We start from the raw sequence: 57,671 nt of genomic DNA, 5'->3' as shown, positions 1-57,671 counted from the left end.
GGTTGCGGCAAGGAGAAGTTCCGGTCCTTCCATGACGCGCGATTCTTGCCATCGTGTGGGACCGACGGTCACCGGCTGATGGAGTTGTGTGAATGAATCTCGGTTCACTGAGCAGGCCGCTTGACGGGCTGCGGTCCGGGCGTTTCCTGATCGTCGGGTACCTGCCGGCGATGGCGGCATCGATCTTCGTGTTGGTACTCGTGTGGGCGGGGGCGCCCCTCTGGTTGCGGCACGGCGATCACCTTTCCTTCACCTCCGCCTGGAAGGTCGCGCGAGATCTCGGTGTGGGCGAGATCCTCCTGCTCTCCTTGCTGGTCACTCTGTTCGCGGCGGTGATGGCGCCACTGCAGGCGGCGATGATGGGGGTTCTCGCTGGTGGTTGGCCGGTCGCCTTGGGATCGGGGGTGGGCCGCTGGTGGCAACTCAAACGCAGGAAGTGGCTGGCTGCGAAGTCGGAGCTGCCGGACGAGCGGGACAAGCTCACTGATGAGTTGGTGCAGACGGCGGGACGATACGGGGCCCGGCTGCGCCGGCGTTATCCGTTACCGGACCATCTGGTACGGGCGACGGCACTGGGCAATGCATTGGCGGCGATGGAGGACACCGCTGGGCGTGATTACGGGCTGGACGCCGTGGTCGCCTGGCCGCGGCTCTACCCGCTGCTGAGCGACAAGACCCGGGCGGTCGTCGACGACCGGCGTGACGTGCTGGACGGCGCGGGGCGGATGACTGTCACCGCTGCTGTCACCACGGCGGCTTTCCTGGTGCTGCTCTGGGATGCGGGCTGGTGGCAGTTGCTGACCTTCGCCCCGGCAGTGCTCGCGGCGGTGTCCTACACGGGGGCGGTCGCGGCAGCTGTCGCGTACGGAGAGGCGGTTGGTTCGGCTTTCGATCTTCACCGCTTCGATCTGCTCAAGACGTTGAAGCTGCGTCTGCCGAAGAGCCCGGAGGCCGAGCGGCTGCTGAACGAGGCCTTGTGCGCGATGTGGCGGCAGGGTGTTCCGATGAAACAGAACTACGAACAAGACAAGGCGGCGGCATGACGGCCACCAGTGTTCCGATTCTTCCGTACACCATGGTGGTTGGGCAGGATGAGCTGAAACGGGCGCTGGAGATCGCGTATGTGGCGCCGGAGGTCAAGGGCGTGCTGGCCACCGGCCACCGAGGTACGGCCAAGTCGACGACCGTGCGGGCGTTCGCCAAGATGGTGCTCAAAGACCTGCCGGTGACCCTGCCGATCGGTGCCACCGACGACCGGATACTCGGCGGCTGGAACGTCGAGGAACTTCTGCGTGGCGACCACAGCACCCGGGACGGGCTTCTCCTCCAGGCACACAAGGAGGGTGGTGGGCTGCTGTACATCGATGAGGTCAACCTGCTCGACGACTACCTTGTCAACATCATCCTGGACGCTGCTGCGGGCGAGGTGCTGCCGATCGAGCGGGAAGGCATCGATGAACAGAACGTCCAGGTCAAGTTCACGCTCATCGGCACGATGAATCCGGAGGAGGGCAATCTGCGACCGCAACTACTCGACCGGTTCGGGCTGGTCGCGACGATCACCGAGGACCAGCGTCCAGACACACGTCTGCAGATTCTGCGCAACGTCCTGGCCTTTGACGCCGAGCAGCAGGGCAGCCCATCGGCCGAGATCCAGGCGGCCAGGAAAGCCGACGACGCACTCGGCGAGAAGCTGAAGGCCGCACGGGAGACGGCCAAGACCCTGTCGTGTTCGGACGACATCCTGAAGCTTTGCGCGACGATCAGCTGGACCTTCCGCGCAGCCGGCCATCGCGGCGAACTCTCCATCGCCAACGCGGCCCGTGCGGTCGCGGCGATCGACGGCGACACCGAGGTACGGCCTCCGCACGTTGCCGAGGTCACACCGATGGCATTGGTGCACCGGCGGGCGCCCGCGGACACCGGCGGGATCCTGCCGTGGACCCCCGACGACGCCGGGAAACTCGCCACGCTCATCACTGCGACCTAGGTACGGTGGTCATGTCGATGGCACCGGACGCCGCACGGCGCATCACGGCATTGCTGCGGTGTGTCGCAATCGACCACCGAATCGGTCCACTGCTCGTTCTCAACGCGCCACCGGGCCTGCTCACCGAGATGGCACGCAGCCTCACCATGCTGATGTCCGTGATCCACGCCGCGAAACCGGAGACGGTCATCGCCGGTTCCTGGCTGAGTGAGGACGATCTGTGGGCCCGGCTGCGTTTCTCCGGCGGACGATTCCGGATGGCACCCGGCATCCTGATCGAGTCGGGCACTCCACCGATCGTCATGGTGCCCGACCTTGCCCGGACCGGGACCGCAGTCATCCGAGCCGCGGTCACCGTGCTCGGGGCCGACATCGCCACCGCCGAACGACATGGTCGTAGCGATGCCTGGCAGCCACGTGCCCGCTGGCTTGCCGCAGCCGACCGGGACACCCTGTCCGGTCTGTCACCGCATCTGCTGGATCGGTTCCCGGTCCGGGTCGACGCCGCCGACGTTCCATCGGGTGATTTGGCCGTACCGCCGATCGGGCATCTGACCGCGGATTGGCCGGAGATCACCGAGGACGCGATGGCCGAAGCGCTGCGGACGGCTGGGTCCGGCATGCGGCTGACCCTGGCTCTCGCGAGGACGGCACGCTCGCTGGCCCGGCTGTCGTCCGCTTTCACGACAACGGCCGTCCACGTCCGCCAAGCCGCGGAGATCCTGGGCCTGATTACTGCCGTTCCGGAACCTGAGGCCGAACCGGCCGAGTTCGGCGACGACACAGTCGACTCGGCATCGACCGAGGTACCCGCCGCACCCGTATCAGCCAGGGCACCCACGACGCGCACCTTCGTCGAGGCTGGGGAACCCGATGAGCCCGTCGCCGTCGAGGCCGCTGCCGTGGTCGGGCTCTACCCGGAGATCGGCCCAGAAGCGCTGCCCGAGATCACCCCTCTACGTAACCCGTGGGCGACGACGACGCTGCGACGCGAGTTACGCGGCGCCAGAACCGGGACTGAGCGAACCCGTACCCACTTCGATCTTGCCCCGGTGCCGACTCTCCTGGAAGCGGCCAAGCACCGGCGGGGACGGACCCCTGGCGGCCCTCTGGAGATCCGGCCCGAGGACTGGCGTCGCTACCGGCACGGGTGGACGCCGGGAAAGCTCCTGGTCCTGGTACTGGATCACACGTGCCGTCGCGGGTGGGACTGGATTCCCACGCTCGCGCCCTACCTCCAGTGGGCCTACACCGAACGGGCCGCGGTAAGCGTCATCGACCTCGGCCACGAGGCGGCCGCCGACGGGCTGCGGGCGGAACGATACCGGGCAGCCAGCGTGCGTGATCCCCGCATTCTGCGATCGCTGCGACACACGCCCGGCCGCGCCACCCCGCTGGCCTCCGGAATCGAGATCGCTGTCCAGGAGCTGCTACGGCACCTGCGACGCAGCCGCGTACACACCGACCGGGCCTGGCTGGTCGTGGCCACCGACGGGCGCGGCAACGTCCCGCTCTCCGCCAGCGCACGCGGGACGGTCGTGCCCCCGGTCGGGCGACAAGGAATCGACGATGCCCTCTCCGCTGCAGCAACAGTCCGGCCCCTGAGGGGACTGCGGTCCGTCGTGGCCGCGCCCGAGATCGGCACATACGCGACGCTGCCCTTCGAGCTGGCCGACGCGCTCGGCGGCACGGTGATCGCCACCTCGGAGACTCGATGAACACGCAGGGAATGGCCGGCATCGTGAAGGGCGATCGCTCCCGGGAGCCGATACCGACCGCGGCCACCCGCCCGGCCCAGGTCAAGGTTGAGGTGGAGGATCTGCGCTCCCCCGACAGCGAAGCGCTCGACTCGTTGTCGGCTCCGGTGCGGGCTTGCGCCCCGGCCGGGGCGGTGCTGTTGCGGGTGACTCGACAATCGTACGAGGGAGAGGAGTGCTTCCATCTGGAACTCCAAGACGACACCGCGTTACGGGCCACCGTCACCCCGCAGGACCTCCGCAATCAGCGCCGCCCTCAGCTCGACCTGGCCGGCATCGCAACGGCCGGCACCTGGCAGCAAGGTTTGAACGCGCTACGCAGTTGGTCAGACACCAAGATCACTCTGAGGCAGTGGTTGACCGCGCTCCGGCGGCAGCACGGCCGCAATCTGCGCCTGGTGGTGTGGGACGAGACCGACTTCCAGATTCCCTGGGAGCTCTTCTTCCACGAAACCGACGACCCGGACGACCACGGGTGGCTCGGCGCCGACGTCGAGCTGATCCGGTGGACCAATGTCTATTCCGAGACGCCGATCGACTGGTCGACGGGCGGTGCAAGCATCTGCAAGGGCCCGGTCCTGAGCTATATCGACAAGGATTTCAAGAACCTCGATGACAGATTCAAGGCGCTCCCGCACGACAAGGCCGACACCATGTCGGAGCTGCTGAGCAAGCTCAACGCCAAGGATCGACGGTTCGGGCTCGTGCATTTCTGGGGGCACGGAACAGCCGCCGCCGATGGCGCACAGGCCACACTGGGCGGGCTCTCCATGGACCTACTCGGCCGGCATCGGATGCACGCGCTGCGCGCGGCCGACACGCTGGTTCTGCTCAACGCCTGCAGCAGCGCGCTGCTGATGAACGACGACCGGTTCCGCGAGCGGGCGACGCGGACATTCGCCGAGATCTTTCTGCGACGCGGCGCCCGTGGTGTCATCGCTACCGCAGGTGAGGTCGGCAAACCCGACTCTCTCGAGTTCCTCGATCGCCTGCTGGCCGCCGCGCGGGACCAGGCGGTCAGCGTGTCGGCCTTGCTACGCGACTATCGGGCCACGCTCGCCAGAGAACTACCGGACGATCTGTCGACCGCCGACCCCATCCTGCTCAAGGCGTTCATTTACGGCTGCATGTATCACTACATCGGCCGACTTGACACCGCACTGTACATGTCGCCCCAGGGTGGTACATCGTGACCGTGGAGACCATGGCGCTGCAACCGCTGGTCGGCTGGCCGCGCCAGGTGGCGAACGGTGGCCGCTACCTGGTCACCGTCGATCTACGGCCGGGAGATCTTCAAGCCGATTGGCCGTATCCGGAGGAGGAGTACCCGGTCGGGTTGATGCTGACCGGCCGGACCGGCCTGACAGTGGAGAGCCTGGGTCAAACCAGCCTGGTGTTACATCGCTTCGGCGGAACCTATGGCCCGGCCCGATTCGTGGTAGTCGTCGACGACCACATTCTCGACGGTGCCGAGACCTCACTATGGCTGACCCTGATCAGCTCGGGCGGCATCCCGTTCCACACCACCGAACTGCCGGTCACGGTCAACAGTGACACGCCTGCCCCCGCGGTGCTGCACCGGGTTGCCGGAAGCAGGCCGTCGCCGCTGCCAGGTGCCCTTCGGGAGCGATATCTGAGACGGTTGCGGGAACGCTACCGGCGGGTCGACCTTGAAGTCCTCCTCCCGGCGGCAGATTCGCATCCGCATCCGGTGATTCCGCTGGAGTGGATATTCGTGCCACAGCATGTGCGTCCGGATCCGCCTCCGGCCGAGGTGCCCCGGGAGGTGTGGCAACGGCTGGTCGAGGCCGGACCGGATGGTGACGCGTATCTGCCTGGCCAGCTCGACCGCGACCAGTTGGAGGCGATGCGCCGCACCTACGAAGAGCGCCCCCGCAGGCCGGTTTTGGAGGTGCTCGCGGAGCCGGCCAACCGCAGGGTGGTACTGCTGGGGGATCCGGGCGCGGGTAAGTCGACGTTGGTCCGGTATCTGATGCTGGCTCTGGCAGGCAGCGGCAGCGCACAGACGGGAGCGGACGATTCTGGGGAGCCAGTCGTCGGACCGGTTCGGCTGCCAGCGGGGCTGGCCGGCTGTCTACCGCTGATGGTGGAGTTACGCACCTATGCCGATCCAGGACGGCGGGCCGGACGTGACGCGTCATACCTCGGCATGATCGATCATCGGTACACCACCGAGGCATTGGGCCTGCCGCGATCAGCACTGGAGCCGTACCTGGACTCGGGCGGTGCGGCCGTGGTGTTCTTCGACGGGTTGGACGAGGTGTTCGATCCCCGGTTGCGGGAGCAGGCCACCGCTCAGATCGCAGAGTTCGCCGCCCGCTACCCCCAGACCCGGGTCGTGGTGACCTCCCGGGCGATCGGTTACCGGCCCCAACTGCTGGACGCCGCGGGGTTCGGGCATTGGACGCTGCAGGATCTCGACGACAGTCAAATCCGAGACTTCATCACCCTTTGGTGCGCCCAGCCATTCTCGGACGACCCGGTCCAGGCGGCGCGGCTGCGAGATCGGCTGCTGGTCGCCGTCAACGTGTCGGCCTCGGTGCGTGAGCTGGCCGCTAACCCGATGCTCCTGACGATCCTGGCGATCATCGGTCGACGCGGGGAGCTTCCCCGCGAGCGGCGCAGAGTGTACGAACAGGCGGTCACCGTGCTGGTCGAGCATTGGGACGTCAACCGGCATCTGCGCGACGAGCGGATTACCGTCGACCTGCTCGACCACCAGGACAAGCTCGAGCTGCTGCAACTGGTAGCCCGGCAAATGCAGGACGCCCCGGCGGGGCTGGCCGGAAACCACGTACCCGGCCTCGACCTGATCGAATGGTTCCGAAACCATCTGGAGGAACGGTTCGGATTGCCGGCCGAGCGGTCCATCCCCGCAGCGCGGGCGATGCTCGCCCAGTTCCGGGAACGCAACTTCATCCTGGCCCGATTCGGACCCGAGGTGTACGGGTTCGTCCACCGAGCGTTCCTGGAATACCTGGCCGCCGCCGATCTCCACCGCCGCCTGATCAACTACGAGATCACCACCGAACAGGTGCTGGCCGTCTACGACCGGCACTGGCAAGATCCGGCCTGGACCGAGGTGTTGCTGCTGCTCGCAGGCATGGTCCCTGACCGGATCGCAACCCAGGCCATCATCCGGCTACTGGATGCCGACCCCCAATGGCAGGTCCGTGACCGGCTTCCCCGGCATCTGCTGCTGGCTCTGCAGGCCACCACCGAGATCCGCAAGACTGCGGCGCTAGCCCCCCACGCGCCCGCCCTGACCCAGGCCCTGACCAGCCTGCTCGACGAAGCCGCCGTCCGCGAGAACCGCCACGACTGGACATTCGCCCAGGCCATCGAACAACTGGCCCCACACCTGACCCAGCTGTTCAGCCGCGCCTGGCCCGCAGCAGACCTCTACCAGCACTGGTACCAGGAAGCCCGCCACCGGCTGACCGGTCGCGTTCGGTACACCGTGGCCCGAACCGCCGCGGCAATCCACATGAACCTCATCGGGCAAGACCTCAATGCCCTCCGCGCCGCCGCCGACGACACCATATGGGTGACCCGGGAGGCTGCGGTACAGGCGATTGCGGCTGGCTGGGCCAGTGATCCGAGCACCCTGCCCTGGCTACGTGATCGGGCCACCACCGACGCCAGCGGAGAGGTGCGGCAGGCAGCGGTACAGGCGATTGCGGCTGGCTGGGCCAGTGATCCGAGCACCCTGCCCTGGCTACGTGATCGGGCCACCACCGACGACGACGGAGATGTACGGCAGGCGGCGGTGACAGCGATCGCAACCGGCTGGGCCGACGACCCGGCCACCCTGCCCTGGCTACGTGAACGGGCCACCACCGACGCCAGCGGAGAGGTGCGGCAGGCAGCGGAGGCGGCGATCGCACGGTCGGGGGCGTGAGAGGGCGGTTAAGAAATCGGCCGTTCACGTTTGTGGCCGCCGGCGCGCCGACCATGAAGGTCCGTGAGCACGGCCGCGTCGTCAACGCGGTCGCGCTCGTCGCGGCCGGCGTGAACGCCGACAGGTCCGACAACGCCCGCGCCCTGGTGGCCGCCGGGCGGACCCCGAGCGGCCGATGATGGCCGGATGGTCGGCGGCGCGGCTGAGCCGTGCCGGGGCGACGCCTGACCTGTTCGACGCTGACGGAGGCAGGAGGTCGCCGCCGTCGCGGACACATGCTGGTTCATCGGTGCGCTCGCCGACGTCGACGGCAAGGGCATGAGCCGGTGCTGTGTGGGTGACATCGACGCCGCCGACGCTGGACGCCACGGTGGTCGAGGAGGACATCGACATCGAGGGCATGTGGAACGCCACCGACGACGGGTCAATCCGCACCGTGGGCGTCACCGACGTGTCCGGAGGCTGCATCGTCAGCCAGCACCGCATCACCTGGGACTGCTTGTGGGCGGTTCACCGGTAATCGATGGTGCGAAGTCATCGGTGTCAGCCAGGATGAACCCACCAGTCGTCGTGCGGGGTGGGGCCGCGCCGGAAAGGCGGAGTGCTTGATGAGCGAAGCGTTCTACTCGCACGCGCGGCTGTACGACCTGATGTTCCCGGGCGGCGGACCCGCGGTCGACTTCTACCGGGCTGACGCCGATCTGCACGGCGGAACCGTATTGGAGCTCGGGTGCGGCACCGGGCAGAAGCTGATCCCCATCGCGGCCGACGGACGTTCATGTTTCGGCCTGGATTCCTCGTCGGACATGCTGGCTGAGGCTCAGCGTAAGGCGGACGAGCGCGGTGTAGAGGTGGAATGGACGCAGGGCGACATGCGGTCCTTCGATCTGGGCCGCACCTTCGACTTCGTGTTCATTACGGCCAACTCCCTGCTGCATCTGCATGAGGCTGAGGATCTTGTGAGCTGCTTCCGGTCGGTTCGAAGACACCTGGCACCCGGAGCACCGTTCGTCTTCGATGTGTTCAATCCGAGCGTGCGTGTCCTTGCCGGAGCCGATGGCGTGCGACGGACCCGGGAATCGTTGGCGTTCATGGATCCCGACCGTGGCAACGTCAGTGTCGATGTCGCCGAGATCTACGATGCGCCTGCGCAAGTTACCCGCGGAACGTGGTTCCTCTCGACCGACTCCGAGCCTGACTTCGTAGTCGCACCGCTCGAAATCAGGAGCATCTTCCCGCAGGAGCTGCCGCTGCTCATCACGCTCGCCGGCCTTCGGCTCGTCGAGCGCTTCGGTGATTGGAGGCGTCAACCATTTGCTGTCGATTCGCCGCTTCAACTCTGCGTCTGCCGGTGAAAGCATCAGCTCACCGGCAATCCGGACGCAGGCGCGGTCTCGGCAAACGTCGCCCTACGTAGTCGATGACTCTATGTGCTGACGTCGGCTCGGCCGTCACCCGGCGGCTGAGCTCGGGGATGCCTGATATGCTCGTACGCCGACGCCTCTCATTCATGATCGTTCTTAGTTCCAGAGAAGGCCCGGGTTCCTAACTGCTCGGCGGAATGAAGGTGGGTTGATCGATCACCCACAACCAGGTTCCATCATCTTGCTGGCGCGCGACCTCAACGGTCACGGTTCCGTCGGGTAGCCGGGTCGATGTGAGAGCCAGCCTGCCGGCACGCAGGGGCGGACGATGGCTACCTGGTTCGAAAGATGGCCGCCCCTCCAGCAAGCGTTGGAAGGTTCCGCGAATCTCCTCCGATCCGCTCGCGACCCCACCATCGGGCAGGGCCAGGACCGCATCCGATTCGTAGAGGGCAACAAGCCCTTCGACATCGCCGGTATTGAGCCGAGCGACGATAAGACGACTGAGATCTTCGGGGCTGGCTGCGCGTTCCACACCGGAATCCATGTCGCCGATCCTGCCAGGAAGGTACGACAAAGGAGACGTACTTACCCGACGGTCGCTGACGCGGACGCCGGTTTCGTAGGTGTCGGTGTCCAGTTGCGCGTGTACGCGTAGCCCGGCGCGGGTGGTGGTCGCGGCGATCGATTGCACGATGACTTCGTGGCTGGTCAGCGGTCTGCCTTGCCAGTTCATGGTGATGTGGGAGAACAGCCGGTGCTCGACCTTGTTCCATTTCGAGGTGCCGGGCGGGAAGTGACACACGGTGATCTTCAGGCCGGTCTGTACGGCCAGGTCAGCGAGTTCGGCTTTCCATTCCAGGCCCGGGTGCGGTAGCCGTTGGCGCCGCCGGCGTCGGCGGTGATCAGCAGTCGGCGGGCGGCCGGGCCGGGCGCGCGGGTATGCGCCCGGCCCGGTCTACTTGCCGATTCTGAAGGTCCAGGTAAAGGTTTCCTTCTGGGTGGTGATCGAGGCCTGGTAGCTCGCGCCCGCCTTCAGTGGCCGCTTGGGGATCAGCACGACCGCCTCGTGGGCTTCCAAGCCGAGGCGTACAGCCGTTGCATTGTCACCGTTTCCCTTGACCCGGTCGGTACTCAGCACACACACCGTCACCGGTGTTCTGCCGTTCTCCAGAAGGCGCGCCTTGCGCACCCTGGCCGGGTAGCCGACCACCGGAGCACCCATGAACGGCACCCCGAACGACGCCCACACCGGCAAGCCACTGGTGCGGTCGCTGTAGCCGGCACCGCACAGCGGGAACGGATTCGGCTGTTCCCGCCGGGCACCCCGGTAGGCCGCGGGCACCGTGCTGCCCGCTCCGGGCCACGGCGTGACCGCCCGCCGGTACCCGTCACGGACCGCCCGATCGGCCTGGAAGACACCGCCGGCCGAGAAGCCCTTCACCTTCGTGACAGCCACGCCGACCCCGCGCAGCGGCGCCGCCATCAGCGAGACCGAGTGCAACGGTGCCGCTGCGAGGCCACGAACGATCTCGGTGGACGTGATGGAACCCGTGCCGCCGCTCAACAGCGATGACCGGGCGATTCTGTCGCCGTCGGGCGAATAGCCGGGAGTTCCCTTCGTCTCGCAGTGGCACAACGTCCGATTCCGGGCCATCCACTTCGCGTGCTTCATCATGTTCGCGTTGTAGGAGGAGGTCCAGTAGACCGGCCGCACCCCCGACTTCACCCGCATGGCGTTGAGGACCTTGATCGGTACGGGCGCCGCGCCGGAGACCTTGAGCGTGACGGTGTTGCTGGTGGCGGACAGAATGTTCGCGTCGTCGATGGCCTTGCTCACGGCCCGGAACTGCCAGGAACCGGTGCCGCCGGCGTGCAGCGGCACCGACATCCGCGGATCACCGAACTCGGTGTACAGGTTCGTCCAGGCCTCGGCGCCGGCCTTCCGGCGTTGCAGCACGACCGAGGCGTCGAGCGTCTCGGTCACGGCGACGCGGACACCCTCGAAGACCTTCGCGGTCCGGGCCGGCGCCGCCAGTCTCAGCACCGGGGCCAGCTGGAGCACGGTGTCGGCACGCGCGTCGTCCGTGTACGCCGAGATCGTGCCCGGTTCGGTGGCGACGAAGGTGCCGGTCGCGATGCCGTCCGCGGTGGTGGTGGCGGCGACGATGGCGTTGTCGGGCAGGTGGACGGTCACTTCCGCGCCGACGACCGGAGCCTGCGCCTCGTCCCGGGCGGTGGCCGTCCAGCGGATCGTCTCGCCGGTCACCGACCGTGCCGCGTCCAGGGTGATCCCCAGGCTGGCGACCTCAGCGGCCGCCAGCGCGGGCAGCGGGGGAACAGCCCCGCTCAGCGCCAACACGGCCGACGCCACGCCGGCCGTTCTCTGCAACGGTCTCCTCATACGCTCTCCAGATCGAGTCGCCGACGTTCCGGGCACCATCGGCCGCACCGGCGTCGACATAAGGCGTCTCGAGCCGCGTCCATCGCACGATGGCCATCCAACGACTTTGCAGGCCCTCCCACGGAGCGGCTCATCGACGTTGCTCGACGCCCTGCCGAACTGCAGCCAGCAGTAGTTCGACGTCTACCGCAGCGACACGATGCAGTTCGGCACGAGGGTCTGTGACCCGGCCGGCCCGAGGGGAAGGGTGTTCTTCAACGTCCTCGTCACTTTCGCCGAGTTCGAGGTCGACCTGCTACGGATGCGGATCCGCGAGGGCATGGCGATCGCCGAGGCCAAGGGAAAGCTCGAGGGCTGCATGCCGAAACTGTCCGCGCTCTGGCAGGCAATCCTGCGCAACGTGTACGCCGCCGGCGAGCACGCCATCCACCGAACTGACCGAGGTGTTCGAGATATCACGGTCGCCGGTCTGACACCCCGGCCGCCCCGCAGACTCCGCCGCCCTCATGCGCCGACTCAACGCCCTCGGCATCTACGCCCGCATCAACCGCGACGAAATGGGCGCACGAAGCCAACGGCAACTGGGCCACCTACGCCGCCGACCGCAGTCGATGAAAGCCTGCAACGGACGGAGAACGGTGTTGGTAGCGTGGCCCGGTCCAGGAGGTCGAGCATGATCAACCTTATGGTGCTGCGTCCCGCTGCCCGTAACCCACGGATCTTGGCCGCGGCATTCGCGCTCGGCCTGCTCGCTGCTGGTGGAGATCGACCAGGTCGGGGTGCGCTGCGTACGCCGCACGCCGGTCCGCTCGGCGAGCGGCGTCGTCGTCGCCGGCGAAAGAGTGGCGTTCATCGCCGGCCAGGGGAACGGTCCGAATGCGGCCGGCCGATACCTGGTGACCTTCGCCCACACCGAGGACGGGCCGGTGGAAGCCACCGCGACGGCGGGCCTCGTCCTGCCCGGCGGTCGACGGCCGAGTGCCTGGGCGCGGCGGATGGTGTGTCGCGACGGCAAAGCGTGGATGTAGTTCGGCGATGATCCAACCTGGTATGTCCTTGCACTCCTCGTTCGGGGCTCAACGCTCAACGCTCGGTGACGGCCGACCAGACGGTCGACTTCGTCGCGACTGACGGTGATCTCAGTCGTGGAACGTTCGCCATAGCGTCAGGCAGAAGGTCTCGAGGGACGGGGCATACTTCAGAGTCCTTGATAGCGAGCAATGGCCACGAAGAGCTGCCTGGGCCCGCGGGATCGACGCGTCTTGTTCGAGTATCGCCCCGAACGGCATGGATCCGCGGCAACGTCGGCCGCAGCCGAATCTTCGAGGAAAAGCCGGCCTGAAATCGTTATGCGGGGCGGTGCCGAGAAGTCGGTCGAGGGTGCCGGTGAAAGCCGTGCCCCTGATAATTCCGAGCACTGTTGTTTCCGGAGAGTTACCGTGTCAGCATGTATTTTAATTAAGTTCGGTCAATCTGAATTCGGCTTTCTTGCTTACCGTATCCAGCCGGTCGGCGTATGCGATGCCCGGCGGCCGGGCGTGAGCCGAGAGGGGAAGCTCTTGTGGGGTCGAGGTCCTGGCTGCGGGCTCGCGCCTTCCGACACGAAGACCGCTCGAGGGCCGGGCCCATCGCCGTCCGGCGCGGTGGGGGCCGGTTTCACCCGCTGTTCAGCGGTTGAGGCGGGCGGGCTCACCGGAACCGCTGCGCCGGACGAGCCAGGCCTCGGTGATGTGGGTGAACATCGCCTCGGCCGCACCCTGCGGGTCATGGGCGGCGATGCGTTCGTAGATGCGCCGGTGCCCGCGATTGGACGCCACGCACAGGGACCGTTCGGTGCGGCCCATGTACCGGGCCGTATTGACGACCTGACTCTCCAGCGCCCGCACGACGCTGCGTGCGACGCGATTGCCGGAAGCTTGCATGATCGTGTCGTGAAAGGCGCGGTCGTGCTCTTGGTAGGTGATGTGGTCGTCGACGAGTTCATCCATCCGGTCCACCATGGCGCGGAGGCGTTGAACGGTCTCCGGACCGGCGGTGCGGGCCGCGACATTGGCCATGTCCGACTCCAGCAGGCGTCGGGTGACGACGACATCGTCGAGGATGGCGAGGGAGTCGTCCACGGCGATGGTGGCCATGAGGACCAGCTCGTCGAGCATGTCCCACTGCGATGACGGGGTCACGGTGGTGCCCGAGCCTTGGCGGACCTGGACCAGGCCCTTCTCCTGAAGGATTTTGACCGCTTCCCGGACGACGGTCCGGCTGACCGAGAAGGTCTCACAGAGGATCGGTTCGGGCGGCAGCGGCGTACCGGAGGGGTAGGCGTTCCGGACGATGCGCTCGACCAGCTCGGCGGTGAGGGCCTTGGCGAGGCTGCTCGGCCGGCGAGCCCAAGCCGGGTTCGTCCCGGCGTTAACGGCCATGTCCTGCGATGGCGTCATGTTCCCTCCGGTTGCTCGCCAGGCGCGGCGTCGTATCAGTGTACGTGTGCACCGTTGACGACATACGTCATACGAGTTACGTTTTCGAGCACTGTTTGCCCCCGCGGCTCATCGGCCGCTCTCTCCGAGGTGACGAGATGAGAAGGCGCTCATTGTGGTCGGCGGTTCTCATAGCTGGGTTGGCGCTGGCCGGGTGCGGAAGCGCGACCGATTCGGGCAAGTCCTCCAGCGGGTCCGCCGACAAGCTGGTCGTCTGGGATTGGAAATCCGGTGAGCCGTCCGCGGCGTCCTACATCGAGAAGGCGAAGGCGGACTTCGCCGAGAAACATCCCGACGTCACGGTGGAATTCGTCGCGCAGCCTTTCGACCAGTACTACACACTGCTCGGTGCGGCGATCCAATCCGGCAAGGGTCCGGACGTCATGCTGTTCAACGGTGGCGGGCAGATCCGCGACCGGGTGGACGCGCTGGTGCCGCTGGACGAGTTCCTGGCCGAGGACAAGCAGCGGCTGGCCGGCTGGGATGCGTTCACCAAGGACGGCAAGACCTACGCCGGCCCGGTGACATTGCAGGGCCATCCCCTCTACTACAACAAGGCGCTGTACGAGAAGGCCGGTCTCGATCCGGCTGCCCCGGCCACCACCTGGGACGAGTTCGTCGCCGGTTGCGGCGCCATCGCCAAGGCGGGCGCCGACTGCATCGCACTCGGGAACAAGGAGGGTGCCGGCATCCAGTTCTGGCTCTCGGCGCTGGGCTCGGGAATTCTCACCGCCCAGGAGTACGACGACTGGATCGCCGGCAAACGCGACTGGACCTCACCCCACGTCAAGCAGGTCTTCGAGCTGTGGAAGCAGGCCGGGGATCAGGGGCTGAACAACGACGGCGCGAACTCCACGGCGATGTTCAACGACTCCTTCGCCCTCTTCCAGTCCGGCAAGGCCGCGCATGTGATCGGCCTGATGTCGGACGTCGGGCACTGGCAGGACTTCAACGAGTTCCTCACGCCGGAAAAGCTCGGCGTCATGGGCGCTCCGGTGGTCACCGCCGGCACCACCCCGACTCTGGCCTACGACGGGGGCATCGGGTACGGGGTGGCCAAGTGGACCAAGGACCCGAAGGTCGCCGCCGGCCTCGTACGGTCGTTGACCTCGACGGAGGCGCTCACGGCCTTCCACGCGGATGCCGGCGCCATCGCGGCCGACACGACGATCGACGTGTCCCAGGGCGGCCCGGCGGTGGCCTCGATCGTCGCCGGGACCAAGACCGGTAAACCCGCCCTGCACGTGGCGTTGTCCTCGAAGACCCTGGACCTGATGGGACGCCTGTCCCAGCAGTTGCTGAGCGGGTCCGTCACCGTCGACGACGCCGTCAAGCAACTGGCCGCTTCGGACAAGGCGGCCTGAGACCGGTGCGGCTCGGAAGCGCGCAGCCGCCGGTCCGTACGGGTGATGCCGGACGGACCGGCGCGGCACCGCAGGGCCCCGCGCCAAGCCCTGCGCGCCGTCCGGATCGGGGTGTGCTCGCCGAGCGCCTCGCACCCTTCGTGTTGATTGCCCCGACCGTGCTCGTGCTGGTGGCGCTGCGGCTGTATCCGCTACTGCTCGGGGTGAACTTCTCGTTCACCGGCGACGGCGAACGCAACGGGGTGCCGGTCGGTCTCGACAACTATCGCGAGCTGATCGGCGACCCGCTGTTCCGGACCGCACTGGGCAACGTCGGCCTGCTTGTGCTGCTGCTGCCGGTCGCCGTGGCGATACCCGGCCTGCTCGCCACCTTCATCTATCTCCGGGTACCCGGCCACCGCCTCTACCGCAGTGTCTACTTCTTCCCGGCCGTACTCTCGCCGGTCATCGTCGGGGCCATCTTCAACCTTCTGCTGTCCTTCGACGGTCCGCTCAACGCCCTCCTCGGCCGGGTAGGGGTGGGCCCGGTGGACTGGCTGGGCGACCCCGACATCGCCCTGTTCGCGGTCACCGGCGTACACGTCTGGGCCACGTTCGGCATGGCCCTCGTGGTGTTTCTCGCCGGGTTCGCCACGCTGGACTCCGCTCTGCTGGACGCCGCCCGGGTGGACGGAGCGTCGCTGCCGCGCGTGATCTGGCACGTGATCATTCCCCGCCTCACCCGCACCATCCAGTTCGTCTTCGTCACCACCATGATCGGGATGCTGACCTCGATGTTCGGCCTGCTCTACGTGATGACCAGCGGAGGCCCCGAGGGTTCCACCTACCTGCCGGAGTACTACATCTGGATCCAGCAGGGGCAGATGAGCCGGCCGGCCCTCGCGTCGGCGGCGTCCACTCTCCTCTTCCTGATCATGATCGTCGTCGGTCTGCTGCAGATCACGCTGCTGCAGCGGACCGGGAAGGACGACTGATGTCGCGCCTGCGCCCGGGCGTCTGGCTCGCCGCGCTGCCGATGTCCGTGCTGGCGCTGGCAACCGTCTATCCGTTGCTGTTCACCGCCAACGTCGCCATGAAGACCCGGCGCGACTACGTTCTCGATCGATTCTCCGTGGTCGGCACCCTGCGCGGGGAGAACCTGGAGACGGCGTGGACCAGCGTCGGCATGGGCCGCTACTTCGTCAACTCGCTGATCGTCGTGACGTCGGCGGTGCTGCTCCTGCTGCTGCTCGGATCGATGGCCGGCTTCGCCCTGAGCCGGCTGCGGTTCCGCGGCTCGACGGTGCTGTACCTGGCCTGCCTGGCTGCTCTGTTCGTCCCGTTCCAGGTCATCATGGTCCCGCTCGCCCGGGTCATGGCCGACACCGCGCTCATCGACACCTACCCCGGGCTGATCCTCGTCTACGTCGCCCAGTTCCTGCCGTTCACCGTCTTCCTGCTGACCAGCTACTACCGCACGATCCCTCAGGAGATCATCGACGCGGCGCGGATCGACGGCAACAGCGTCTACGGCGTGTATCGCCGCATCATGATTCCGCTGGGCAGGCCCGCCCTGCTGTCGGTCGGGATTCTCAACGCCCTCTTCTGCTGGAACGACGTGCTCATGTCGCTGGTGATGATGCCCTCGGCCGAGCACCGGACCGTCATGGTGGGCGTGACCTCGCTGCGCGGGCAGTACTCCGACGACATCCCGATCTTCGCCTCCGGTGTCCTGATCGCCGCGCTTCCGGTACTCGTTGTCTACCTCTTCCTGCAGCGCCAGATCGCCGACGGCGTAGCCGCCGGCTCGACGAAGGGCTGACATGCGGATCACCGGGTATCGCACACTGGCCACGACACAGGAGTGGGGACGGCCGGTCGGCGACGCCAACGGCGTCTTCGCCGACGGGGTGGTTCCGGTGCCGATCGTCATCATCGACACGGACGAGGGCATCTCCGGGATCGGCCTCGGCCCGCACGTCGACATCGAACGGATTTTCACCGCCATCGAGGGCGAGGACCCCCGCGCGGTGACGTCCCTCTACGACCGGATGCTGCGGCACACTTTCAAGGCCGGACACGCCGGTCCGGTCTTCGGCACCATAGGCGCGCTGGACACGGCACTGTGGGACATCAAGGCCCAGGCCGCCGGCCAGCCGTTGTGGCGGCTGCTCGGGGGACGCGACCGGCGGGTCCCGGCGTACGCCTCCGGTCTCGACATCGCACTGACCGACGAGGAACTCGCCGCGACCTATCAGGTGTACGCCGGGTACGGCCTGCGCGCTGCCAAGCTCAAGGGCGGCCTGGACATCGAGCGCGACCGGGACCGGCTGTGCCTGGTGAAGGATCTGCTGACCGACGCGGCGCACGGGCGGCGGCCGGGCCTCATGCTCGACGTGAACGAGGCCTGGACCCGCAAACAGGCCGTGCGGTACGTCAGCGAGCTCGAGCGCACGCTGGATCTCATCTGGATCGAGGAACCGGTCCGGCGCTGGGATGCCGAGGGCCTCGCCGCGGTCACCCGCGGCGTGCGCGCGTCGGTCGCCACGGGGGAGAACCTCAGTGGGCTCGAGCAGTACCGCCCGCTGATCGCGGCGGGGGCGGTCGACGTCGTGCAGGCGGCCGCGGTCGGCGGCGTCACCCACTTCCTACGGGTCTGCGCGCTGGCACACGCCTTCGATCTGCCGGTGAGCCCGGTGGGCAACAGCCCGATCGGCCTGCTGCACGCGGCGGCGTCGGTACCGAACCACTTGACCAGCGAGTTGCAGGACCTCTCTCCTCCGGTCGGCGTCTCGCTGGACCTGCACGTGGACGACGGCGCCTTCGTGCTGGGCGACACGGCGGGTCTGGGCATCCGCGTCGACGGCGAGGCGATCCTGGCCGCGGCGCGGGGTCCGGATCAGCCTTCGGTGGGAGGGCCGCACGTACGGCCGGAGAACGCCGGGCGGCGGTTGCTGTCGGAGTTGGACGGTGCCGCCCGCGGCAACGGGTTCCCCGTCCGCCGCGGCTGACCAACGGCATGCGAGAGCGCTCCGAAAATATAGACGTCTATCGTTGAATATACATCATTCGTATGATGAAATGGCTTCAACTTCCCATGCTCCGTGCCGCGACCAGCTCCAACTTCCCCAGGTAAGGAGACAGCCGTGTCACCCGGAAGACTCTGGGCCGGGCTCACGACGGCGGCCTTGACGGTCGTCGCCACCGCGTCCGCCGTGGCGGTCTCCGCCGCGCCCGCCCTCGCCGCGACCACCACCCTCCACGCCGCCCCGTCCGGAACCGGCACCAGCTGCACCAGCGCCCAGCCGTGCTCGCTGACCGGCGCCCAGACCGCGGTGCGCTCGCTCAACAGCGCCATGTCCGGCGACATCGTCGTGCAGCTCGCCGACGGGGTGTACCGGTTGGCTTCTCCGCTGCGGCTGACCGCTGCGGACTCCGGCAACAACGGCTACCGCGTCCTGTGGCAGGCGGCGCCGTCCGCCCGTCCGGTGATCAGTGGCGCCCGGGCCGTCACCGGCTGGTCGCAGGTGGACGCCGGACGCAACATCTGGCGCGCCAACGTCGACGCGGGCCGCGACAGCCGGCAGCTCTACGTCAACGGCGCCATCGCCACCAGGGCGCGCACCCAGGTCAACCGCGCCGACTTCGCCGCGGACAGCACCGGCCTGAGGTTCACCAGCAGCGCGCTGTCGTACCTCAACAATCTGTCCAGCGACAGCCGCATTCAGGTGGAGAGCGTCGGTTCGTTCACCGACCGCTACGTGTCGGTGCAGAACATCGCCGGCAATCAGATCACCATGCAGCAGCCCGGCTGGAGCAACAACAACTTCGGGTACGACACGTTCACCAGCCCGCATCGCGCCGGACCGCTCTATCTCACCAATGCGTACGAGTTCCTGGACGCGCCGGGGGAGTGGCACCTCGACCCGGGCAGCGGTGCGCTGTCCTACATCCCGCTCGCCGGGCAGAACATGAGCAGTGTCAGCGTCGAGCTGCCCACGCTCGACTCCCTGCTCGCCGTGGGCGGGACCTACGCGGCCCCGGCCCACCACATCACCTTCACCGGGATCACGTTCACCGGCACGAGCTGGCTCGGGCCCAGCAGCAACCAGGGTTACGCCGACCAGCAGACGGGTGCGTACATCTCGGGGAACTGGAGCTGGCCCGGCTTCACGACGTGCCACAACGGCTGCCCCCAGTTCGAGGCCACCCGGCCCAACTGGTTCCAGTCACCCGCCGCCGTGCAGGTCTCCGCGGCCGACAACGTCACCTTCGCCGACTCGCAGTTCGTCAACCTGGGCCAGACGGCGATCGGCATCGGCAACGACGCCACCGCACACACCAGCGGCGTCGGGCTGGGAGCCGCGAACATCACCGTGACGCGGTCCGAGATCGCCCGCAACTCGGCCGGCGGCATCGTCATCGGTGGCGTACGCGCTGACGCACATCACCCCTCTGACCAGCGCATGGTCAACCGGGACATCACCATCAGCAACAACCGGCTCCACGATCTCGGCATCGAGCATCGGGGGATCGTGTCGGTCCTGGCCACCTACGTCTCCGGCGCCACGATCACGCACAACGAGGTCTACAACCTGCCCTACACCGGCATGTCGATCGGGTACGGCTGGGGCTCCAACGACGCCGGCGGCAGCAACCACTACGCCGACCGGGGCCTCTACAACTATCAGCCGCGCTACTCGACTGCCACCACCGCGTCGAACAACCTGCTCACCGGCAACTACATCCATGACGTGATGCAACAGATGAACGATGGCGGCTGCATCTACACCCTGTCGGCCAACCCGGGTGCCCTGATCGGCGACAACTACTGTCTGCGCACCAACGGGTACTTCGGCCTCTACTTCGACGAGGGCTCGCGCTACTACACCGCCCGCAACAACGTCTTCTCCGCGACCGGCACCTGGGCCACCGCCAACTACTGGTTCGCCGAGAACATGGGCAACTTCACCGTCACCGGCAACTGGTCCACCAACGGCAGCACCAACGTCACCAACGGCGACCGAGGCAACGTGGTGTCCGGCAACGTCACCGTGACCGGCGGCAACTGGCCGGCGGGAGCGCAGGCGGTGATGGCGGCAGCCGGGCCGCAGAGCAGGTCCAGCCAGCAGAACGTACAGATCGTCGGCGGCGGGTCCGGCCGCTGCCTGGAGGTCGGCGGATTCAGCACGGCCAACGGCACCCAGGTCCAGCTGTGGGACTGCCACGGCGGGACGAACCAGCGATGGACCCACACCGCCGGCCGGCAGCTGACGGTGTACGGCAACAAGTGCCTCGACGCGTCCGGCAACGGCACGGTCAACGGCACCCCCGTGATCATCTGGGACTGCAACGGCCAGGCCAATCAGCAGTGGAACCTCAATTCCAACGGGACGATCACGGGCGCGCAGTCCGGCCTGTGCGTGGACGCGAGTGGCAACGGCACCGCCAACGGAACCAAGATCCATCTTTGGGCATGTCACGGCGGCGCCAACCAGCAGTGGAGCCTGCGGAACTGACCGGCACCACCAAACTCCCCGCCGCCCGAGCTGTTGCCCCGGCTCGGGTGGCGGCGGCCCGCCGGCATGGCACCCGGTGGGCCACGGCAATGTCCTGCCACCACACCGGCGCGACGGCGCGCGCCCCAGCCTGACAGCCAGCTGCTCAGGAAGGGATCGCACCCTCATGCTCAAGAGACCCTCTGCTGCGGTGGCGACGTTGCTGCTGCTCGCGGCCACGCTCACCGTCCAGATGTCCACCGCGCCATCGGCCTCGGCCCACACCATCAACGGCGCCGACTTCCAGCAGGTGCAGCTCGCCCGGGGCGTGTCCGAAGTCGGCGAGCCGATGTCGCTGGCGGTCCTGCCGGACCGCTCCGTGCTGCACACCGCCCGCAACGGAACGCTGCGCCGCACCGACGCGGCCGGCAACACCACGGTGATCGGCACGATCCCCGTTTACACGCACGACGAGGACGGTCTGCAGGGGATCGGCGTCGATCCCGGCTTCGCCGCCAACCGGCACATCTACCTCTACTACGCTCCGCCCCTGTCCACACCCGGCGGGGACGCGCCGGTCACCGGCACCAACTGGTCCGCCTGGCAGGGCGTCAACCGGCTGTCCCGGTTCACCCTCAACGCCGATTTCAGCCTCAACACGGCCAGCAAGGTCGACATCCTCGAGGTTGCGGCCGACCGGGGTATCTGCTGCCACGCCGGTGGGGACATCGACTTCGACGCGGCCGGCAACCTGTACCTGTCCACCGGGGACGACACCAACCCGTTCGAGTCCGCCGGCTACTCGCCGCTCGACGAGCGCACCAACCGCAATCCGGCGTTCGACGCGCAGCGCAGTGCTGCCAACACCAACGACCTGCGCGGCAAGGTGCTGCGGATCAAGGTGAACGCGAACGGGTCCTACTCGATACCGGCCGGCAACCTGTTCGCGCCCGGCACTGCGGGAACCCGGCCGGAGATCTACGCCATGGGTCTGCGCAACCCGTTCCGGATGAGCGTGGACAAGGCCACCGGCGTCGTGTACGTCGCCGACTACGGTCCGGACGCCGGCTCCACCACGTCGCGCGGACCGCAGGGCCAGGTCGAATTCAACCGGATCACCGCCCCCGGCTTCTACGGCTGGCCGTACTGCACCGGCGCGAACACCAGCTCCGAGACGTACGCCGAATGGAACTTCGCCACCAACACGGCAGGCGCGAAGTACAACTGCTCGGGCGGGCCGACGAACAACTCGTTCCGCAACACCGGCCTCAGCACGCTTCCGGCGGCCAAGGGAGCCTGGATCCGGTACGGCGGCGACTCCGGCAGCCCGTCGGCATTCGGCGGCGGCGCGGAGTCACCCATGGCCGGGCCGGTGTACCGCTACGATCCGGCCTCCACGTCGCCGACGAAGTTCCCGCAGGCCTTCGACGGACAGTTCTTCGCCACCGAATTCGGCCGCGGCTGGATCAAGCCGATCCACCTCAACACCGACGGCTCACCGGGGACGATCGACAGTTTCCCGTGGACCGGCAAACAGGTGATGGACTCCGCGTTCGGCCCGGACGGCTCCTACTACGTGCTCGACTACGGCACCGGGTACTACAGCGGGGACGCCAACTCGGCGCTCTACCGGTTCGACTACGTCGGTGGCGGCAACCGTGCGCCGGCAGCGGCGGCGAGCGCGGACAGGACCTCCGGCCAGGCGCCGCTCACCGTGGCCTTCTCGTCGGCCGGCTCGTCGGATCCCGAGGGCGGACCGCTCACCTTCGCGTGGAACTTCGGTGACGGCACCAGTTCCACCGCCGCCAACCCGACGAAGACCTACACCACGAACGGCGACTACACAGCCACCTTGACGGTACGCGACGGGGCCGGCGCGACAGGCACGGCGAGCGTACGGATCACGGTCGGCAACACCGCGCAGACGGTGACGTTCGGCAGCCCCGCCGCCGGGCACATCTTCGCCTTCGGTGACACCGTGCCGTTCACGGTCACGGTGACCGATCCGGAGGACGCGACGATCGACTGCGCCCGGGTGAAGGTGACCTACGTTCTCGGCCACGACAGCCACGGCCACCAGATCACCTCGAAGACCGGGTGCACCGGCACGCTCACCATCCCGGTCGACGGCGAGCACGACGACGCGGCGAACATCTTCGCGGTCTTCGACGCCGAGTACACCGACAACGCCGGGCTCACCACACACACGCAGCACATCCTGCAACCGAGACACCGCCAGGCGGAGCACTACAAGACCTCGTCCGGCATCGTCGTCTACGACAAGTCCGCCGCTGAGGGCGGCAAGACAGTCGGCAGTATCGACAACGGCGACTGGATCGCCTTCGAGCCCTACCAGCTCAGCACCGCCACGTCGTTCAGCGCCCGGGTGTCGTCCGCCGGTGCCGGCGGCACAGTGCAGATCCGCGCCGGCTCACCCACCGGCACCGTCCTCGGCTCGGCCACCGTCCCGGTGACCGGCTCCTGGGACACCTTCACCACCGTCAGCGGCTCGATCGCCGGCGCTCCGGCCGGCACCACGACCCTCTACCTGACCTTCGCCGGCGGCTCCGGCTTCCTCTTCGACGTCGACACGTTCACCTTCAACACCGGCACCCAGCCGGCCGGAACCGGTCCGATCGTCGGAATCGGCGGTAAGTGCCTGGACGTGCGCAACGGTGCTTCGGCGGACGGCACGCAGGTGCAGATCGCGTCGTGCTCGGGTGGGGCCGGGCAGCGGTGGACGGTGACACCGAACGCGACGATCGCGGCGCTGGGCAAGTGCCTGGACATCAACGGCAACAGCACCGCGAACGGGGCGAAGGTGCAGTTGTGGACCTGCAACGGTGGCGCCAACCAGGTCTGGCAGGCGGCTGCGGACGGCTCGGTCCGCAACCCGCAGTCGGCCAAGTGCCTGGACGTGTCAGGCGGCGGCTCCGCGGACGGCACGGTCGTGACCCTGTGGACGTGCAACGGCGGCGCCAACCAGCGATGGACCCTTCCCTGAAAGCGAGTCATGACATGCGCAGACAGACCCGGAGCTCGCTCAGCAGAGCAGCAGCCGTGACACTCCTCGTCCTGGGCGGCGTCGCTTCGCCCAGCCCGGCGGTCGCGGCCGACCCGCCGTACAACGTTCTCGTCTTCTCCAAGACCGCCGGTTTCCGGCACGACGCGATCCCGGCGGGCATCCAGGCCATCCGGGACCTCGGGGCGGCGAACAGCTTCACGGTGACCGCCACCGAGGACGCCAATCAGTTCACCACTGCGAACCTGAGCCGGTACCGGGCGGTGATCTTCCTGAACACCACCGGCGACGTGCTGAACGGTACGCAACAGGCGGCATTCGAGTCGTACATCGGCGCGGGCGGCGGGTTCGTCGGCGTCCACTCGGCCGCGGACACCGAATACGACTGGCCCTTCTACGGCAACCTGGTCGGCGCCTACTTCGCCTCGCACCCGGCGATCCAGCCGGCCACCGTCCGGGTGGAGGACCGGGCGCACGCGGCGACCGCCCACCTGCCGCAGGCGTGGAGCCGCACCGACGAGTGGTACAACTTCCGGACCAACCCGCGCGCCACCGCGCACGTGCTCGCCACGCTGGACGAGTCGACGTACTCGGGCGGTTCGATGGGCGCCGACCACCCGCACGCATGGTGCAAGACCGCGGGCGGCGGCCGGTCCTTCTACACCGGTGGCGGACACAGCCAGTCGGCGTACTCCGAGCCGGCGTTCCGGTCGCACCTGCTCGGCGGCATCCGGTACGCGGCCGGCGTGACCAGGGCCGACTGCCGGCCCGAGACCGGCTACACCGCCCTGTACAACGGCTCGGCGACTGGCTGGTCCCAGTCCGGCCCGGGCGGTTTCACCAACACCGACGCCACCCTCAGCTCGACCGGGGGCATGGGCATGCTCTGGTACAGCGCGCGGCAGTTCACCAACTACTCGCTCAAGCTGGACTGGCGGCTGCCCGGTGACGACAACTCCGGGGTCATCGTCGGCTTCCCGCCGCCGAGCGATCCCACCTCGGCGCTGAACAGCGGCTATGAGGTGCAGATCGACGCCACCGACGCGACCGACCGCACCACCGGCTCGATCTATGCGATCAAGGCCCCGGACACCGCAGCCCGGGACGCCGCACTCAACCCGCCGGGCGAATGGAACACCTTCGAGATCCTGGTGGAGGGCGAACGGCTCCAGGTGTTCCTCAACAGCGTGAAGATCAACGACTTCACCAACACCGACCCGGCCCGATCGCTCGCCGGGCACATCGGAATCCAGAATCACGGTACGGGCGACGACGTCTCGTTCCGCAACATCCGGATCAAGGACCTGGGCGGAACGCAGCCCGGCGGGACCGGTCCGATCGTGGGGATCGGCGGCAAGTGCCTGGATGTGCGCAACGGCAGTTCGGCGGACGGTACGCAGGTGCAGATCGCGTCGTGCTCGGGTGTGGCGGGCCAGCAGTGGACGGTGACGCCCGGGTCGACGGTCAAGGCGCTGAACAAGTGCCTGGACGTCAGCGGCAACAGCACGGCCAACGGGGCGCGGGTGCAGTTGTGGACCTGCAACGGCGGCGCCAACCAGGTCTGGCAGGCCGCTGCGGACGGCTCGGTACGCAACCCGCGGTCCGGCAAGTGCCTGGACGTCTCCGGCGGCGGATCTGCGGACGGCACGCTGGTGCACCTGTGGAGCTGCCACGGCGGCGCGAACCAGAAGTGGGCCCTGCCCTGACAGTCACCCTCGACGGCACAGCAGACTGGACGGCCACCCGATCCGCGGATCGGGTGGCCGTCGGCCAGAACCGGTCCAGTCGGTTCCGTCCCGCGCCGGCAACCGGGCCGTCGAGCTATCTTGCCTAAAGGGTGCGGGACGCGTGCGCGGTGACGGTGGTCGGCTGACGATGACTCTGATTGACCTCGGTGACGCAGGAGCTGCCACCGAGGCGGCTGCCGCGCCGGTCAACCTGCCGCGGCTGCGCCGGCAGGCGCTGGTCGTTCTGACCGCGGTGGGTCTGGCCGCAACGACCGCCTCGGCGCCGCCGGCGCCGTCCCTGGTGCGGCCACTCTGGACGACGGCGTTGCAGCCCAGCGACACCGTGGCCATGGACAGCCGGACCGTTTACCTGACCCGCAGCAGTCCCTCCGGGCCGGCGGAGGTTGTCGCATATGACCTGCACACCGGCCGCTTGCGATGGAGTACGCCGACCGGTGACGCGTACGGCGTTCAGCCCGTCGCAGATGTCGTACTGGTGACCATCGGCCCGTCACCGATCGGCTCGACCTCATTCCCGGCGGGACCGCGCACGATTGCGCTCGACGCGGCAACCGGCACGCGACTCTGGCAGTCCGCCGGCGCTTCCTCGCCTTCGCCGGTGAGCAGTGGGGTGCTGCTCGCCGAGACCGGCCGGTCAGGGGCGACCACTGTCCTGCGCCTGGTCGCACGCCGGGACGGTCGCCAGCTGTGGCGACGGTCGATCACCCCGGCCGAGGAGTGGACAACCATCACGGACGGTGGCCGGCCCACCTCGGTCGTCACGGTGACCGCCACCGGCGAAACCACCGTGTACGGCTACGACGACGGTGCGTTACGCCACCGCAGCCGCATCCCCTGGAACGGGGTGTACTCGGCGACGTTCTTCCCGGTCGGCGCCCAACTGGTGGTGATCCGCACAGCGTCCGCCCAGACCGCTGCCACCATCTACCGCGCGGCCGACCTGCGCCGACTGTGGCGATCCGACGAGCTGATCGGCTATGTCACCGGCTGTGGCCCGCTGATCTGCACGGCCGGCGTGCGCGGTGTGGCCGGCCGCGATCCCGCCACCGGAGGCCAGACCTGGCGACGCGACGACATGAGATTCGTGTGGAACCTCGGCGCCGGCCGCCTGCTGCTCTCCGCCGCCGCCGATCTGGCCTCGGCCACGACGGTCCTGGTCGACGCCGCCACCGGCCGCACGATCGGCCGTCCGCTCCGCGGCCAGGAGGCGTTCGTGGTCGGCCCGGCCGGTTCGCTCACGCTGCTGCGCGCGACGGAAACACCCGACGACCGTACCGCCGTGACCCGCCTTGATCTGGCTGACGGCAGGCAGACCTCCCTCGGCACGGTCGACCGGCTCGCCGAGCAGGCCTGCCAGGGCGTGCCGGGCTATCTGCTCTGCCCACGCGGAGCTTCCCTCACCGTCATCGCGGTCGGCTGAGACCCCCGGCATGTTCAACGCCTGGGCGGCGAGATCGGGCTCGAGAGCGCCCGCCGGGGTCACCGGGCCGGCAAGATCCGCAGTGGGGCCGGCCCTTCCCGAACGTCAGGGCGCGTTGCCGGCCGGGGCGCCGGAAATTGCGAACATCCGGCGCCCCACTCTTGATCGAAGCCGGGTGGCTGTCTCCCGTCGTACCGGGGGAGGTTGGCTTTTTCTATGCTCGCGTCCAGCGCTGGTTGGCGGCCGCGGTGCAGTTCCACAGAATCACCGCGGTGCCGTTGCCGGTGGCGTTGCCGTTCACGTCCAGACACAGCCCGGCCGGGTTGCTGACCGTGCCGTTGCTGTTGATGGTCCATCGCTGGTTGGCGCCGCCGTTGCAGTCCCAGATCTGCACCCGGGCGCCGGAGGTGCCGGGAGCGTCCAGGCATTTGCCCATCACCTGCAGCGTCGCCCCGTTCTGGCTGAACTGCTGGTTGGCGTTGGAGTGGCAGTCCCAGATCTGTGCCGGGGTGCCGTTGGCCGGGTTCGCGCCGCTGATGTCCAGGCAGCGACCGGAGGACTCACTGCGCAGCCGCAATCCTGCCGGGTTGGGCGGTGAGGTGGGGCCGGACGGCGGGGTCGCCTGGAATTGGGCGAAGAACCGCCACACCTCGACCTTGGTCCAGGTCCTGGTTCCGTCCTCACAGCCGCTGCAACCGTCCACCGGACCGGGACCGTGCCCGCCGTCGAATGCCGCCCACTGCACCGGGTAGCCGGCGCGGCATCCCGGGTACGCGGTGGTGATGTGGGTCCGGCTGCCCGGGGCCGGCTCGCGCGGGCTCTGCGCGGTGCAGCCGTTGTTCCGGACGAACGTGTCACGCAGCGACCGGCCCGCCGAGATGTTGAGGACGTTGTCCGAGATGCCGTGCAGACCGAAGTACGCGATCGGCTGACTGCCGCCGCTGCATCCGCTCAGCTGTGCGCCCGCGTAGACGGCGACGGCACGGAAGACGGTGGCCCGGGCGCAGGCGAGCGCGTAGCTCATGCCGCCGCCATAGCTGAAGCCGAGAGCGAACCGCTGCGACGTGTCGACGCACAGGCCGTCCTCGATCCGCCGCATCATGTCGTCAACGAAGGTGACGTCCTCACCGCCGGAGTTGGCCCAGCCGTTGCCGAGACCCTGCGGCGCGACCAGGATCGCGGTGTTGTTCGACTGCTCCTGCATCCCGTAATAGGCCCACGACGCCCCGCTGCTGCCGCCCGAGGCGACGTCGTTCATGGTGCCGCCCCGCCAGTGGAAGGCGAAAATCAGCCGGTACGGGGTGTTGCTCTGGTATCCGGCGGGGACCCGCAGGACGAAGCTGCGGGTCTTGCCGCTGCTCTGCATCGAATGGGTTCCGCTGGCGAGGGTCGGTGCCTTGCCGCATCCGGGCGTCGCCGCGAGCGGGACGACGTCGGCGGCGGCCAGCCGGATGCCGGCCATCCCGGCGGCGGTGAGCAGCACAGTGGTGGCCGTGGCGGCGAGCAGTGCGGGCCATCGGCGGCGCCCGGGGCGTTGTCGCATCGGTTTCTCCGTTCGGTGGGGGATGGGGATGGGGATCAGCGGTAGCCGGCGGCGATGACGTTGGCGTGGACTGCGTTCTCCGTCGCCTCGGACGGGTAGCCGGAGACCATCGCGCCTTCGTAGAAGGTGCGGGCGCTGAGGTTCGCGCCGCCGCCCGGTTCGCAGCGGTACCACTGGTCACCATGTGAGTCTCCTTGCCGTGGTGAAGGGCCGGGACCGACCCGGAGCGGGTCGGTCCCGGCGATGCCGCTACGCCGCTGTGAAGCGCCACTGCTGGTTGGTGGCGCCGTGACAGCTCCACTGCAGCAGCCGTGCGCCGTCGGTGGTGGCGCCGCCGTTGACGTCGACGCACAGCCCGCTCGGCACGCTCTTCACGGTGTACACACCGCTCGTGCCGGTCGGCGTGGCGAGGAACTTCTGCTGATTGGTGTTGGTGCAGGTGGCCTGCTGCAGGAACGCGCCCTGGGTGGTGGAGCCACCGATCACCTCGAGGCACTTGCCGCTGTGCCCGGCCCTCAGGTAGACGGCGCCCGCGCCGGCATCGACGGCCTGCCACTTCTGGTTGTTGCCCCCGGTTGCCGCCCACTGGACCACCTGGGCGCCGTCGGCGGTGGAAGCGCCGCTGACGTCCATGAGCTTGTTGCTGTGCTGGGCGGCGACGGTCCAGGTGCGACCGGCAATGCCACCACCCTCACCGGGTACGCCGACCCCCGCACCGCCGAAGGTCATCGAGTCCAGGTCGAACCAGTTGGCCGAGCTGCCCTTGAACACCAGGTAGAGCGTGTGGCTGCCGGACAGGGCGGCGACGTTGACCGCCGGTGTGGACTGATAGTTGTCCCATCCCCCCGTGCTGATCACCGGCGTGGTGGCCAGCAGGGTGCCGGTCGGCGAGCCGGCGCGCAGCTCGATCGATCCGCCTCCGCCGGGCGAGGACAGCCGGTAGCTGACGTTGGTGATGCCCGACAGGCTCATCGGGGTGAACGCCACCCAGTCGTTGTTGGAGATGTCGCCGAGCCGTTTGCCGCTCTCCGCGGCGGCCTGCTCCACGACCCGCACCCCGGACTGGCTGCTGTAGTACTCGACCTGTTTGTGTTTGGGCTGCAGGACCGCCTGCGCGTAGCCGGTGAGCGGTGCCGCACCGCCGGTGCCACCGTTGTCGGTGTAGCGGGCCCGCAGGACGTAGTACAGGTTCGCGCCGTCGGGGTGCCCGCCGAGCAGGTCGGTGGCGACGGTGCCCGAGCAGCCCGGGTAGTCGGTCGTCTCGTGCTGGTGGTCGTCATGGCCGAGGGACGGGTTGACCAGGATCTTGGTGCAGTCGATGGGTGCGCCGCCCGGGTCGGAGACGGTGACCGTGTAGGAGACGCGGTCTCCGAAGTTCAGCATGCCGCCGTTCGGCGGGACGGTGATGGTGACCACCGGTGCGGTGTTCCCGACGGTGATCGGGACGTTGGCGAAGGCCGTCCGGCCCCCGCTGTCGGTGACCGTCAGCTGGGCGCTGTAGTTGCCGTTGGCGGTGTACGTGTGTGACGGGTTGGCCGCCGTGGACGTGCCGCCGTCACCGAAGGTCCACTGGTACCGCAGCGTGTCACCGGGGTCCGGGTCGGTGGTGCCGGCGCTGCTGAACTGCACGGTCAGCGGCGCGTTGCCACTGGTGGGTGTGCCGGACGCCTTCACCAGCGGCGAGCGGCCGCCCTGGATGTAGTCGATCCGGTAGAGGCCGGAGTCGTTGTTGCCGCCGCCGAAGTTCGAGCCCCACTCGAGCAGGTACAGCGAGCCGTCCGGGCCGAACTCCATGTCCATCGGCTTGTTGAAGTTGCCCGCCGGCATGAACGGGTTGGTGCGGGTCACCGCCGTCGCGGAGTCGAAGTGCACCTCCTTGATCCAGTTGCGGGTCCACTCGCCCAGGAAGTGCACGCCGTCGTAGTACGGCGGGAACTTTGTCGTGGACGGGTTCGCGGCGTTGTAGCGGTAGACCGGCCCGCCCATCGGACCCGACCCGCCGGAGCCGAGCTCGGGGAATGTCGGCGAGACGCCGTAGCCGTACCAGATGTTCGGTGCGACGACCGGCTTGAGGCTGGTCAGGCCGGTGTTGTTGGGCGAGTTGTTGACCGGCGCGTTGCAGTTGAACTTGGCGCCGACGGCGCCGGTGTCCGGGTTGTACGGCGCGTACGGCTGGTTGTTGCCGTGGCAGAACGGCCATCCGTAGTTGCCCGGCGCTTTGATGACGTTGAGCTCGACGAGCCCCTCGGGACCGCGGTTGGTCGTGGCGCCGCTGCGGTCGGGGCCGTAGTCGGCCAGGTAGACCCAGCCGTTGGACGGGTCGATCGAGAAGCGGAACGGGTTGCGGAAGCCCATCGCGTAGACCTCGGGACGGGTCTGCGCCGTGCCCTGCGGGTAGAGGTTGCCGGTCGGGATGGTGTAGCCGCCGCCGGCCGAGGGCCGGATCCGCAGCAGCTTGCCGCGCAGGTCGTTGGTGTTGCCGGCGGAACGGGCGGCGTCGAGGTACGACCTGCCGGACCGCCAGTCCAGCGGCGCGTAACCCTGCCAGGCCGGGTCGAGGTTGGGCGGGGTGTCGTCACCGGTGCCGATGTAGAGGTTCCCGTCGGGCCCGAACTCGATGTATCCGCCGGTGTGCCCCGGCTCGGGGTGGGTCCGGCTGCGGTACGCCGGGATGTCGATGATCGTGACCCCGCTGGACATGTTGAGCGTGTCGCCGGTGACGGTGTAGCGGGACACCCGGTTGATGTCGGTCGTGCTGCCGGCCGGCGAGTGGTAGAGGTACACGTAGCCGTTGCCGGCGAAGTTCGGGTCGAGGGCCAGACCGGTGAGGCCGTCCTCGCCGCCGGTGTAGACGCTAAGCGTGCCCGCCGTGACCGTACTGTTCGTGGCGGGCTTGAAGATCTTGACCTGGCCGGCCCGCTGGGCGTAGAACACCCGGCCGTCCGGTGCGACGGCGAGCGCCATCGGGTCGGCGGTGTTGTCGTCGAGTGTGCGCTTCTCGAAGTTGCTCCAGACGGTGCCGCCGCAGTCCCCGGGCTCGTTGCCGGCGGCCCATTTGACGCCGCCGAGGACGTGGTTGCGGAAGTTCGCCTCGCTGTAGGAGGCGATCGCGTGACCCATGCCGGTGGCCCAGACCCGGCCGCCGGCGGCGTTGCGGCACCAGGAGATCGGATGATCGGGTCCCATCGCCCGGGCGCCGGGGTTGTAGGTGCGTTCGTCGGCGGTCGCCAGGACGTGCACCTTGCCACGCGGGTTGGTGTCGAAGTTGTACCACTCCTCGGCGCGGTTCCACCGGTCCGGGAGTGTCGCCGTCGACGGATGCTGCTTGTCCGCGACGATCGCGGTGCCGGACAGGACACCGGGGGAGTGCTCCGGCATGTGTGCGCCGCCGTTGACGGTCTCGTCCCACCACGGGTATTCGTTCTCGATGCCCATGTCCGTGGCGTTGTGGATGGCGACGATGCCCTTGCCTCCGGCGAGGAAGCCTTCCACGGCCTGGCGCTGAGCCGCCGTGGTCCACACCATGCCCGACGTCTGGAACATGATCAGAACGTCGAAGGTGGCGAGGTTGGCCGGGGTGAAGACGCCAGCGTCCTCGGTCTGGACCACTTCGAAGTTCTCGGCGGCTGCCTGCTCGCGGAACATCTGGATGCCGGCGGGGATCGAGTCGTGCCGGAAGCCGGCCGTCTTGGTGAAGAGCAGGGCGCGGAACGCCGGCGCTGCCGACGCCGGGCGGACGATCGCGAGGGACAGTAACAGGCCCACGACGGCCCCGAAGATCATTGTGCTGCGACGCATTCCGTCTCCTAATCGGCGGTCACGGTGCCGACCACGGGCACGTGCCGGTGGCACCGTCCTCGTCGAGGGCGGCGTCGCCGAATGCTCCATGGGTCGTCGTGCCGTCCGCCGTGACGGCAATGAGGATCCTTCGGGAGGTAACGCATTGTCACATCTGGCGCTACCTCGTCCCGTGGTCTGCTCGGCAGCATGCGACCACGCATCGCTCCGTGTCAATGCGACTCGTTAGCGCCCTTTCCGTAACAACTTTTCCCGCGTCCAGATGTGCTGATCCTGGGGTTGGAGCGCTCCCAACAGGCATTGCCAAGCTTCAATGTGGCCTCTAGGGTCGGGAGCAAGCCGAAGGTATGACGAATGATGACTTGGTTCTCCGGTCCGATTTCGCGCTGAGCACCCACGCTTCGGCGACCGGGTCTGCCCACATCGTCAACTACGCACCGTAGGGGTTTGCATGTCGGAGCCGCTGCTCACGCTCCGGGGCATCGGTAAGTCGTTCCTCGGCGTGCGAGTGCTCGAGGGTGTCGACCTCGAGGTCCGGCCGGGCGAGGTGCACGCCGTCGTGGGAGAGAACGGCGCCGGCAAATCCACCCTCATGAAGATCGTGGCAGGGGTGTACCCACCCGACGAGGGCACCGTCGCGTTCGCCGGCGCGCAGCGGCTCTTCGCCGGCCCGCGGGATGCCCAGCGAGCCGGCATCGGCATCGTCCACCAGGAATTCAACCTGCTGCCGGAGCGCAGCGTCGCGGAGAACGTGTTCCTGGGCCGGGAGCCCCGCCGGCGCGGGCTCGTCGACCGCCGGGCGATGCTGGAACGCACCGCGACCCTGCTCGCCTCGATCGGCGAGGGCTCACTGCCGCCCGCCGTCCGCGTGGGACGTCTGGGCGTGGCCCAGCAGCAGGTCGTGGAGATCGTCAAGGCGCTGGCCCTCGACGCTCGGTTGATCATTATGGACGAGCCCACCGCAGCCCTGGCCGACCACGAGGTCGGCCAGCTCCGCGCGCTCGTCCGGCGGCTACAGCAGCACCGCATAGGCGTGCTCTACGTGTCGCACCGGCTTGCCGAGGTCTTCGACCTGTCCAGCCGGATCACCGTGCTCAAGGACGGCCGCCGAGTCACCACGGCGAACACGGCCGAGATCGACGCCGAGCAGTTGGTACGGCACATGGTCGGGCGCGAACTGTCCAGCTACTACCCCGAGCGCGCCGAGCCCGGTGAACGCGGCCCGGTCCGGCTGGCGGTCCGGGCCGGCGGGAACCGTAAGTTGCACGAGATCACCCTCCAGCTGCACGCCGGCGAGGTGCTCGGCGTCGGCGGGCTGCGCGGTGCCGGTCGCTCGGCGCTGGCCCGATCGCTGTTCGGAGTGACACCGTTCACCACCGGTGCGGTGACGATCGACGGAGAGCCGGTACGGCTGCGCTCGCCACGCACCGCCATGCGAGCCGGGATCGTGTACGTCACCGAGGACCGCAAGGTCGAGGGCATCGTCGCCGGCCAGTCGGCGTTGGACAACGCGCTGCTGGCCAGTCGCGCCCTTCGCCCGCGCTGGGCCGGCCGCGGTGCCCGTGCGGCGCGCATCCGAGACCTGCTCGCGGCCGTCGAACTGCGCACCACCGGCGTGGACCGGGACGTTCGATTCCTGTCCGGCGGCAACCAGCAGAAGGTCGTGCTCGCCAGATGGCTCGCGCTCGATCCGCGGATTCTGCTGTTCGACGAGCCGACCCGGGGTATCGACGTGGGCTCCAAAGCTGCCGTCCATGATCTGGTCCGCCGGCTCGCCCGCGAGGGCGCAGCCGTGCTGATGGTCTCGTCGGAGCTGCCTGAACTGCTGGGCATGAGCGACCGGATCGTCGTCATGCGCGACGGCCGGATCGCCGGCGAGCTCTCCGCCGGGGCGAGCGAGGAGGATGTCGTCGCTCTGGCCGTCGGCGCCACCCGTGGGGCGGTCGGATGAGCAGCGCGCTGTCCATGCCGGCCCGGCGGGCCTCGCCGGGAGTGTTCGTGGCGCTGGCCCTGACCCTGTCGATCGGCTGGCTGGTGGTCGCGATCGACGGCGGCCAGTTGTTCAGCGTGCCGACGACGGTGAGCCTGCTGCACGTGGCGGCCGGCCTGGGGCTGGTCGCGGTAGGCCAGACCCTGGTCGTCATCGGTGGCTCGCTTGATCTGTCGGTGGCGTACGTCGTCAGCTTGAGCACCCTGATCGCCGCTGAGACCATGGGCGGCGCCGACGCGGCGCTGCTACCCGGAATCGGGCTCGCGCTCACGGTCAGTGCCGGCATCGGCCTGTGCAACGGCCTGCTCGTCACCCGGGCGAGGATCAATCCGTTCATCGCGACCGTCGGCGTCGGACTGCTGCTCAAGGGCTACCTGGACAACGGATACGACGGGCCGGCCGGCCAAACCGCACCCGCTCTCGTGCAGACCCTCGGATACCAGCGGATCGGGCCCGTACCGCTGTCGTTCCTCCTACTGCTCGGCGTCGCGGGCGCCGCCTGGTTCGCGCTGGCGCGGACTCGCTTCGGTCACCACCTGATCGCCGTCGGCGGTGACCCGGAGGTCGCCAGGCTCTCCGGGGTTCGCAACACCCGGATCCTTGTCACCGCGCACGTGCTGTGCTCGCTGTGCGCCGGTCTCGCCGGCATCTACCTCGCCAGCCGGCTCGGCTCGGGCGCTCCGCGGGTGGGCACCGAAGGCCTGTACGACCTGGAGTCGATCGCCGCGGTGGTCCTCGGCGGCACCGCCCTGGCCGGCGGGATCGGCGGGGTGGCCGGCACCGTCGGCGGGGTGCTGCTTCTCGCCGGCATCGACGCGATCTTCAACCAGCTCGAGGTGGATGCGTTCTTCAAGCAGGTCATCCGTGGCGTCATCATCATTGCGGCGGTCGCCGTCTACGCCCGGCGCAACCGGGAAGGACGGCGTGCCGGCCATGCGGATCGCTGAGCGTCGCCCGCTTCCGGTGCGGCTGCCGCGAGTGCGCGCGGGCAGCCTGATCCCGATCCTCGTGCTCCTCGCGGTGCTGCTCGTGCTGGTCGCGGTCCGTCAGCCCGGCTTCCTCGCCCCGCCGTCGCTGATGTCCTTCCTCGGCCGTTCCACGCCGATCATCCTGCTCGCCGCCGGTCAGTACTTCGTGATCGTCTCCGGCGAGTTCGATCTCTCCGTCGGCTCCCTGGTCACCGCGCAGGTGGTCGTGGCGGCCCGGCTCATCGACAGCGACCCGTCGCGTACGTGGCCGGTGGTGGCGCTGCTGCTCGCCTTCGGCGTGGCCGTCGGCCTCGTCAACGGTCTCGTCACGACCCGGCTTCGGGTGCCGTCGTTCATCAGCACCCTCGGCATGTTGCTGATCCTCGTCGGCGCCGTCTACCTCTGGTCCGACGGCGCCCCGAAAGGCGGGCTGTCGGAGGAGTTCCGGCGGTTCGGCCGGCGAGCGTTCGAGGACGTGCCCGCGCTGGGCCGGGTGCCGTACGCACTGCTCGTCCTGCTGGCCGTGGCCACCCTGGCCGTGCTGCTGAGCCGTAGCGACTTCGGCCGCACACTGGCGGCCGTCGGCGGCAACCCCCGGACCGCCGAGCTGAGCGGTGTCCGGGTGTGGCGTGCCAAGACCATCGCGTTCGTCCTCAGCGGTCTCGCGGCTGCGCTGGCGGCGATCCTCCTCGGTGGATACAGCGGCGTCTCGTTCCAGGCGGGCGCCGGCCTGGAGTTCGCGGCGATCACGGCGGTGGTGCTCGGCGGCGTCGCCCTGGGTGGTGGCCGCGGCTCGGTAGTCGGCGCGATGCTCGGCGCGCTGACCCTGGAGACGCTGTTCGCCTTGCTCAATCTCTACGGCGTCGCCGGCGCCCTCAAATCCACCGTCCAGGGCGCGATCATCCTGCTCGCTGTGGCGGTCTCGTCCGTTCGTCCCGTATCGAGGTAAGGGGATCCCGTGCGCCGCACCATGAGCGTCGTAGCCGTGGGAGCGCTGTTGCTGCTCGCCGGCTGTGCCACCGATGAACCGAGCACCGCGTCATCGGCCGCCGCCTCCGAGGCCGCCGGCTCCGGCACCGGCGAGCAGTCCAAGTTCTTCGTGCAGGCGGACTACGACAGGGAGCTCGCACTCCTCGATGCCGCGCCGACCGGGCCGGCCGGCAAGCCGTGGGAGCAGGCGCTGCAACCGGAGATGGCCGACACCGCGAAGTTCAAGAAGGCCGGACCGCACAAGATCTGCTTCTCCAACGCCGGGTTGAACAACCCGTGGCGTCAGGTGGGCTTCAAGACCATGCAGGCCGAGGTCGAGGCCCAGGGGAACCGTATCGAGCAGTTCGTCCACATCGACGCCGAGGGCAAGGACCAGAAGCAGATCGCGGATATAAACGACCTGCTCGGCAAGGGCTGTGACGCGCTCATCGTCTCGCCGAACACCACCGCCACCCTGACCCCGGCCGTGGCCGCCGCCTGCGAGAAGGGCCTGCCGGTCATCGTCTTCGACCGGGGCGTCGACACCACCTGCCCGGTGACCTTCATCAATCCGATCGGCGGCTACGGCTTCGGTCATGTCGCCGCGGACTTCGTCAGCGGAAAGTTGAAGCCGGGCGGCAAGGTGCTCGCCCTGCGGATCCTGCCGGGCGTCGACGTCCTGGAGACCCGCTGGTCGGCCGCGAAGGTCGCCTTCGACAAGGCGGGCGTCAACGTGGTCGGCGTCGAGTTCACCGACGGCGACCCGGCCAAGACCAAGAAGATCGTCAACGACTACCTGCAGCGGTACGGCACGATCGACGGCGTCTGGATGGACGCGGGGGCGGTCGCGGTCGCGGCGGTCGAGGCGTTCCTCGACGCCGGGCAGCCGGTGCCCCCGATCAACGGCGAGGACCAGCTCGACTTCCTGCAGCTGTGGAAGGACAAGAAGCTCACGGCGATCGCGCCGACCTACCCGACCTATCAGTGGCGTACCCCCGTCATCGCCGCCCTGCGGATCCTGGACGGCCAGCAGGTGCCGAGCCCGTGGAAGCTCCCGCAGCCCACCATCACCCAGGACAATCTCGACCAGTACGCCGATCCGGACATGCCCCCGCTGCACTACGCGATGTGCGGTTGCACCGACCTGCCCGGCTACCCGGATCGCTGGAAGTAGTCCCGTGCGCGCCATCGGTGTCAACCCGTGGGTGTGGACCTCGCCGGTCGACGACGCGGCCCTGGCCGACCTGATTCCGCGGATCGCCGGATTCGGGTTCGACACGGTCGAGTTGCCGATCGAGCGACTCGGCGACTGGGATCCGGCTCGTACCCGGGATCTGCTGGCGGAGTACGCCCTGACCGTGGCCGGGGTCTGCGCCGTCACCTCGCCCGGACGTGATCTCGTCAACGCCTCGCCGGAGACGGTCGCCTCCACCGTGGCGTATCTCATGGCCTGCGTCGACCAGGCGGCGGCGGTCGGTGCCGGGTGTGTCGGTGGACCGGTCTACGCCGCGGTCGGGCGGACCTGGCACATGTCCGCGGCGGCTCGCGCGACGTGTTATGCCGACCTGCGCCGCGCCCTGCGGCCGGTGGCCGACCACGCGGGGCAGCGGGGAGTGAGCATCGGCGTGGAACCCCTCAACCGTTACGAGACGAGCGTCGTCAACACCGTGGAGCAGGCGGTGGAGATGATCGACGGCCTGCCGCCGAGCGTCGGTCTCATGATCGATACGTACCACATGAACATCGAGGAGGCCGATCCCTGCGCGGCTCTGGCGCTCGCCGGCCCGTACCTCAAGCACGTCCAGGTGAGCGGTACGAATCGCGGCGCACCCGGCAGCGACCACTTCGACTGGCCCCGGTTCCTCGCCACCCTGGCCGCGACCGGCTACCGGGGTCCGGTGTGCATCGAGTCGTTCACCGCGGGCAACGAGGCCATCGCGACCGCGGCCGCGGTCTGGCGACCGCTCGCCCCGTCGCAGGACGCCCTTGCTCGCGACGGACTGTCCTTTCTGCGTGCCGCGTTGCGCGAAATCGGCGGACGTCAGCGACCCGCGGTCGTCACGACCGGCGAGGAATCGCAAGCCCCGGGTCGCGGGCCGCCGGCTCGCCGTCGACCGGAACCCGGCGGAAGGCACGCGACGCCGGCCGTCGTGCGGTCGACGCATTGAACCTTTCAACCTGACATCGGGCCTCAGCGGCCGAGCACGAACCTCACTGCATCGAAAAATGTCAATTCCAGAATTATCCCATCAGCGAACTCGCGAACGGCCGTTCCGGGCTGAATTCCGACGCGGTTCCGAAGCGCCGACAGATGGCGAGAACCACATTTTGGAGGTCGCATCAAGGTGACCGACGAGGCGAACATCGGCGATGACGCCATCGCGATCAGCGACAGCGGGCGGCGGTCGGGTGCACAGGCCGCCGCATCACCGCGAGCCGACCGAATGCCGGCCTGATGCGGACCGGTGGGACCGACGAGCGGAGCCTGGTCGTCGCGGCGGAGGCCGGTGACCGGAGGGCGCTCGACGATCTGGCCAGAGTCAGCCTGCCGCTCGTGTACACCATCGCCCGCAGGGCCCTGGGCGGGCTCCCGGACGTCGACGACGTCGTGCAGGACACCATGTTGCGGGCGGTGCGGGACCTGCGCAGCCTGCGCACCCCGGAGAGCTTCCGTCCGTGGCTGGCGGCGATCGCGACACGCCAGGTGAGCAGTCATCTGCACCGGCGGCAGGCGGACGCCGAGCGTGCCGTACCTCTTGAGGAGATGGCCGAGCCGCCGCACGCCGATGCCGAGAACCTGGTCCTCGCATGTGTGGAGCTGTCCCGGGGCCGCCGGCAGGTGGTGCGTGCGAGCCGGTGGCTAGATCGCGGCGACCGGGAGGTGCTGTCGTTGTGGTGGCGGGAGGCGGCCGGCCGGCTGACCAGGGCCGAACTGGCGGAGGCGCTGGCGACGAGCGTCGCACACGCCGGTGTGCGCCTCCAGCGGATGCGCAGCCAGCTGGATCTCTGCCGGTCACTGGTCGCCGCCCTGGACGTGAGTCCCCGATGTGCGCAGCTGACGGTCGCTCTGGACGGCTGGGGTGGCCGCCCGAGCGCACTGTGGCGTAAGCGCATTCTGCGGCACGCCCGGTGTTGCTCCGCCTGCGCCCGGGCCGCCGACGGGTTGAGCCCGCTCGATCGGCTGACTGCCTGTCTCGCGTTGTTCCCCGTCTCGCCGGCTCTGCTGGCCACGGCGCGGCGACCGTCCGGTTCCCGCGTCCGATAACAGAAATTCTTCATGATTTTTTCGCGTCCCTTCCGAATTTCGAAGGATTCGCCAAGTGGACACCACGATGCGTGTTTTGCATTGACAGTCATCGCTTGATTAAGGTCCTGGGACCTGGCAGTGTCGGTGACGTCAACACGCCGGTGTTATTGCAATCGGTCACTGTTTTCCCGAGGTGCCGGCTATTCGACCACTGCAGCCCGGGGCGGGGTTGCGCGGCTTCCGGAAGCGACGGCAGCGGCATGACGCCGACATGCATCGCTGCCTGAGCGATCCGGAAAGTGGCTGGCGCGGAGCGGGCAAGCTCCGCGCCAGCCCAGCGGCGCCCCGCAGCGGCTCGCCCGGGATCACCGTCCGTGAATGGAGAACGAACATGTCCGAGGGGACACGCGGGCGAGTGCTCACCGCAGGCGCCATCGGGGCCGGCGCGGCGCTGCTGCCGACCGGCTGGACGGCTGCCGACCGGCCCGGTTCAGCCGCGCTGCCTGAGGTGCTGGCCGCCGAGAACCTCGCGCCCTGGTACGACGAGCCGGCCGGCAAGGACTGGCCGCGGATGCTGCCGCCCGGCAACGGGCGTCTCGGCGCGATGGTCTTCGGCAACGTCGACACCGAACGGCTGCAACTCAACGAAGACACGGTCCGGGCGGGCGGGCCCCACGACTCCGCCAACACCCGCGGGCGGCCAACCTCGCCGAGATCCACCGGCGGGTCTTCGCGGGCGCAGGATCTGATCAACCAGATGATGATGGGCAGCCCGGACGGGCGGTTGGCCGGTCAGCCGGTCGGCAACCTCCGGCTGGCCCTCGGGGAGGGGCACCAGCAGCCTGTCGCAGCACCGCCGGATCCTGGATCTGACCACAGTCACGGTCTGCGTGCTCAACGGGGTGCGCCACCACCCCACAACGGATCACTCGCCGCCGGCGTCTCCACCACCTTCGGCTTCACCGCAACCGTGACCGGTACGAACAATCCACCGGCCGCCATCACCTGCTGCTGCCCGCCTTGCGCGCCGGCCGGGAACCACCCGTGCCGGTCACGGCGGGTCGGCGGGCCCTGTTCCTGGCCACCGCGATCGTCCGCTCGTTCGGGACGGGCCGGCGAGTGCCCACCGGAACGCAGGCCGATCCCGCGGCCCGCTGACCGATGTGGCGGCGCCGGCCGTACGCATACGCCAGGGGAATCGCAGGCGTTCGCCTGCTGCGCCGGCCGACGGTGTACCGATCACCGTCGGCACCCTCGCCGCCGTGCCGCTGGGCGCGGCCGATGCGCTCGATGCCGCGGACGCCAGGGCCAAGGGACAGCGATGAGCGCCGTGGCGGCGCCCGCCAGTGCCGCGCGGACCGGGGAGGCTCCCATGCGGCGCAATGTCACAGCGGGTGCATTGACATCTCTCTATGTTATCCATAACATCAGACGTCATACCAATCTACTGCCTGCGAGTAAACTCAGCGGGCGACCGCTTGTTAGCGCTCACAAGGTCGCTGTGGGGGAGCGAAAGGCTCCCTGGTGCGGCGGCCCGGACCAGTGCTGGACGCTCCCGTGACGCACCGCGAGGAGACATCGCATGACTGAGGTGACACGCAGGAACCTGCTCGCCGCCGGGATGGCCGGCGCCGCACTGCTGCCGACCGGGTGGACCGCTGCCGCCCGGGCCGGCACGGCGCCGCCGGCGGGCGTGCCGGCCGCCGGGGACCTGGCGCTCTGGTACGACGAGCCCGCGGGAACGGACTGGCTGCGGGCACTGCCGCTCGGCAACGGGCGCCTCGGCGCCATGGTGTTCGGCAACATCGACACCGAACGCCTACAACTCAACGAGGACACCGTGTGGGCGGGCGGACCCTACGACTCGGCCAACACCCGCGGTGCGGCCAACCTCGCCGAGATCCGGCGGCGGGTCTTCGCCGACCAGTGGACCTCGGCCCAGGATCTGATCAACCAGACGATGCTCGGCAACCCCGTGGGGCAGCTGGCGTACCAGCCCGTCGGCAATCTGCGGCTCGCGTTCGGCAGCGCCAGCGGCGCCTCGCAGTACAACCGGACTCTGGACCTGACCACCGCCACGGCGACCGCCACGTACGTGCTCAACGGCGTGCGGTATCAACGGGAGGTGTTCGCGAGTGCCCCCGACCAGGTCGTGGCGATTCGGCTGACGGCCGACCGTGCCAACGCGATCACCTTCACCGCCACGTTCGACAGCCCGCAGAAGACGACCGCGTCCAGCCCGGATTCCACGACGATCGCCCTCGACGGCATCACCGGCGCCATGGAAGGCATTGCCGGCTCCGTCCGGTTCCTCGCCCTGGCTGCAGCGAGCGCCGCCGGGGGCACAGTCAGCAGCTCCGGCGGCACGCTGCGGGTCTCCGGTGCCACCAGCGTCACCGTGCTGGTGTCCATCGGGTCCAGCTACGTCGACTACCGCACGGTCAACGGCGACTATCAGGGCATCGCACGGCGGCACCTGACCGCCGCCCGCAACGCCGCCTTCGACCAGCTGCGCACCCGGCACATCGCCGATCACCAGGCGCTGTTCAACCGGGTGACGATCGATCTGGGCCGCACCGCGGCGGCCGATCAGACCACCGACGTACGCATCGCCCAGCACGCGAGCGTCAACGACCCGCAGTTCTCGGCCCTGCTGTTCCAGTACGGCCGGTACCTGCTGATCGCCTCCTCGCGACCGGGCACCCAGCCGGCGAACCTGCAAGGCATCTGGAACCAGGAGATGGCACCGTCCTGGGACTCCAAATACACCGTCAACGCGAACCTGCCGATGAACTACTGGCCGGCCGATTCCACCAACCTCGCCGAATGCTTCCTGCCGGTCGCCGACATGGTCAAGGACCTGACGGTCACCGGCGCCCGCACCGCAAGCGTGCAGTACGGCGCCGGCGGCTGGGTGACCCACCACAACACTGACGCCTGGCGCGGGTCGTCCGTCGTCGACGGCGCGTTGTGGGGCATGTGGCAGACCGGGGGCGCCTGGCTCGCCACGATGCTGTGGGACCACTACCAGTTCACCGGAGACGTCGACTTCCTCCGCGCCAACTATCCCGCGATGAAAGGCGCCGCACAGTTCTTCCTCGACTCGCTGGTGACCCACCCGTCGCTCGGATATCTGGTCACCAACCCCTCGAACTCCCCGGAACTGCCCCACCACCCGAACGCCAGCGTGTGCGCCGGGCCGACGATGGACAACCAGATCCTGCGCGACCTGTTCAACGGCGTCGCACGGGCCACCGAGGTCCTCGGTGTGGACGCTTCCTTCCGCGGCCAGATCCTGGCGGCACGAGACAGGCTGGCACCGACCCGGGTCGGCTCACGTGGCAACATCCAGGAGTGGCTCGCCGACTGGGTGGAGACCGAACGGACACACCGGCACGTCTCCCACCTGTACGGCCTGCATCCGAGCAACCAGATCACCCGGCGGGGAACGCCGCAGCTGTACCAGGCCGCGCGCCAGACCCTGGAACTGCGCGGCGACGACGGCACCGGCTGGTCGCTGGCGTGGAAGATCAATTTCTGGGCGCGGCTGGAAGACGGCGCGCGCGCCCACAAACTCGTCCGCGACCTGGTGCGGACCGACCGGCTCGCGCCCAACATGTTCGACCTGCACCCGCCGTTCCAGATCGACGGCAACTTCGGCGCCACCTCGGGCATCGCCGAGATGCTGCTGCACAGCCACAACGGGGAACTGCACGTACTGCCCGCACTGCCGTCAGCCTGGCCGGCCGGTAGCGTCACCGGTCTGCGCGGCCGGGGCGGCTACACCGTCGGTGCCTCCTGGAACGCCACCGGAACCGCACTCGTCATCACCCCCGACCGCAGCGGCACGGTCCGGGTCCGCAGCCGTGTCTTCACCGGCACCTTCGAACTGCGCGACGAGACGAGCGGAGCCACCGTGCAACCGACGCGGCTGGAGACCGACCTCGTGCAGTTCGCCGTCCAGGCCGGCCACACCTATCGCAGCTCGGCCGCGCGGTCGGGGCCGGTGGAACCCGGCGTGAACTACCGGCTGGTCGCCCAGCACAGCGGAAAGGCCGCCGACATCACCGGCACGTCGACCGCCGCGGGCGCGCTGCTGATCCAGTGGCAGGCCGGCACCGGTCTCAACCAGCAGTTCGATTTCCTGTCCTCCGGCGGCGGCTACTACCGGATCCGGGCCCGGCACAGCGGTCTCGTCCTCCAGGTCGCCGGCACCGGCACCGGTGCCGACGTCACCCAGCAGCCCGACGCCAACTCGGCCGGCCAGCAGTGGCTGGTGGAGGACCAGGGCAGCGGGGTGGTCAGGCTGGTCAACCGCCAGAGCGGACTGGCCTTGGACGTGTGGCAGGCCTCCACCGCCGACGGTGCGCGGATCTCGCAGTGGACCCCCGGCAGCGGCGCCAACCAGCGTTTCCAGCTCCAGCGAATCTGATCGACCGAACTCCACGCCTGGCCGGTTCGCTGGAACGGTCGCGCGGATCTCTCCAACGGGTTCGCCCGGCTTCTATCCTTCGAGGAACTCGGTGGGATCGCCGCCGTTCTGAAAGTGGCCGCACCGGAGGAAAAACTGGACATTTGTCATGATCTGGGCGTGTGGCTCATGTATGCCCACGACACCAAAACGGTGCGGTTTGATCTTGAGATCCCGCCGACACCTACGCGCTGCCGCCGGATCCCGTTGCGCAGGCCAACCGGTGCTCATTTGGCAACTCCAGCCCGCTCAACAACATCGACACCAGCGGGCACAATCCGGCGGCCTTGGGCTTGTTCGGCGGCGTCGCGCTCGGTTCGAACCCGGTGGGATGGGCGATCCTCGGGGTAGTCGCGATCGCTGGCACTGCTGTCACGCTCTACCACGGCGAGCAGTGGTATCAGAATCAGCAGTCGTCGGGCGGCTCGGCCACCGCGACGCAGTACAACTCCTACGCCTACGCGCAGAACGACTACGCGGCCCGGCTCAACGGCCAGACACTGGCGCAGGCGTGTGCGCAGGCCCAGCAGGCCAGCGCAATTCCTGGAGATGCGAACCCGACAATGAGCAGGTCGGTCGCATAACACTTTCGCGGAAACGATTTCTTTCACGATGTGAGCGCGGTCGAGCGCTCAAAAAGTCAGCCTTGAATGTCTCGAAACATCCTGGCAATCTCCCATGGGAGTGTTAGCGCTCTCATCCCCGATTCGCCCGTCCGTCCACAGCGCGCCAGAAGTGGACGGGTGAGCGATAACGAGCCTGCTCGTTACCCAGGAGGCTTTGCCATGCCCACTCGAAGTCGGCGATTCCATTCGACCGTACTCGCTGCTGCTCTTGCCGTTGCCTTTGTGCTCTTCCATCCCGCCGCGGCGGCCGCCGAATCCAACGGCGGCACCCGCGTCATGCCGCTCGGCGACTCCATCACCGAAGGCACCCAGATCCCAGGCGGCTACCGGATCGGGCTCTGGCAGCGCCTGGCGTCCGCCGGATACCGCGCCGACTTCGTCGGCACCCAGTTCAACGGGCCGGCCAACCTCGGCGACCACGACCACCAGGGCCATCCCGGCTGGCGCATCGACCAGATCGATGCCAACGTCACCGGCTGGCTGCGCACCACCACCCCGCGCACCGTGCTGCTGCACATCGGCACCAACGACATCCTGCAGAACTACAACGTGTCCGGCGCGCCGGGCCGGCTGTCCACCCTGATCGACCGGATCACCAGCACCGTGCCGTCGGCGGACGTTTTCGTGGCCACGATCATCCCGCTCGCCAACTCCGGTCAGGAGGCTGCCGCCCGCACCTACAACGCGGCCCTGTCCACGATCGTGCGAAGCAAGGGCTCGCGAGTGCACCTGGTCGACATGCACGCCGCCCTCACCACCGCCGACCTGATCGACGGCATCCACCCGACCGCCGCCGGCTACGACAAGATGGCCGCCACCTGGTACGCCGCACTGCGCTCGGTGCCGGGCACCATCGGCGACCCGAGCAGCGGCAGCGGCAACGCGCTGGTCAATGCCGCTTCCGGGCGCTGCCTGGACGTCCCCGGCAGCAGCACCGCCAACGGCACCCAGCCGATCATCTGGGACTGCAGCGGCGCCGCCAACCAGCGGTGGGCCTACGACGGGCAGACCCTGCGCTCGCTGGGCAAATGCCTCGACTCGCCGACCGGCGCCACCAGCGGCGCCAGGGCCCAGCTATGGGATTGCAGCGGCGCCGCCAACCAGCGGTGGAGCCACACCTCCGGCGGCACGATACGCAACGCCCAGTCGGGTCTGTGCGCGGAGAGCGGCAATACCACCAACGGCTCCACCGTCACCCTGCGAACCTGTACCGGGTCCGCCGCACAGAACTGGACCAGACGATGAGAAGACTCGCCGCGGCCACCGTCGTCGCACTGCTGGGCATGACGCTCGGTCTCGCCGTCACCGGCACCGCGTCCGCCGCCACGATCGACACCAGCGCCTCCTACGTGCTGGTCAACCGGACCAGCGGGAAGGCCCTCGACCTTTACAACCAGGCCACCAACGACGGTGCCCGGATCACCCAGTGGAGCCGAAACGACCAGGGCCAGCAGCAGTGGCAGTTCGTCGACTCCGGCGGCGGTTTCTACCGCCTGAGGTCCAAGCTGTCCGGCAAGGTCCTTGACATCACCGGCAATTCCACCGCCGACGGGGCCGCCGTCATCCAATGGACCGACAACAACGCCACCAACCAGCAGTTCAGCGTGCAGGACATCGACGGCTACATCCAGCTGATCAGCCGCAGCAGCGGCAAGGCGGTGGAGGTGCAGGGCGCGTCCACCGCAGACGGCGCGAACATCGTCCAGTACACCGACTGGAACGGCGCCAACCAGCAGTGGCAACTCGTCAAACTCGGCACGAGCACACCGGGCACCGGAACCTTCACCAACCCGGTGGTGTGGCAGGACTTCGCCGACGGCGACATCATCCGGGTCGGCGACGCCTACTACTACTCGGCGTCGACCATGCACTACTCCCCGGGCGCACCGATCCTGCGCTCGTACGACCTGGTCAACTGGGAGTACGCCGGGCACTCGGTGCCCCGGCTGGACTTCGACTCGGCCGCCTACGACCTGTCCGGCGGCCGCGCCTACGTGAAGGGCATCTGGGCATCGACGTTGAACTACCGGCCCAGCAACAGCACCTACTACTGGCTGGGCTGCACCGAGTTCAACCGCACCTACGTCTACACGGCGTCGGCGGTCGACGCGACGTGGTCGAAGAAGGCGCGGATCAACAACTGCTACTACGACGCCGGTCTGCTGTTCGACAACGACACCCCGTATGTGGCCTACGGCAACGGCACGATCAGCGTCGCCCAGCTGTCGTCCGATCTGACCTCGCAGGTGCGGGCGCAGACGGTCTACACCACCCCGTCGAACATCGGCACCCTCGAGGGCGCGCGCATGTACAAGCGCGGCAACTACTACTACATCTGGCTCACCCGCCCCGCCAACGGCCAGTACGTCCTGCGATCAACGAGCCCGTGGGGCCCGTACGAGCAACGCCAGGTCCTTCTTGATCTTCCCGGTCCGATTTCCGGCGGGGGAGTGCCGCACCAGGGCGGTCTGGTCCAGACGCAGAACGGTGACTGGTGGTACATGGCGTTCACCGACGCCTATCCCGGCGGGCGGGTGCCGACACTGGCCCCGATCACCTGGAGCAACGACTGGCCGGTGCTGACCACGGTCAACGGCCGCTGGGGCGCCACCTACCCGAAGCCGAACATCACCACCTCGAAGACCGTCTCATCGATGATCGGGCCGGACACCTTCACCGGCCCCACCCTCGGACGCCGCTGGGAATGGAACCACAACCCCGACACCAGCAGATACAGCGTCGGCAACGGGCTCCGGCTGTCCACCGCGACCGTCACCAACGACCTCTACAACGCCCGCAACACGCTCACCCACCGCATCCAGGGACCGTCCTCGACCGCGACCATCGAACTGGACTACTCCCAGATGGCCAACGGCGACCGGTCCGGGCTCGCCATGCTGCGCGACCAGTCGGCGTGGATCGGCATCCGCAAGGACAACGGCGTCACCCGGGTCTCGATGACCAACGGCCTCACCATGAACTCCAGCTGGGCCACCACCGGCACCGGCACCGAGGCCGCAGGTGCGACCGTCTCCGGCGGCAGGATCTGGTTGCGGGCCACCGCCGACATCAGACCCGGATCCGGGCGTACGGCCACCTTCTCCTACAGCACCAACGGCAGCACCTTCACCACGCTGGGCCCGGCGTTCACCCTCAACAACGCCTGGCAGTTCTTCATGGGCTACCGCTTCGGCATCTTCAACTACGCCACCCAGTCCCTCGGCGGCGCGGTCACCGTCAACCGCTTCGACCTCACCGCGCCTTAAGGAGCACTGATGACCGGATCTCGATCGATTCAGGTCGGCATGGTGTCGGCCGCCCTGGTGACGGCCTCGGCGGCGGTCGCGGTGACCCTGCCCGCGGGCGCCGCCGCGGCCGGCTGCTCGGTGAACTACACCGTGTCGTCGCAATGGCAGGGCGGCTTCAACGCCGACGTGGCCGTCACGAACCTCGGCGACCCGCTCTCCGGCTGGACACTGACCTGGGCCTACGGCGCCGGGCAGAAGGTCAGCCAGGCGTGGAACGCCACGGTGAGCCAGAGCGGCACGACGGTGACCGCGGCCAACGTGGCCTACAACGGTTCGGTGCCGACGAACGGCTCGGTGTCGTTCGGCTTCACCGGCTCGTGGACCGGCAGCAACCCCGTCCCGTCGGCCTTCAGCCTCAACGGCGTGGCGTGCACCGGGGCGCCGGTGCCGAGCTCACCGTCGAGCCCCGCACCGTCGAACTCACCGTCCACCCCCGGCGGCAACTGCACGCTGCCGTCGAGTTACCGGTGGACGTCGAGCGGCGTGCTGGCGAACCCGAAGAACGGCTGGGTCTCGCTCAAGGACTTCACCAACGTCGTCCACAACGGCAAACACCTGGTGTACGCCTCCAACGTCAACGGCTCCTCGTACGGCTCGATGAACTTCACCCCGTTCACCAACTGGTCCGACATGGCCACCACCGGCCAGAACGGGATGAGCCAGGGCGCCGTGGCCCCCACACTGCTCTACTTCGCCCCGAAGAACATCTGGGTGCTGGCCTACCAATGGGGCGCGTGGCCGTTCATCTACCGCACCTCCAGCGACCCGACCAACCCCAACGGCTGGTCCGCGCCGCAGCCGCTGTTCACCGGCAGCATCTCCGACTCCGGCACCGGCCCGATCGACCAGACCCTGATCGCCGACGGGCAGAACATGTACCTGTTCTTCGCCGGTGACAACGGCAAGATCTACCGGGCCGGCATGCCGCTCGGGAACTTCCCCGGCAGCTTCGGCTCCTCCTACACCACGATCATGAGCGACACGAGGAACAACCTGTTCGAAGCGCCCGAGGTCTACAAGGTGCAGGGCCAGAATCAGTACCTGATGATCGTCGAGGCGATCGGGTCCAGCGGCAGCCGGTACTTCCGGTCGTTCACCGCCACCAGCCTCAACGGCAACTGGACGCCGCAGGCCGCCACCGAGAGCAACCCGTTCGCCGGCAAGGCCAACAGCGGCGCCACCTGGACCAACGACATCAGCCACGGCGACCTGGTCCGCACCAACCCGGACCAGACCAAGACCATCGACCCCTGCAACCTGCAACTGCTCTACCAGGGCAAGAACCCCAACGCCGGCGGCGACTACAACCAGCTGCCGTGGCGGCCCGGTCTGCTCACCCGGCAACGCTGAACGTTCGCGCCAGGGCGGCTCATCACCCGCCCTGGCGCATACCTCCATGCGTAACGAGGGCCCCTCGGGGAGCGGCGGCATTCATCACCGAAGACGGCCGGTGTGGTGAGCGCCCACAGGATCTGCAACGATGAATCATGACCTCCGGATCGCGGAACGGTTGGGATCTTCCGGCAGCGATTGCGGGTGCGATCGCCCTGATCATGATCTTTCTCTATGCAGGACTGATACGTCAGCAGGGCGGTCAGGTGGCGGCCTGGTTCCTCGCCGGACTGGCGATCGCAGCACTTCTTTCGATCTATGGTGCAGCTCGCGCAGCGCCCGGGCGCCGGTCGGTGCTGGCGGTGTCGGGCATGATGATGGTGGCACTCGGCCTTCTCGGCATCCTGTCGATCGGACTACCCATCCTCGGTGCGGGTGTCCTGGCCCTGGTCGCTGCCACGCGCGCAGCGGGCGCCGGGGCCGGGCCGCCCGCTCGGTAGAGGCTACGGACCTGCCGTTGAGCGTCCGCCAGTACCTCGAGCCTTACGTGTAGGTCGAGATCATCTCGGTTCACGGTGATGGCCTGCCTCGGCACCGGATGATCGAAGGCGTGGGTGCACAGGACCCTGACCGCGTTCGCGCGTACCCGGCCGTCACGGTCTGCGCCTTAAGATCAGGAGCCAGCAGTACAGCAGAGGCCCAGTGAGGGACCCCCGACGTCTGGCCTACTGCTTGCCGAGCGCCACGACGGGAATCAAGTCGGAGGCTGTCGTCGTCGCCGGGCCTCGATGCGCGCCCACATGGGCAGCGCCGAGACATCGCTCGGGTCAGTGGCGGGCCACCGCACTTCTTCTACCCTGAGGGCCATGTCGAACAGGCTCGATGTGGTGACGGGTGAGGTCCGGCCGGAGCGACGGCTCATCCTGGTGCTCGGCGGCAGCGGGGGCGGAACGCTGGCGCCGGACTTCAGCCGGAGACGGCTATGTTACGCCGGCCCGGACGAGTTGTACCTGATCAGTTCGAATGAGCGCAGCCATCCCGCGATCGTCAGCCTGGAGGCCTGGGACGGCGAGCCGTCGTCGTCACCTGATGCGGACGCCACCGACGTGACGGAGATGGAGCTACGGGACGGCACGGCGGTGCTCACGTTCCTCGGCGAGCGGGTGTGCAGTCCGGTGCTGACCGTCGGGCCGCCGGGGCGTTACGGCGTGCGCGTCGAGGTGACCGACGGCGACCCTGAGCGCCTGCGTGTCGGATTCTGGCCTCTTGACGAGGTTGCAAGCATCGATCGCCATCGATAACTTAACCGATTGAGTTCGCGGAGCCCGGCGAGCTCCTCCCTCTCGATCGAGGGCATGGTCACGCACTGCACGATGTGATCGGTTTCGGTCATGGTCGGGGCGTCGGCATAGACGGCTGTGGAATCGGCGATCCGGACCTCGAAGTCGTTCTCGGTCAGGAAGGGCACGAAGAGGTCGGTGGCTTCGACCGGCCGATGGCCTTCCCGGCCGCCGCGGACCACTAGACATCTTTCGGGGTCAGGGTTTGTGCCAGGTCTATTGAAGACGCTTTTGGGGGATCGACCCGTTTCGGTGGTTTCGGGTGTGCTGGAAGCATGCGATACGGCGATGGCGGTGGCCTGAACCAGGCCCAGCGGGAACGGCGTGAGCAGGTGCGCTGGCAGGCAGCGGGCCTGTTCGCGGCGGGCGTGCCGACGCCTCGGGTCGCGAAGATCCTGGAAGTGTCGGAGAAGTCGGCCTACCAGTGGCGGCGGGCGTGGACAGCCGGCGGAACCGCCGCGCTGGCCTCCAAGGGCGCCCCGGGTCCGGACCCGAAGCTGTCGGACACCCAGTTGCAGCGGCTACGCCAGCGTCTGGACGCCGGTCCCGCGGCGGCCGGTTACGGCGAGGACCAGCGGTGGACCCTCGCCCGGGTGGCCGCCCTGATCGCGACGCTGTTCCACCTGCGGGTCGGGGTGACCACGGCGTGGCAGGCCATGCAACGGCTCGGCTACACCGCCCAGATGCCGGTGCACCGGGCGATCGAACGCGACGAGGACGCGATCGCCCACTGGCGCAGATACCGGTGGCCGGCGCTAAAAGAGTCGCCGCGAGAAGCGGCGCGTGGATCTGTTTCGCCGACGAGTGCGGACAGACGCTGAGAGCTTGCAAGGCCACCACCTGGGCGCCGAAGGGCGTGACCCCGATCGTCAAGGTGACCGCGAAGGGCACCGTACGGGTATCGGTGGCCGGGTTGTGCTGCTACCGGCCCGGGCACCGCAGCCGGATGATCTACCGCACCCTGCTCTACCGCGGCCGCAAAGGCGAGCAGAAAGGATTCCGCGAACCGCAGCTGATCGGCCTGCTCGACGCCGCCCACCAGCAGCTGCAGGGCCCGATCGTCCTGATCTGGGACCGGCTGTCGCAGCACAAGACCCCAGCCATTCGCGCCGCGATCGCCCGCCGGTCCTGGCTACGCGTCTACGAGTTGCCGTCCTACGCGCCCGAGCTCGACCCCGTCGAAAAGGTCTGGTCGACGCTGAAACGCAGCATGGCCAACCACGCCGTCCGCACCGCCACTACCTTGGCCGCAGCGGTGAAGACACGACTCAAACGCATGCAATACCGCCACGACCTGGTCGACGGCTACCTCGCCAGCACCGGACTATCCCCACCAGCCCCAGCCAGACCCTGACCCCGAAAGATGTCTAGAGCTTTGGGCATCTCCAACGCCCATCAGATCGACGGCGATCACTCGCGCGTGTCTCAGAGCCCGGGCCGACGGCCGATCAACCTCGTGCCGAGCGTAGTGGCAGCGAGGCGACACGACCTGACCAGGAGCCGGCCCGCGTCCGAGGGAGCGGGAGATCGCCGGTTGGCGATCCCGAGCGGTTGAGTGCCACCGGCTCCTGCTCGTGGACACACGTGTGTCAGAGGTCCAGTACGAGCCGATCTCCCACAGCCCGGGACACGCAGATGAACATGGTGTCGTGGGCCGCCCGTTCGTCCTCGCTGAGCAGACTGTCACGATGATCGACGACACCGTCGAGGACGGCGGTCTCGCAGGTGCCGCACGTGCCTTCCCGGCACGAGGACAACACCTCCACGCCGGCTCTTTCGAGCACGTCGAGGACGGACCGATCGGCGGGCACGGTCACCGTCAGCCCACTCCTCTCAAGATCAACATCAAACGCGCGATCCGGTACGGGCTGAGCCCGCTCCTCAGGGGTGAAGCGCTCGAGGTGTACCGGATGTCTGCGCTGCTCCACGGCACGCAGCAGGCTCTCCGGCCCGCAACAGTAGACGAGCGTGTCCGGCGCTGAGCCGTCGAGCAGCGCATCCAGGTCCATCAGACCGTGCGTATCCTCGGGATACAGGAACACCTGATCGCCGTACGAGCTGGTCAGCCCGTGACCGAAAGGCATCGACGTGATGTTCCGTCCGGCGTAGTGCAGTTCCCACCCGGCTCCGGCGGCGGCCACCTCGGCGATCATCGGCAGGATCGGCGTGATACCGATTCCGCCGGCGATGAACAGGTAGCGGACCGCAGAGCGCAGCGGGAAGCGGTTACGGGGCTCACTCACCTCCACCTGGTCGTTCTCGGCAAGTCGGTCGTGGACGTGCCGGGAGCCGCCGCGGCCGTCGGCCTCCCGGCGTACCGCGATCCGCCACACCGAGCGGTCGCCCGGATCGCCGCACAGCGAGTACTGCCGGACCAGACCGGCGCTCAGAATCACGTCGACGTGCGCGCCGGGCTCCCATTCGGGCAGGTCCGCGCCCTCCGGGTGGCGTAGGTCCAGGGCCACCACCCTGTCGGCGATCTCGGTCCGCCGGCTAATACGCAGCAGCACGCGGTACCTCCCGGCGGATTCGGCGGGCCTCGGTGACCACGTGCGCCGGCGGTCGCGGCAACGGCGTGACCGCCGGCTGGGCCGGCCCGTCTGGCGGGTGGTCGGGATGCGACTGGAGCCACTCCCACAAGGCGATCGGATCGTCGGCCTCGGCCTCGGCCCGGCAGTGGCAGCGCCCGTGCAGCCGGTCCGAGCCGGGCATCCAGTCGACGCGCAGGATCTTCTCGCTCATCGGCCGGCCATTTTGGCGATCATGCGGCGGGCGGCCAGCCCGCCCGTATCGATGTTGATCGACAGTTCCTGATAGCCGTCCGGCTCGCCGGCGATCACCCGTTCCAGAGCGTCGAGCGCGGTGACGTCCTGCAGCACGACGGTCCGGTTGCTCTCCGCGAGAAAGTCGCTCACACCCTGGTCGTCGAGGGCGAAGTCGCGAGCCACCGCCCAGAAGTCGTGCGTGCTGCTCTCGGTCTCCGGGGTGATCGCGTAGACCACCTCGACGTGGAACGCGTCCGGGTCGGTGCCGTCGGCGTTCGGCAGGATCCCGGCCGGCGCGACCCGGCTGTGCAGCTTGTACAGGCACGGCGGCGTGTATTCGATGTCCTGCCAGCGGGTGATCCGACCGGTGATCCCGGTGGACTCGGCGTAGAACGGCGGGCAGGCGGCGTCGGCCATGTGCCGGGACACATGGACGATTCCGGCCTTCTCGTCGACGGTCGTGCTGATCGGCGTCTCGGCGACCTCGGGGGTGCCGATGTAGCCGCCGTGCAGGTACGTCTCGTGCGACAGGTCCATCAGGTTGTCGATCAGCAGGCCGGCCCGAGCGGCGAGCGGCTCCATGCCGGAGACCGCGGTCCATCCGTCCTGGTCGAGCCACGGAGCGCGGGGGATGCGTACGCCGTCGGCCAGCGCCGGGTCGCCGATGAACACCCAGACGAACGAGTCCTGTTCGACCACCGGATAGGTGCGCAGCCGCGCGGTCCGTGGCACCCGGGTCTGTCCCGGCACGGCCACGCATACGCCGTCGGCGCCGTAGGTGAAGCCGTGGTAGCCGCAGACGACGGTGTCGCCGACCAGGTGGCTGGGCTGCTCGGACAGCGGGAAGCGGCGATGCACACACCGGTCCGACATCGCGGTGATCGCCCCTGCCTCGGTGCGCCAGAGCAGAATCGACTCGCCGCAGACGGTGCGAGAAAACGGGGTCCGTGCGACCTCACGGCCGTAGGCGGCCACGTACCACTGGTTCTGAATGAAGGATGTCATCGTCTGCCTCCGCCGTGCCCGAGGGTTCGGTGACGTGATTATGTGACCGGTGTCGCATCCTGCCATCGGGTCTTTCCGTATTACGGAAACGGTCGGAGACTCCGTCCGTGGATCCCGCGAGACGTCGGCCCTCGGTCCGCCCGGCCACCGGGCCTGTAGTCAGCCGTGCGTTGCAGATCTTCGAGGCGTTCGGCCCGCAGCACACCTCGCTCACCCTCACCGACCTCGCCCGTCGTGCGGGCCTGCCACTGTCGACCGTGCACCGGCTGGCCGCCGAGCTGGTCGCCTGGGGCGCGCTGGAACGCGACGCGGCAGGCCGCTACAACGTTGGGCTGCGGCTGTGGGAGGTGGCCGCGCTCGCCCCGCGCGGGCAGGGGCTGCGCGAGCGGGCGCTGCCCTACCTCGAGGACCTGTCCCAGGTCACGCAGGAAAATGTGCAACTCGCGGTCCGTGAGGGCAGCGAGCTGGTTTTCGTCGAACGGATCGCCGGCAGCCGCGCCGTGCCGGTACACACCCGGGTGGGCGGCCGCTTCGCTCTGTCCGCGACCGGGGTCGGGCTGGTACTCCTTGCCCACGCACCGCGGGAGGTGCAACAGGAGATTCTGTCCACGACGATCGAACGATTCACCCCGCACACCATCACTGACCCGCAGGTCCTGTTCCGGATGCTGGCGGACGTACGCACCAACGGCTTCGCGGTCAGCGATCGCCAGGTGACAGTCGATGCGCTGTCGGTCGCGGCCCCGATCCGCGATCGACACAACGCGGTGATCGCCGCCGTCTCCCTGGTCGTGCGGTATGGCTCGTTCTCCCCGCACGCGTTGTCGCCGCTGGTTCGCTCCAGCGCCCGGGCCATCTCTCGCGCCCTCGCCGCCTCTGACTGACTCCTCCAACGGCGGCTGTCGCACTGGACCGCGTCACCGGAGCCACCCTGCAATGGGCCCTCATGATCGACGGGTCACAGCATGCCGGAACCCTGGAGCCGCCGGCCGTCGGCAGCCCCGAGAGCATTCCGGACGAGGCGCTGCGCACCGAACTCGCCGCACTGGTCGAGACGCAAGTGACGATCGAGCCGCTACCTGAACCGACTGATCTCGCGGACGGCAGGACCATCCGCAAGACCGCCCGCAAAGTCGCACCACCTCCCGCGACGACCAGACTGCTCGTACGGCGGCAGAAGACCGAGACCACAGTCATCGTCGACGGCCGCGGGCTGGCCCGGCGCCACGTCACGGGCGACGCCGTAGCGGTGCAGATCGGCGGCTGGCGGGCGGCCACCGGACAACCGTCATGGGCGCTCGCCGGCTGGAACCCTGTCCCGAAGATCCTCTTCACCGCGGAGCTGGACCGATGGCAGGCGGCGATCGCAGCGGTCGGCGGCTTCGCCCTCCTCGGTGTGCGTAACGGTGAAGAGCCTCCGGTGTGGCACCGGATCGGCGACGACCGCGTTGAAGACCTGCACCGGGGAGCACTCGGCGCCCTCGTCCGCGGCCCGAACACGCTGACCTCGGTCATCGCCATGCCCGCCGGGGCGCGCCTGCACGGTCCAGTGATCGTCAGGGCCGAACTCTTGGAACGCCGCGTCAGCTATCACCACAGCGAGGCGGAGGCCGGAAACGCGATCGTATCGGCCGCCGAGGCACTCGCCCTCCTCACCCCGGACACACCGCCGACGGCCCCACACGCGGAGAACACCCTTTTACCTCAGCTCGTCACCGAACTGCTGCGCCTGGTCGACGGACACGGGTTCGGGCAGTCCTGGGTCCGGATCGGGCAGCGAGTCGAGGAGACCTGGCGGTTGCTGTCCGGGCACACCATCACGACCGGGTACGACGTGCCGGGAGGGACCGTCCAGGGCCACCTCCTTGACGCCGTCACCGGACGGCCGTTGCGCAGCGCGTACGCCTGTCGTGCCCACCACCTGGTCGACCTGGTCAGCCGCTGCGCCACCTGCCGGACCGACACCTGCGCCGCCTGCCATGACTCGGTACGCCCTTGTGTGCTGTGCACCGGCGGAGTCTGCGCAGGCTGCCTGGCGGACGCCGACGGCCGGTGCACAGCCTGCGCCGCCCTGAAGAAGGTGGGCATGTTCCGGCGATCCCGATTCGGCGCCTCGATCACCGACGCGGTGTGGCACGGGACCGGCCCGAACGTCGAGGTCACCGTACGCCGGGTCAAGGACGCCTGGTTCCTCGACCGCTGCGAGAACAACGAGCAGGTGACGACACCACTGGCCGGAGAAACGCTGATGAGCGTCCAACGTCTTCTCCGGTAGCTGTGCCGTTTCCGCCGGCTCGACCTCGTCACGACGTACATGGTGCGCTGCCTCGCGAAACGTCTGCGCGGCTTGCGGGTTCTCCGTCAGCACCCGGGCGGTACGGAAGGCGCCGTACGCGGCCCGGCCCGTACCCCCACACCATCGCGGTCACGAACGTCTGGACCGCCTCGGCCTCGCCGTCGGCAGCGCAGGCCGCGCGTTTCGCCACGGTCGCGCGGTCTATAGCATCAGGCAACGACGCCAGCAGGTCATGATGCTCCGGAACGGTGGCCTGCCACGTCTGCCTTCTCCACCGCATGGCCGGCTGGCCCTGCCGGCCACCGTCGTCCCATCGAGCCAGCGCGAACCTAAGCCGAGAGGGAATCGTCGGCATCACACCGGTCGGCATGGGGGCCATGCTGCCACCTCCGCGTACCGACAATGCTAAGACGAGAACCTCCGGGCGGCCGATCACGGCGAGAACTCTCGGCGGCAGACCGCTCTCCACCCGCCAGCGGCGCATTGGGGCGAGCCGAGGCGTTCGAGCCGATCCCGTGGCTTCCCTGCCCGTCACTGCGCACCGATTCACCGATCTTGCTCTTCCGAGCGTCGGAATAGCCGGGCCTGTGCGTCGGTCAGCCAGTACACACAGCGACCATTGGCCGCCCTGCCGGTGGACCAGAAGGAGGTGCGCTCGACCTCGAAGTTGAGCATTCCCGGATGAGCGAAGGTTCCCGCTACCACCTTTGAGTTCCGCATCCCGGTGATTGCCGCCAATTGCTCACCGGTGTACTGCCGGCCGGGCCGCTGCGCCAGCACGGCCAGGATCGCCCGGGCGTTCGGGCTGAGGAACTGGAAGATGAAGTCCTGATAGAGCTTCTGGTCGGTCGCGGCCCAGTCCGGATAGGCGTGGCACTCGTATTCCTCAGCGACCTGCTCGTGGCACTGCCGCGCGGCGTCCTCGGCCGACGCTGCCGGCACCTGACGACAGAATCGCGCGTATCGATCGTCCGGCCCGCAGTGCTCTGTGACCTCACCGGTCGCGGCTTCGCCCTCGATGATCGCGGCGATCAGCAATTCCGGTTGATCGGCGTCCTCGTCCACGAG

45 protein-coding genes and 3 pseudogenes (2 of these 48 only partly in view) are annotated in these 57,671 nt (G+C 68.5%); 37 read left to right on the top strand and 11 right to left on the bottom strand.

The genetic code is table 11. The features are described 5' to 3' along the window. The 9 genes from AB0I88_RS10610 to AB0I88_RS10570 form a co-directional block, all read left to right on the top strand. Positions 1–96 carry the 3' portion of a hypothetical protein gene (locus AB0I88_RS10610; protein ID WP_361020979.1) on the top strand. The gene continues 342 nt to the left of window position 1, outside the view, so 96 of the gene's 438 nt are visible here — the last part of the coding sequence; its start codon lies off the left edge, out of view; the stop codon is at positions 94–96. Then, positions 93–1,043 (top strand): hypothetical protein, encoded by a 951-nt coding sequence (locus AB0I88_RS10605; protein WP_361020977.1) that lies wholly within the window; start codon positions 93–95, stop codon positions 1,041–1,043. Before AB0I88_RS10610 ends, AB0I88_RS10605 begins: the two co-directional genes overlap by 4 nt. Beyond that, positions 977–1,990 (top strand): AAA family ATPase, encoded by a 1,014-nt coding sequence (locus tag AB0I88_RS10600; protein WP_361020975.1) that lies wholly within the window; start codon positions 977–979, stop codon positions 1,988–1,990. Before AB0I88_RS10605 ends, AB0I88_RS10600 begins: the two co-directional genes overlap by 67 nt. A gap of 11 nt (positions 1,991–2,001) precedes the next feature. Then, positions 2,002–3,708 carry a hypothetical protein gene (locus AB0I88_RS10595; RefSeq protein WP_361020973.1) on the top strand — a complete coding sequence of 569 codons (1,707 nt, stop codon included), beginning with the start codon at positions 2,002–2,004 and terminating at the stop codon, positions 3,706–3,708. Next, positions 3,705–4,940, top strand: coding sequence for a CHAT domain-containing protein (locus AB0I88_RS10590; protein WP_361020971.1), 1,236 nt, complete (start codon positions 3,705–3,707; stop codon positions 4,938–4,940). Before AB0I88_RS10595 ends, AB0I88_RS10590 begins: the two co-directional genes overlap by 4 nt. Continuing rightward, positions 4,937–7,669: a HEAT repeat domain-containing protein gene (locus AB0I88_RS10585; RefSeq protein ID WP_361020969.1), complete on the top strand. Its 2,733-nt coding sequence runs from the start codon at positions 4,937–4,939 to the stop codon at positions 7,667–7,669. Before AB0I88_RS10590 ends, AB0I88_RS10585 begins: the two co-directional genes overlap by 4 nt. Before the next feature lie 53 nt (positions 7,670–7,722). Then, positions 7,723–7,848: a hypothetical protein gene (locus AB0I88_RS10580; RefSeq protein ID WP_361021001.1), complete on the top strand. Its 126-nt coding sequence runs from the start codon at positions 7,723–7,725 to the stop codon at positions 7,846–7,848. A gap of 158 nt (positions 7,849–8,006) precedes the next feature. Then, entirely contained in the window at positions 8,007–8,189 is a 183-nt protein-coding gene (locus AB0I88_RS10575) for a hypothetical protein (RefSeq protein ID WP_361020967.1), read from the top strand. 88 nt (positions 8,190–8,277) lie between these two features. After that, positions 8,278–9,024 carry a class I SAM-dependent methyltransferase gene (locus AB0I88_RS10570; protein WP_361020965.1) on the top strand — a complete coding sequence of 249 codons (747 nt, stop codon included), beginning with the start codon at positions 8,278–8,280 and terminating at the stop codon, positions 9,022–9,024. A 190-nt stretch (positions 9,025–9,214) separates the two neighbouring features. Here AB0I88_RS10570 and AB0I88_RS10565 read toward each other — a convergent pair. Together AB0I88_RS10565 and AB0I88_RS10560 are read right to left on the bottom strand one after the other, a co-directional pair. Then, positions 9,215–9,960 (bottom strand): annotated as a pseudogene (locus AB0I88_RS10565) (hypothetical protein); the annotation flags it as partial. Between the two features lie 31 nt (positions 9,961–9,991). Continuing rightward, the gene (locus AB0I88_RS10560; protein ID WP_361020963.1) at positions 9,992–11,437 is read right to left on the bottom strand and encodes a CAP domain-containing protein; all 1,446 of its coding nucleotides are present in this window, start codon (positions 11,435–11,437) and stop codon (positions 9,992–9,994) included. 199 nt (positions 11,438–11,636) lie between these two features. Between AB0I88_RS10560 and AB0I88_RS10555 the strand changes: the two are divergent. Together AB0I88_RS10555 and AB0I88_RS10550 are read left to right on the top strand one after the other, a co-directional pair. Beyond that, positions 11,637–11,726 (top strand): annotated as a pseudogene (locus AB0I88_RS10555) (recombinase family protein); the annotation flags it as partial. 469 nt (positions 11,727–12,195) lie between these two features. Beyond that, positions 12,196–12,465: a hypothetical protein gene (locus AB0I88_RS10550; protein ID WP_361020999.1), complete on the top strand. Its 270-nt coding sequence runs from the start codon at positions 12,196–12,198 to the stop codon at positions 12,463–12,465. A 639-nt stretch (positions 12,466–13,104) separates the two neighbouring features. On the opposite strand, the gene AB0I88_RS10545 is transcribed toward AB0I88_RS10550, so the two are convergent. Then, complete coding sequence (locus AB0I88_RS10545; protein WP_361020960.1) at positions 13,105–13,875, bottom strand: FadR/GntR family transcriptional regulator; 771 nt, start codon at positions 13,873–13,875, stop codon at positions 13,105–13,107. 137 nt (positions 13,876–14,012) lie between these two features. Here AB0I88_RS10545 and AB0I88_RS10540 point away from each other — a divergent pair, with 137 nt between their 5' ends. The 8 genes from AB0I88_RS10540 to AB0I88_RS10505 all read left to right on the top strand — a co-directional run bounded on the left by AB0I88_RS10540 (position 14,013) and on the right by AB0I88_RS10505 (position 26,945). Continuing rightward, positions 14,013–15,278, top strand: a complete 1,266-nt coding sequence (locus AB0I88_RS10540; RefSeq protein WP_361020958.1) for an extracellular solute-binding protein — start codon at positions 14,013–14,015, stop codon at positions 15,276–15,278. A gap of 113 nt (positions 15,279–15,391) precedes the next feature. After that, positions 15,392–16,252, top strand: coding sequence for a sugar ABC transporter permease (locus AB0I88_RS10535; RefSeq protein ID WP_361020956.1), 861 nt, complete (start codon positions 15,392–15,394; stop codon positions 16,250–16,252). After that, positions 16,252–17,079 (top strand): carbohydrate ABC transporter permease, encoded by an 828-nt coding sequence (locus tag AB0I88_RS10530; RefSeq protein ID WP_361020954.1) that lies wholly within the window; start codon positions 16,252–16,254, stop codon positions 17,077–17,079. Before AB0I88_RS10535 ends, AB0I88_RS10530 begins: the two co-directional genes overlap by 1 nt. A 1-nt stretch (position 17,080) precedes the next feature. Then, positions 17,081–18,268, top strand: a complete 1,188-nt coding sequence (locus AB0I88_RS10525; RefSeq protein WP_361020952.1) for a mandelate racemase/muconate lactonizing enzyme family protein — start codon at positions 17,081–17,083, stop codon at positions 18,266–18,268. Positions 18,269–18,403: 135 nt separating this feature from the next. After that, positions 18,404–20,776: an RICIN domain-containing protein gene (locus AB0I88_RS10520; protein WP_361020950.1), complete on the top strand. Its 2,373-nt coding sequence runs from the start codon at positions 18,404–18,406 to the stop codon at positions 20,774–20,776. Between the two features lie 166 nt (positions 20,777–20,942). Further along, positions 20,943–23,759, top strand: coding sequence for a carbohydrate-binding protein (locus AB0I88_RS10515; protein ID WP_361020948.1), 2,817 nt, complete (start codon positions 20,943–20,945; stop codon positions 23,757–23,759). A gap of 14 nt (positions 23,760–23,773) precedes the next feature. Further along, complete coding sequence (locus AB0I88_RS10510) at positions 23,774–25,483, top strand: ThuA domain-containing protein (RefSeq protein WP_361020946.1); 1,710 nt, start codon at positions 23,774–23,776, stop codon at positions 25,481–25,483. A gap of 169 nt (positions 25,484–25,652) precedes the next feature. Beyond that, the gene (locus tag AB0I88_RS10505) at positions 25,653–26,945 is read left to right on the top strand and encodes a PQQ-binding-like beta-propeller repeat protein (protein WP_361020944.1); all 1,293 of its coding nucleotides are present in this window, start codon (positions 25,653–25,655) and stop codon (positions 26,943–26,945) included. A gap of 214 nt (positions 26,946–27,159) precedes the next feature. Here the strand turns inward: AB0I88_RS10505 and AB0I88_RS10500 are convergent, their stop codons facing one another. From AB0I88_RS10500 to AB0I88_RS10490, 3 genes and pseudogenes are all read right to left on the bottom strand, one after another. Next, positions 27,160–28,407: a ricin-type beta-trefoil lectin domain protein gene (locus tag AB0I88_RS10500; RefSeq protein WP_361020995.1), complete on the bottom strand. Its 1,248-nt coding sequence runs from the start codon at positions 28,405–28,407 to the stop codon at positions 27,160–27,162. Positions 28,408–28,523: 116 nt separating this feature from the next. After that, a pseudogene (locus AB0I88_RS10495) lies at positions 28,524–28,634 on the bottom strand (arabinofuranosidase catalytic domain-containing protein); the annotation flags it as partial. Between the two features lie 103 nt (positions 28,635–28,737). Continuing rightward, positions 28,738–32,286: a ThuA domain-containing protein gene (locus AB0I88_RS10490; protein WP_361020942.1), complete on the bottom strand. Its 3,549-nt coding sequence runs from the start codon at positions 32,284–32,286 to the stop codon at positions 28,738–28,740. Positions 32,287–32,737: 451 nt separating this feature from the next. Between AB0I88_RS10490 and AB0I88_RS10485 the strand changes: the two genes are divergently transcribed. The 16 genes from AB0I88_RS10485 to AB0I88_RS10410 all read left to right on the top strand — a co-directional run bounded on the left by AB0I88_RS10485 (position 32,738) and on the right by AB0I88_RS10410 (position 51,891). Beyond that, positions 32,738–34,237: a sugar ABC transporter ATP-binding protein gene (locus AB0I88_RS10485; protein WP_361020940.1), complete on the top strand. Its 1,500-nt coding sequence runs from the start codon at positions 32,738–32,740 to the stop codon at positions 34,235–34,237. After that, positions 34,234–35,223, top strand: coding sequence for an ABC transporter permease (locus tag AB0I88_RS10480; protein WP_361020938.1), 990 nt, complete (start codon positions 34,234–34,236; stop codon positions 35,221–35,223). The genes AB0I88_RS10485 and AB0I88_RS10480 overlap by 4 nt, the downstream gene beginning before the upstream one ends. Next, positions 35,210–36,193, top strand: coding sequence for an ABC transporter permease (locus AB0I88_RS10475; protein WP_361020936.1), 984 nt, complete (start codon positions 35,210–35,212; stop codon positions 36,191–36,193). The genes AB0I88_RS10480 and AB0I88_RS10475 overlap by 14 nt, the downstream gene beginning before the upstream one ends. A gap of 9 nt (positions 36,194–36,202) precedes the next feature. Further along, entirely contained in the window at positions 36,203–37,387 is a 1,185-nt protein-coding gene (locus AB0I88_RS10470) for a substrate-binding domain-containing protein (protein ID WP_361020934.1), read from the top strand. A 4-nt stretch (positions 37,388–37,391) separates the two neighbouring features. Continuing rightward, positions 37,392–38,381, top strand: a complete 990-nt coding sequence (locus tag AB0I88_RS10465) for a sugar phosphate isomerase/epimerase family protein (RefSeq protein ID WP_361020932.1) — start codon at positions 37,392–37,394, stop codon at positions 38,379–38,381. Positions 38,382–38,668: 287 nt separating this feature from the next. Continuing rightward, positions 38,669–39,478 (top strand): sigma-70 family RNA polymerase sigma factor, encoded by an 810-nt coding sequence (locus AB0I88_RS10460; protein ID WP_361020930.1) that lies wholly within the window; start codon positions 38,669–38,671, stop codon positions 39,476–39,478. A 253-nt stretch (positions 39,479–39,731) separates the two neighbouring features. Continuing rightward, a complete protein-coding gene (locus AB0I88_RS10455) occupies positions 39,732–41,021 on the top strand; it encodes a glycoside hydrolase N-terminal domain-containing protein (RefSeq protein WP_361020927.1) in 1,290 nt (429 codons plus the stop codon). A 21-nt stretch (positions 41,022–41,042) separates the two neighbouring features. Further along, on the top strand, positions 41,043–43,892 hold the full coding sequence (locus AB0I88_RS10450) for a glycoside hydrolase N-terminal domain-containing protein (RefSeq protein WP_361020925.1): 2,850 nt from the start codon (positions 41,043–41,045) through the stop codon (positions 43,890–43,892). A gap of 326 nt (positions 43,893–44,218) precedes the next feature. Next, positions 44,219–44,515: a hypothetical protein gene (locus AB0I88_RS10445; RefSeq protein ID WP_361020923.1), complete on the top strand. Its 297-nt coding sequence runs from the start codon at positions 44,219–44,221 to the stop codon at positions 44,513–44,515. A 201-nt stretch (positions 44,516–44,716) separates the two neighbouring features. Then, on the top strand, positions 44,717–45,802 hold the full coding sequence (locus AB0I88_RS10440) for a ricin-type beta-trefoil lectin domain protein (RefSeq protein WP_361020921.1): 1,086 nt from the start codon (positions 44,717–44,719) through the stop codon (positions 45,800–45,802). After that, positions 45,799–47,823 (top strand): family 43 glycosylhydrolase, encoded by a 2,025-nt coding sequence (locus AB0I88_RS10435; RefSeq protein WP_361020919.1) that lies wholly within the window; start codon positions 45,799–45,801, stop codon positions 47,821–47,823. The genes AB0I88_RS10440 and AB0I88_RS10435 overlap by 4 nt, the downstream gene beginning before the upstream one ends. A 9-nt stretch (positions 47,824–47,832) precedes the next feature. Next, on the top strand, positions 47,833–49,215 hold the full coding sequence (locus tag AB0I88_RS10430; protein ID WP_361020917.1) for a non-reducing end alpha-L-arabinofuranosidase family hydrolase: 1,383 nt from the start codon (positions 47,833–47,835) through the stop codon (positions 49,213–49,215). A gap of 137 nt (positions 49,216–49,352) precedes the next feature. Further along, a complete protein-coding gene (locus AB0I88_RS10425) occupies positions 49,353–49,697 on the top strand; it encodes a hypothetical protein (protein WP_361020915.1) in 345 nt (114 codons plus the stop codon). Positions 49,698–50,063: 366 nt separating this feature from the next. Further along, positions 50,064–50,498, top strand: coding sequence for a hypothetical protein (locus tag AB0I88_RS10420; RefSeq protein ID WP_361020913.1), 435 nt, complete (start codon positions 50,064–50,066; stop codon positions 50,496–50,498). A 314-nt stretch (positions 50,499–50,812) separates the two neighbouring features. Continuing rightward, the gene (locus AB0I88_RS10415; RefSeq protein ID WP_361020911.1) at positions 50,813–51,358 is read left to right on the top strand and encodes a winged helix-turn-helix domain-containing protein; all 546 of its coding nucleotides are present in this window, start codon (positions 50,813–50,815) and stop codon (positions 51,356–51,358) included. Beyond that, positions 51,283–51,891, top strand: a complete 609-nt coding sequence (locus tag AB0I88_RS10410) for a transposase (protein WP_361020909.1) — start codon at positions 51,283–51,285, stop codon at positions 51,889–51,891. Before AB0I88_RS10415 ends, AB0I88_RS10410 begins: the two co-directional genes overlap by 76 nt. Positions 51,892–52,126: 235 nt before the next feature. Here AB0I88_RS10410 and AB0I88_RS10405 read toward each other — a convergent pair whose 3' ends face one another. From AB0I88_RS10405 to AB0I88_RS10395, 3 genes are read right to left on the bottom strand one after another with little or no spacing between them, the layout of a single operon-like run. Further along, positions 52,127–53,047 carry a PDR/VanB family oxidoreductase gene (locus AB0I88_RS10405; RefSeq protein ID WP_361020907.1) on the bottom strand — a complete coding sequence of 307 codons (921 nt, stop codon included), beginning with the start codon at positions 53,045–53,047 and terminating at the stop codon, positions 52,127–52,129. Then, entirely contained in the window at positions 53,031–53,279 is a 249-nt protein-coding gene (locus tag AB0I88_RS10400; RefSeq protein WP_361020905.1) for a hypothetical protein, read from the bottom strand. Before AB0I88_RS10400 ends, AB0I88_RS10405 begins: the two co-directional genes overlap by 17 nt. Then, the gene (locus AB0I88_RS10395) at positions 53,276–54,307 is read right to left on the bottom strand and encodes an aromatic ring-hydroxylating dioxygenase subunit alpha (protein WP_361020903.1); all 1,032 of its coding nucleotides are present in this window, start codon (positions 54,305–54,307) and stop codon (positions 53,276–53,278) included. Before AB0I88_RS10395 ends, AB0I88_RS10400 begins: the two co-directional genes overlap by 4 nt. 107 nt (positions 54,308–54,414) lie before the next feature. Between AB0I88_RS10395 and AB0I88_RS10390 the strand changes: the two genes are divergently transcribed. Both AB0I88_RS10390 and AB0I88_RS10385 read left to right on the top strand, forming a co-directional pair. Then, positions 54,415–55,191 (top strand): IclR family transcriptional regulator, encoded by a 777-nt coding sequence (locus tag AB0I88_RS10390; RefSeq protein WP_361020901.1) that lies wholly within the window; start codon positions 54,415–54,417, stop codon positions 55,189–55,191. A 62-nt stretch (positions 55,192–55,253) separates the two neighbouring features. Beyond that, positions 55,254–56,582, top strand: coding sequence for a hypothetical protein (locus AB0I88_RS10385; protein WP_361020899.1), 1,329 nt, complete (start codon positions 55,254–55,256; stop codon positions 56,580–56,582). A gap of 28 nt (positions 56,583–56,610) precedes the next feature. Here AB0I88_RS10385 and AB0I88_RS10380 read toward each other — a convergent pair whose 3' ends face one another. Further along, complete coding sequence (locus AB0I88_RS10380; protein WP_361020993.1) at positions 56,611–56,883, bottom strand: hypothetical protein; 273 nt, start codon at positions 56,881–56,883, stop codon at positions 56,611–56,613. Between the two features lie 266 nt (positions 56,884–57,149). Then, positions 57,150–57,671, bottom strand: the 3' portion of a protein-coding gene (locus tag AB0I88_RS10375) for a DUF6416 domain-containing protein (protein ID WP_361020897.1). The gene runs 66 nt beyond the window's last position; only the last 522 of its 588 coding nucleotides appear in the window; its start codon lies off the right edge, out of view; the stop codon is at positions 57,150–57,152.

Origin of the sequence: Actinoplanes sp. NPDC049802 (genome assembly GCF_040656595.1) — a bacterium.
Taxonomy (GTDB): Bacteria; Actinomycetota; Actinomycetes; order Mycobacteriales; family Micromonosporaceae; genus Actinoplanes.
Note: the sequence above shows the minus strand (reverse complement) of the source record. Positions and strands in the feature narration are given on the sequence as shown.

Bases quoted from the DNA above. Each gene is read 5' to 3' on its own strand.
- AB0I88_RS10435 (WP_361020919.1), top strand. From the start codon at position 45,799: ATGAGAAGACTCGCCGCGGCCACCGTCGTCGCACTGCTGGGCATGACG.
- AB0I88_RS10505 (WP_361020944.1), top strand. From the start codon at position 25,653: ATGACTCTGATTGACCTCGGTGACGCAGGAGCTGCCACCGAGGCGGCT.
- AB0I88_RS10440 (WP_361020921.1), top strand. From the start codon at position 44,717: ATGCCCACTCGAAGTCGGCGATTCCATTCGACCGTACTCGCTGCTGCT.
- AB0I88_RS10525 (WP_361020952.1), top strand. From the start codon at position 17,081: ATGCGGATCACCGGGTATCGCACACTGGCCACGACACAGGAGTGGGGA.
- AB0I88_RS10605 (WP_361020977.1), top strand. From the start codon at position 93: ATGAATCTCGGTTCACTGAGCAGGCCGCTTGACGGGCTGCGGTCCGGG.
- AB0I88_RS10380 (WP_361020993.1), bottom strand. From the start codon at position 56,883: ATGCGGTGGAGAAGGCAGACGTGGCAGGCCACCGTTCCGGAGCATCAT.
- AB0I88_RS10455 (WP_361020927.1), top strand. From the start codon at position 39,732: ATGCATCGCTGCCTGAGCGATCCGGAAAGTGGCTGGCGCGGAGCGGGC.
- AB0I88_RS10570 (WP_361020965.1), top strand. From the start codon at position 8,278: ATGAGCGAAGCGTTCTACTCGCACGCGCGGCTGTACGACCTGATGTTC.
- AB0I88_RS10475 (WP_361020936.1), top strand. From the start codon at position 35,210: ATGCGGATCGCTGAGCGTCGCCCGCTTCCGGTGCGGCTGCCGCGAGTG.
- AB0I88_RS10510 (WP_361020946.1), top strand. From the start codon at position 23,774: ATGCGCAGACAGACCCGGAGCTCGCTCAGCAGAGCAGCAGCCGTGACA.
- AB0I88_RS10545 (WP_361020960.1), bottom strand. From the start codon at position 13,875: ATGACGCCATCGCAGGACATGGCCGTTAACGCCGGGACGAACCCGGCT.
- AB0I88_RS10385 (WP_361020899.1), top strand. From the start codon at position 55,254: ATGATCGACGGGTCACAGCATGCCGGAACCCTGGAGCCGCCGGCCGTC.
- AB0I88_RS10485 (WP_361020940.1), top strand. From the start codon at position 32,738: ATGTCGGAGCCGCTGCTCACGCTCCGGGGCATCGGTAAGTCGTTCCTC.
- AB0I88_RS10480 (WP_361020938.1), top strand. From the start codon at position 34,234: ATGAGCAGCGCGCTGTCCATGCCGGCCCGGCGGGCCTCGCCGGGAGTG.
- AB0I88_RS10395 (WP_361020903.1), bottom strand. From the start codon at position 54,307: ATGACATCCTTCATTCAGAACCAGTGGTACGTGGCCGCCTACGGCCGT.
- AB0I88_RS10500 (WP_361020995.1), bottom strand. From the start codon at position 28,407: ATGGCCGGCATCCGGCTGGCCGCCGCCGACGTCGTCCCGCTCGCGGCG.
- AB0I88_RS10460 (WP_361020930.1), top strand. From the start codon at position 38,669: ATGCGGACCGGTGGGACCGACGAGCGGAGCCTGGTCGTCGCGGCGGAG.
- AB0I88_RS10420 (WP_361020913.1), top strand. From the start codon at position 50,064: ATGTCGAACAGGCTCGATGTGGTGACGGGTGAGGTCCGGCCGGAGCGA.
- AB0I88_RS10590 (WP_361020971.1), top strand. From the start codon at position 3,705: ATGAACACGCAGGGAATGGCCGGCATCGTGAAGGGCGATCGCTCCCGG.
- AB0I88_RS10530 (WP_361020954.1), top strand. From the start codon at position 16,252: ATGTCGCGCCTGCGCCCGGGCGTCTGGCTCGCCGCGCTGCCGATGTCC.
- AB0I88_RS10540 (WP_361020958.1), top strand. From the start codon at position 14,013: ATGAGAAGGCGCTCATTGTGGTCGGCGGTTCTCATAGCTGGGTTGGCG.
- AB0I88_RS10515 (WP_361020948.1), top strand. From the start codon at position 20,943: ATGCTCAAGAGACCCTCTGCTGCGGTGGCGACGTTGCTGCTGCTCGCG.
- AB0I88_RS10580 (WP_361021001.1), top strand. From the start codon at position 7,723: ATGAAGGTCCGTGAGCACGGCCGCGTCGTCAACGCGGTCGCGCTCGTC.
- AB0I88_RS10450 (WP_361020925.1), top strand. From the start codon at position 41,043: ATGACTGAGGTGACACGCAGGAACCTGCTCGCCGCCGGGATGGCCGGC.
- AB0I88_RS10425 (WP_361020915.1), top strand. From the start codon at position 49,353: ATGACCTCCGGATCGCGGAACGGTTGGGATCTTCCGGCAGCGATTGCG.
- AB0I88_RS10415 (WP_361020911.1), top strand. From the start codon at position 50,813: ATGCGATACGGCGATGGCGGTGGCCTGAACCAGGCCCAGCGGGAACGG.
- AB0I88_RS10490 (WP_361020942.1), bottom strand. From the start codon at position 32,286: ATGCGTCGCAGCACAATGATCTTCGGGGCCGTCGTGGGCCTGTTACTG.
- AB0I88_RS10595 (WP_361020973.1), top strand. From the start codon at position 2,002: ATGTCGATGGCACCGGACGCCGCACGGCGCATCACGGCATTGCTGCGG.
- AB0I88_RS10430 (WP_361020917.1), top strand. From the start codon at position 47,833: ATGACCGGATCTCGATCGATTCAGGTCGGCATGGTGTCGGCCGCCCTG.
- AB0I88_RS10400 (WP_361020905.1), bottom strand. From the start codon at position 53,279: ATGAGCGAGAAGATCCTGCGCGTCGACTGGATGCCCGGCTCGGACCGG.
- AB0I88_RS10560 (WP_361020963.1), bottom strand. From the start codon at position 11,437: ATGAGGAGACCGTTGCAGAGAACGGCCGGCGTGGCGTCGGCCGTGTTG.